Source organism: Variovorax monticola (genome assembly GCF_051216855.1).
In the GTDB taxonomy this organism is placed as follows: domain Bacteria; phylum Pseudomonadota; class Gammaproteobacteria; order Burkholderiales; family Burkholderiaceae_C; genus Variovorax.
Genome location: NZ_JBPJZP010000002.1, coordinates 1,108,827 through 1,165,242, shown reverse-complemented (window position 1 = coordinate 1,165,242; position 56,416 = coordinate 1,108,827). Strand labels below are relative to the sequence as shown.

Genomic DNA, 56,416 nt, shown 5'->3' with positions numbered 1-56,416 from the left:
CGCGGCGCTGCAAAATCGGAGCCTTCGACAGCATGCCCGCGGCACCTGCCCCATCGCCTGCGCGGCAGGCCCGGAACCCATCCAACCATTGAAGATTTCCAGCAAATGACAGTGAACTACACCCGAATCGGCGTCGTCGGCGCCGGGGCCATGGGTCGCGGCATCGCGCAGATTGCCGCCCAGGCAGGCAGCGACGTGCTGTTGCTCGACAGCTTCGCAGGCGCCGCCGAGCGCGGGCGCGAAGCCCTCGTCGCCCAGTGGAACAAGCTGCACGAAAAAAACAAGATCGATGCCGCCACGCGCGATGCGTACATCGCCCGTGTGAAGGCCGTCGATGCAGTCCAGGCGCTGGCCGGCTGCGACTTGGTGGTCGAGGCGGTGGTCGAAGACCTCGAGGTCAAGCGCAAGCTGTTTCGCGAACTCGAAGGTGTGGTCGCCGACACCGCCACGCTGGTCACCAACACCTCGTCGCTCTCCGTAACCGCCATCGCCGCCGGGCTCCAGCGCCCCGAGCGCTTCGCGGGCTTCCACTTCTTCAACCCCGTGCCCCTGATGAAGGTGGTCGAAGTGGTGGCGGGCTTCAAGACCTCGTCCGAGGTGTGCGCGCAACTGGCCGGCTACGCCAGGCAGATGGGCCACAGCGCCGTGCAGGCGCAGGACACCCCCGGCTTCATCGTGAACCACGCCGGCCGCGGCTACGGCACCGAGGCGCTGCGCATCGTCGGCGAAGGCGTGGCCGACTTCGCGACCATCGACCGCATCCTGAAAGACCAGGCGGGCTTTCGCCTCGGCCCGTTCGAGCTGCTGGACCTGACCGCGCTCGACGTGTCGCATCCGGTGATGGAATCGATCTACCACCAGTACTTCGAAGAGCCGCGCTTCCGCCCGAGCGTGATCACCGCGCAGCGCCTGGCCGCCGGCGTGCTGGGCCGCAAGACAGGCGAAGGCTTCTACCGCTACACCGACGGTGTGATGCAGCAGACGCCCGAGGCCCCGCCCCCGGTGGTCGAAGGCACGCCCTCGGTCTGGGTGTCGCCCCGTGCCGCGCGCCGCGCCGAGCTGTTGCGCCTCGTGAACACGCTGGGCGCGCAGATCGACAGCGGCACCGCGCCGGCCGCGCATTCGCTGATCCTCGTGGCCCCCTTGGGTTTCGACGTGACCACGGTCGCCGCGGTCGAGCGCCTGGACGCCACGCGCACCGTCGGCATCGACATGCTGATCGACGACGCGGCCACCAGGCGCCGCGTGCTCGCCACCAACCCGGCAACGCGCCGCGACATGCGCGAGACCGCGCACGCCCTGTTCGCGCGCGACGGCAAGGCCGTGAGCGTGATCCGCGACAGCGGCGGCTTCGTCACGCAGCGCGTGGTCGGCGCCATCGTCAACATCGCGGCGGACATGTGCCAGCAGCGCGTGTGCACGCCGGCCGACCTGGAGACCGCCGTGCAGCTGGGCCTGGGCTACCCGCGCGGCCCGCTCGCCATGGGCAACCTCTACGGCCCGACCAACATGCTCGAGGTGCTGTTCAACCTGCAGACCGTGTACGGCGATCCGCGCTATCGCCCGAGCCCGTGGCTGCGCCGCCGCGGTGCGCTGGGCCTGAGCCTGCTGCACGAAGAAGAATAAGAAGCCGGAGACACGCAATGACCGCCGAACTCAAGAGCACCAGCGAAGGCAGCACCATGGTGCTGACGATCGCCAACCCCGCCCAGCGCAACGCACTGGGCCCCGAGATCTACGCCGCGGGCATCGAGGCGCTCAACGGCGCCGAGGGCAGCAGCGAGATCCGCAGCGTGGTCATCGTGGGCGAAGGCGCCTGGTTCTGCGCTGGCGGCTCGCTGCAGCGGCTTCTGGCCAACCGCCAGCTCGACCGCTCGGTGCAGGCCGAGAGCATCGAGGGCCTGCACAACTGGATCGATTCGATCCGCACCTTCCCCAAGCCGATCATCGCGGCGGTAGAAGGCGCGGCGGCCGGCGCGGGCTTTTCGCTCGCCCTGGCCTGCGACTTCGTGGTGGCGGCGCGCGACGCGGTGTTCGCGGCCTCATACAGCAACGTGGCGCTGTCGCCCGACGGCGGCCTGAGCTGGCACCTGGGGCGGCAGCTGCCGCGCCAGCTGGCGAGCGAATGGCTCATGAACGGCGAGCGCATCGATGCGGCGCGCCTGCATGCGCACGGCCTGGTCAACGAGCTCACGGAAAGCGGGCAGGCGCTGGCGGGTGCACTGGCCCTGGCCACGAAGCTCAACGCACGCGCGCCGAACTCGCTGGCCAGCATCAAGGAGCTGCTGAGCGACGCGCGCGGCGCCACGCTGGCGTCGCAGCTCTCGCAGGAGCGCGACCACTTCGTGCGCAACCTCCACCATGCGAACGCCGGTATCGGCATTGCCGCGTTCCTCGACAAGAAACCACCCCGGTACGAGTGACGCAGCGCTGCGTCGCTCCCGTGACACCCCCCGCCTTTTCAGTCGCCGAGAGGACAGACCAATGGACGACCCCATTCTTACTATCGAAGAACGTGAAGCGATCAACAGTGGTCGCTGGTTTTCTTCCCTATCCCCATCGCTACGGCACGACATCCTCCGATGTGCTTTCGTCAAACGCTTCAAGGACGGCGACCTGATCGCTGCCCGCGGCGACCCGCCCGAACACTGGATCGCCTGCGCCAGGGGCGCGGTCCGCGTGAGCTCGACGGCCGTCTCGGGCAAGCAGGTGACGCTGACCTACGTGGAGCCGGGCATTTGGTTCGGCGACGTGGCGATGTTCGACGGGGACAGGCGCACGCACGACAGCTACTCGCACGGCGACAGCACGATCCTGTGCGTGGCACGCGCGGACTTCCAGAAGATTCTGGCGTCGCACGTGGAGCTGTACGAAGCGCTGATGCGGCTGCAGGCGCGCCGCATCCGCACGCTGTTCGGGCTGGTGGAAGACTTGAACACCCTGCCCCTGCGGGCACGGCTGGCCAAGCAGCTCATCCACCTGGTACGCAGCTACGGCGTACCCAGCCTGGAGGACGGCAGCCAGACGCGCATCGGCCTGCAGCTGGCGCAGGAAGAGCTGGCGCAACTGCTCGGCGCTTCGCGCCAGCGGGTCAACCAGGAGCTCAAGACCATGGAGCGCGAGGGCACCATCCGCATCGAGACCAGCGGCCTTGTGATCCTGGACCGCGCGGCGCTGATGCGCGTCTCCGAAGCTGAAAACTAGAACGCAAGACAAAACCGACATGAGCCAGGACTTCTCCAACTTCATCGGCACCCGTGCCGTCTCGCAACAGCATGCCTTCGATGTCGACGCGCTTGCCGCCTGGCTCGAGAAGAACCTCGACGGATTCCAGGGTCCGCTGAGCGTCGAGATGTTCAAGGGTGGCCAGTCGAACCCGACCTACAAGCTCGTCACGCCGTCGCAAAGCTACGTGATGCGCGCCAAGCCGGGCCCGGTCGCCAAGCTGCTGCCCTCGGCCCATGCGGTGGAGCGCGAATTCAAGGTCATGCGCGGCCTCGCCGGCACCGACGTGCCCGTGCCGCGCATGCACTGCCTGTGCGAGGACGAGGGCGTCATCGGCCGCGCCTTCTACGTCATGGAATTCATGCAGGGCCGCGTGCTCTGGGACCAGTCGCTGCCCGGCATGAGCAACGCCGAGCGCGCCGCCATCTACGACGAGATGAACCGCGTGATCGCCGCGCTGCACACGGTGAAATTCGCCGAGCGCGGCCTGGCCGACTACGGCAAGCCGGGCAACTACTTCGAGCGCCAGATCGGCCGCTGGAGCAAGCAGTACGTGGCCTCCGTCACCCAACCCATTCCCGAGATGGACAAGCTGATGGAATGGCTGCCCGCCCACATGCCCGCGAGCGCGCGCGACGAGTCGATGGTGTCGATCGTGCACGGCGACTTCCGGCTCGACAACATCATGTTCCACGCCACCGAGCCGCGCGCCATCGCCGTGCTCGACTGGGAGCTGTCCACCCTGGGCCATCCGCTGGCCGACTTCAGCTACCACTGCATGTCGTGGCACATCTCGGGCGAGACCTTCCGCGGCATCGGTGGCCTGGACCACAAGAGCCTGGGCATTCCGACCGAGAGCGAATACATCCGCAGGTACTGCGAGCGCACGGGCCTCACCACGCCCGAGGCGCTGGCACCCGACTGGAACTTCTACCAGGCCTACAACCTGTTTCGCATGGCCGCGATCCTGCAAGGCATTGCCAAGCGGGTCGAGGCAGGCACCGCATCGAGCGAGCAAGCCGTGGCCTCCGGTCGCGGCGCGCGCCCCATGGCCGAAATGGCCTGGCAGTTCGCTCAAAAGGCGTAACGGCTTCAACGGCCTTCCCACATCACACAAGACCCACCAGGAGACACAAGATGGACTTCGAATACTCGGCCAAGACCAAAGACCTGCAGAAACGCGTCAAGGCGTTCATGGACGACAACATCTACCCGGCCGAAGCCGAGTACAGCGCAGAGCTGGCCGCCAACACGGTGGCCGGCAAGCGTTGGAGCGCGCTGAAGACCGTCGAGAAGGTCAAGGACAAGGCCAAGGCTCAGGGCCTGTGGAACCTGTTCCTGCCGGTCGACAGCGCTTCTGCCTCTGGCTACGCGGGCGCCGGCCTGACCAACCAGGAATACGCGCCCCTGGCCGAGATCATGGGCGCGGTGCCGTGGGCGAGCGAGGCCTTCAACTGCTCGGCGCCGGACACCGGCAACATGGAGACCATTGCGCGCTACGGCTCGGAAGACATCAAGGCGCGTTGGCTCAAGCCGCTGCTCGAAGGCGAAATTCGTTCGGCCTTCGCCATGACCGAGCCCGATGTGGCCTCCAGCGACGCCACCAACATCGCGACGCGCATCGAGCGCCAGGGCGACGAGTACGTGATCAACGGCCACAAGTGGTGGATTTCCGGTGCGGCCGATCCGCGCTGCGCGGTGTTCATCACCATGGGCAAGACCGACCCCGACGCACCCCGCCATTCGCAGCAGAGCATGGTCATCGTGCCGGCGGACGCCAAGGGCATCCGCATCGTGCGCCCGCTCAATGTGATGGGCTACGACGATGCGCCGCACGGCCACGTCGAGATGCACTTCGAGAACGTGCGCGTGCCGGTAGGCAACATCCTGCTCGGCGAAGGCCGCGGCTTCGAGATCGCACAGGGCCGCCTCGGCCCCGGACGCATCCACCACTGCATGCGCCTGATCGGCCTGGCCGAGCGCGCGCTCGAACTGATGTGCAAGCGCGCCTCGTCGCGCGTGGCCTTCGGCAAGACCGTGGCGTCGCAGACCGTGACGCAGGAACGCATCGCCGAAGCACGCTGCAAGATCGACATGGCGCGCCTGCTCACGCTCAAGGCCGCCTGGCTGATGGACGTGGCCGGCAACAAGGTCGCCAAGAACGAGATCGCCATGATCAAGGTCGTCGCGCCTACCATGGCTTGCCAGGTGATCGACTGGGCCATGCAGGTTCACGGCGGCGGCGGCATGTGCGACGACTTCCCGCTCGCCAATGCCTACGCGCATGCGCGTACGCTGCGCTTCGCGGACGGTCCGGACGAAGTGCACCGCAACGCGATCGCCAAGTGGGAACTGGGCCGCTACGCGCCCAACAAGGCCGATGCCGACATGCCGGTGACGCGCTTCTGATTGTTGTGTTCCCCCTCTCCCTTGCGGGGAGAGGGTTGGGGTGAGGGCCGACGGCGTTGCACACGCCCCGGCCCTTTTTCTTTGTCAGAGCTTCTTCTGCAGAAAAATCGCGTGGCCGAAGGCCGGGTCGAGCTGGTAACCCTCGAACCCTTCGCGCTCGTAGGTGCGCAGCGCCGGCGCATTGCCCGACAGCACTTCGAGCGTGAGCTTGCAGGCGCCACGCCGACGCGCCTCCTCTTCCACCAGCGCGAACATTTGCTGCGCCACGCGCTGGCCGCGGTGGCTGGACAAGACCGCCACGTCGTGCACGTTCACCAGCGGCTTGCAGGCGAAGGTCGAGAAGCCCTCGATGCAGTTGACCAGGCCCACGGGCTGCGCGCCGTCGTAAGCCAGCACGCTGAACGCCTGCGGACGCGCGGCCAGCGCCGCAGGCAGGCTCTTGCGCACGGCCGCGTCGAGTGGTGTGCCACCGCCCGCCGGGTCGCTGGCATAGGCGTCGAGCAGGTCGACCAGCGCAGCGGCCTGCGCCGCGTCGCGGTAGTCGACCATGCGGACTTCGATCCGCGTCATTGGGCGGGCAGGAGCGTGGCTGCGAGACGTTTCGCGCAAGACTCGGCCTGTGCCGTGTCCTGCGCCTCGACCATCACGCGCACCAGCGGCTCGGTCCCGCTCGCACGGATCAGCACGCGGCCCGCGTCGCCGAGCTCGGCCTCGATGCGCTCGGTTTCGCTGGCCAGCGCCTGGTTGTCCTTCCAGTTCTGGTCGGGTGAGATGCGAACGTTGATGAGCGTCTGCGGGAACAGCGTGACGCCTTCGAGCAGTTGCGCCACCGTCTTGCCGCTGCGCACGCACGCCTGCAGCACCTGCAGCGCGCTCACGATGCCGTCGCCCGTGGTGTGGCGGTCCAGAGCCAGCAGGTGGCCCGAGCCTTCGCCGCCCAGGATCCAGCCGCGCTTGTCTAGCTCCTCCAGCACGTAGCGGTCGCCGACCTTGGCGCGCACGAACTCGATGCCCTGCTTGCGCAGCGCGACTTCCACCGCCTTGTTGGTCATCAGCGTGCCGACCACGCCCACCGGCTTTTCGCCGCGTTCGATGCGTTCGGCCACCATCAGGTAGAGCAGCTCGTCGCCGTTGAACAGGCGCCCGCTGGCGTCGACCAGTTGCAGGCGGTCCGCGTCGCCGTCGAGGGCGATGCCGTAGTGGGCTTTCTGCGCCGTCACCGCGGCGACCAGCGCCTGGGGATGCGTGGCGCCAACGTCCTTGTTGATGTTGAGGCCGTCCGGCGACACGCCGATGCTGGTCACTTCCGCGCCCAGTTCATGGAACACGTTGGGCGCCACCTGGTAGGCCGCGCCGTGCGCGGCGTCGACCACCAGCTTCATGTCGCGCAGCGTCAGGTCGTTGGCGAAGGTGCTCTTGCAGAACTCGATGTAGCGCCCGGGCGCATCGTTGAGGCGGCGGGCCTTGCCGAGGTTGACGGAATCGACCCACACGGGGGCTTCTTCCAGCGCGGCTTCCACAGCCAGTTCCCACGCATCGTCGAGCTTGGTGCCCTGTGCGCTGAAGAACTTGATGCCGTTGTCGGGGTAGGCGTTGTGGCTGGCGCTGATCACCACGCCGAGGCTGGCGCGCTGGGCGCGCGTGAGGTACGCAACGCCAGGCGTGGGCAGCGGGCCGAGCAGCACCACGTCGACGCCGGCCGAGTTGAAGCCCGACTCGAGCGCCGATTCGAGCATGTAGCCGGAAATGCGGGTGTCCTTGCCGATCAGCACCGTGGGGCGAGACTGGGTCTTCTTGAGCACGCGGCCTACGGCGTGTGCGAGGCGCAGCACGAAGTCGGGGGTGATGGGTGCCTGGCCGACGGTGCCGCGGATGCCGTCGGTACCGAAATATTTGCGGGTCATGGTTGTGGCTTCTGTTCTTGTGTTTGTTGGGGTTGCTGGTCGCGCAGGGCGCGCCATACCGCGAGGGCCGCCACGGTGTCGCGCACGTCGTGCACGCGCACCACGGCCGCGCCGCGGTCGACTGCCAGCACCGCCGCGGCAACACTGGGCACGATGCGTTCACCGGCCACCTCGATGCCCGTGACCGCCCCGATCGACGACTTGCGCGACCAGCCCAGCAGCAGCGGCAGCCCGCCTGCGAGCAGTTCGCGCTGGCGCGCCAGCAAGGCGAAATTCTGTGCCACGGTCTTGCCGAAACCGATGCCGGGGTCGAGCGTGATCCGGGAAAAATCCACCCCCTGCGCCTGCAGAAGCCGCAACTGCGCCGCGAGGAAGCACAGTACCTCGGGAATCACGTCGCCCACCATGGGTACGGCCTGCATGGTCCGAGGGTCGCGGTGCATGTGCATCAGGCAGATGCCGCACGAAGGGTGCGCCGCCACGGCGTCACGCGCGCCGGGCTGGCGCAGCGCCCAGACATCGTTGACGATGTCCGCGCCCAGGTCGAGCACGGCGCGCATGACCTCGGGCTTGTAGGTGTCGACGGAGATCGGCACGCCGAGCTTCACAGCCTCGCGCACCACGGGCAGCACGCGCGACAGCTCTTCGTCGAGCGGCACCGCAGGGCTGCCGGGGCGGGTCGATTCGCCGCCGATGTCGAGGATGTCGGCGCCTTCTTTCATCAACTGCTCGCAGTGCTTCAACGCCGTGCCGGTGGAGGCATGCGCGCCGCCGTCGGAGAAGGAGTCGGGCGTGACGTTGACGATGCCCATCACGCGCGGCTGCGAGAGATCGATCCTGAAGCGCGAGGTCTGCCAGACCGTGCCCGGCACAGGCCCATGAAAAACGGGGCCAGAGGCCCCGTTGTTGCTTGATTGCAAGCCCACCTCAGGCTGCGGTCGGCGCCGGGTCGGTATTGACCGCCGGCGTGCCGCCACTGCCACCGCCGCTGCCCGAAGGAGGGGTGCGCGGCGTCCAGTCCTTGGGCGGACGCGGTGCGCGGCCGGCCATGATGTCGTCGAGCTGTTCGGAGTCGATGGTTTCCCATTCGAGCAGCGCCTTCGCCATCGCGTGCATCTTGTCGCTGTTCGCCTCGATCAGGCCGCGCGCCAGGGCGTACTGCTCGTCGATGATGCGGCGAACTTCGCCGTCGACCTTTTCCATCGTCTGCTCGCTCATGTTGGTCGTCTTGGTGACCGAGCGGCCCAGGAACACTTCGCCTTCGTTCTCGGCGTAGACCATCGGGCCCAGCGCGTCGGTCATGCCGTAGCGCGTGACCATGTCGCGGGCGATGGAGGTCGCGCGCTCGAAATCGTTGCTGGCGCCGGTGGTCATCTGGTGCATGAACACCTCTTCGGCGATACGGCCACCGAACAGCATGCTGATCTGGTTCAGCATGTACTCGCGGTCGTAGCTGTAGCGGTCTTGCGCCGGCAGGCTCATCGTCACGCCCAGGGCGCGACCACGCGGAATGATCGTGACCTTGTGGACCGGGTCGCACTTGGGCAGCAGCTTGCCGATGAGGGCGTGGCCGGACTCGTGATACGCGGTGTTGCGGCGCTCTTCCTCGGGCATGACCATGCTCTTGCGCTCAGGGCCCATGAAGATCTTGTCCTTGGCCTTCTCGAAGTCCTGCATCTCGACCACGCGCGCATTGCGCCGAGCAGCCATCAAGGCAGCTTCGTTGCACAGGTTGGCCAGGTCAGCGCCGGACATGCCGGGCGTGCCGCGGGCGATCACGCTCGGGTTCACGTCCTGGCCCAGCGGGACCTTGCGCATGTGCACACCGAGAATCTGTTCGCGGCCGCGGATGTCGGGCAGCGTGACGTACACCTGACGGTCGAAACGGCCGGGGCGCAGCAGAGCGGCGTCCAGGATGTCGGGGCGGTTGGTGGCAGCCACCACGATCACGCCCAGGTTGGTTTCGAAACCGTCCATCTCGACCAGCATCTGGTTCAAGGTCTGTTCGCGCTCGTCATTGCCGCCGCCGAGACCGGCGCCACGCTGACGTCCCACCGCATCGATTTCGTCGATGAAGATGATGCAGGGTGCGTTCTTCTTGGCGTTCTCAAACATGTCGCGCACGCGGGCCGCGCCCACGCCGACGAACATTTCAACGAAGTCGGAACCCGAGATCGAGAAGAAAGGGACCTTGGCTTCGCCGGCGATCGACTTGGCCAGAAGGGTCTTGCCGGTGCCGGGAGGGCCGACCAGCAGCAGCCCGCGGGGAATGCGACCACCGAGCTTCTGGAAGCGTTGCGGGTCTTTCAGGAAGTCCACGACTTCACGGACTTCTTCCTTGGCCTCGTCGCAACCCGCGACATCGGCGAAAGTGACCGTGTTGTTGTTCTCGTCCATCATGCGGGCCTTGCTCTTGCCGAAGCTGAACGCCCCGCCCTTGCCGCCGCCCTGCATCTGGCGCATGAAGTAGATCCAGACGCCGATCAGCAGCAGCATCGGGCCCCAGCTGACCAGCAGCGTCATGAGGAGCGAGCCCTCTTCGCGCGGCTTGACGTCGAACTTGACGTTGTGGTCGATCAGGTCGCCCACGAGGCCGCGGTCGAGCACCGTGGCGGTCGTGCGGATCTTGCGATCGTCGTTGGTGACGGCGATGATCTCGCCGCCGCCGGCGCCTTCAGGGATGACGGCACTCTTGACTTGGTTATTCCGGACCTGGTCCAGAAACTCGGAGTAGCTGACTGCTCCAGAGCCGACGCCACCGCGGGTGTCGAACTGCTTGAACACAGTGAACAACACCATGGCAATGACGAGCCATACGGCAACTTTGGAAAACCACTGATTGTTCAAACGAAGCTCCAGTCGAAAGCGCGTGACGAGGATATGAAAAAACGCGCTATGGGTACGCAATTGCGCCCCATTTTAGGCTTTTCAAGCTGCGAAAAGCGGGCATTTCCCTAATGCAGCCATAGGCTGACAGGGGTTTGCGCCTTGGGCGCACCCTTTACAGACGTTCTTCGGCAAGGTATCAAGGCGTATCCAAGGCCTTCAGCCCCATGCCAACAAGGAAAGTCTCGGACGATTTGTCGCGCGAGGCCTTGGGTTTGAAGGGCTTCACGGTGCGGAAATTCGCCTTGAAGAGCTTCACCAGTTCGTCGTAGCCGCTGCCGTGAAACACCTTGGCCACCAGCGCCCCCTCGGGTTTGAGGTGGTGTTGCGAAAAATCGATGGCCAGCTCGATCAGGTGCGCCACCCGGGCAGCGTCCGCCGAATGGATGCCCGACAGGTTGGGCGCCATGTCCGACACCACCAGATCGGCCTTGCGGCCGGCCAGCACGCCAAGCAACTGCTGCAGCAACGCGTCTTCGCGGAAATCCCCCTGCAGGAAGGTCACGCCTTCGATGGGGTCCATCGCCAGCATGTCGAGCGCGACGATGGTGCCGTTCAGCGAACCGGCCGCCGCGCCGTCGGGGGACATGCGCCGGCGCAGGTACTGGCTCCAGGCGCCCGGGGTAGACCCCAGGTCCACCACCAGCTGGCCCGGCTTGACGAGCCCGAACGACTCGTCGATTTCCTTCAGTTTGTAGGCGGCGCGCGCCCGGTAACCCTCTCGCGCGGCGAGTTTCACGTAGGGGTCGTTGATATGGTCGTGAAGCCACGCTTTATTGACTTTTTTGCTTTTGGCTTTGGTGCTCATGAGGGTCTTCGTGTACGCGTCGATAATACGGGGATGCCCGCCATTCAACTTACCCCTGCCGAGCGCAAGGTGCACCGCGCCGAAGCTCACCACCTGGATCCGATCGTCATGGTCGGTGGAGACGGGCTCACCCCTGCCGTAAAAAAAGAAGCCGACGCGGCGCTCAAGGCCCACGGCCTGATCAAGATCCGCGTTTTCTCCGACGACCGCCTCGCCCGCGACGCCATGCTGCGCGAACTGTCCGACGAACTGGATGCCGCCCCGATCCAGCACATCGGCAAGCTGCTGGTGCTCTGGCGCCCGATCCCCGAAAAGGAACGTACGGTCGATGAAGACCGCATGCCGGGTCCGCGCGACGTCAAGATCGTCAAGTACAGCAAGCGCGGCGGCCAGCGCCCCGAAATCAAGACCCTGCGCGTCCTGGGCAACCAGCGCCTGACCCCCGGCGGCAACATCAAGCGTGCCAAGGCGAAGCGTCCGCTGTCGGCCAAGAAGCGCAACCAGGCAGATTGAGCTTGGCGCCAGCGCAAGGCGCCCAGCGCCATATCCTCTGCATGAAGTGGGGCACGAAGTACGGCCCCGAATACGTCAACCGGCTCTACGCGATGGTGCGCCGCAATCTCAGCGGTGACTTCAAATTCGTCTGCCTGACGGACGACGGCAACGGCATCCACCCCGAAGTGACGTGCCTGCCGATTCCGCCGCTCAACCTGCAACTGGCCCCCGGCCAGCGCGACGGTGCCTGGAAGAAGCTCACGACCTTCGAGCAGGACCTGCACGGCCTGCGCGGCACCGCCCTCTTCCTCGACCTCGACGTGGTGGTGGTGGGCCCGCTGGACGCCTTCTTCGAGCAGCCCGGCGAGTTCCTGATCATTCACGACTACGCCCGCCCCTGGCGGCGCGAGCGCATCACCGGGAACTCGTCGGTCTACCGTTTCGAGTTGGGCGCCCATGCCGACGTGCTGGCGTACTTTCGCGCCAACATGGACAAGGTGCAAACGGAGTACCGCAACGAACAGGCCTACCTGTCGGACGTGCTCCACCAGCAGGGCAAGCTGGCGTACTGGCCCCAGGCCTGGTGCCCGAGCTTCAAGTACCACGGCATTCCGACCTGGCCGACCAACTACTGGGAAGAGCCTTTCGTGCCCGAGGGCGCACGCATCATGGTGTTCCATGGCGAGTGCAACCCGCCTGATGCACTGGCGGGCCGCCGCAACCGCGCCTTCCGGTACATCCGTCCGGCGCGCTGGGTCGCGAAATACTGGAAAGAGTAAGGGCGAGGCGGCCGTTGCCGCCTCTGCCGTTCAGCCCGGCTTGCGGGGCGCGCCCATGCGCCAGAGCAACACACCCGCGCACAGCCACTGCGCCAGGTACATGCCGCTGCCGACGGAATGCCATAGCTTGAGGTTTTCGCGCGCCAGGATGTGCGGCGCCACGGCGTACTGCTGCAGCAACGCCAGCAGCAGCGCGGCCAGGATCAGGAACATGGACGTCATGACCGGCCCGTCCATGCGCTCGTCCGCCTTGGTCCTGAAATGGATCAGCAGGATCAGCCCGCAAGCGATCGCAATCCAGCTCTGCGCCTCGAACAACTGACCGGCGAAGTTGCCCGCCACCGACGGGTTGCCCAGCCTGGCGAACAGCATCGGCACCACCAGAAAGCCGATCGTGGTGAGGCTGCCCCACCAGAAGGCAGCCAGCATCAGCGCAACGCGGTCTTTCATCGAAGAGGCGATCAGATGTAGCGAACGGCCACGATCTCGTAGCGCTTCAGGCCGCCCGGTGCCTGCACTTCGGCGGTATCGCCCTCTTCCTTGCCGATGAGCGCGCGCGCGATGGGGCTGGAGATGTTGATCAGGCCGAGCTTCAGGTCGGCTTCGTCTTCGCCGACGATCTGGTACTTCACGGCCTCGCCTGACTCTTCTTCCTCGAGATCGACGGTCGAGCCGAACACCACCTTGCCGCCGGCATCGAGCTCGCTCGGATCGATGATCTGTGCAGCCGACAGCTTGCCTTCGACCTCCTGGATGCGGCCTTCGATGAAGCCCTGGCGGTCCTTCGCGACTTCGTACTCGGCGTTCTCGCTCAGGTCGCCCTGGGCACGCGCTTCGGAAATCGCATTGATGACCCAGGGACGGTCCACCGTCTTGAGTTGATGCAGTTCGGCGCGCAGTTTTTCAGCGCCGCGCTTGGTGACTGGTACGGTTGCCATGTTGTGGGTTCTCCATAAAGCGAAACCGCCGAACGCTGCCGTTCGGCGGTCGAGTGAAAACAGGGTCAGACGAGTGTGCGTCCGGTCAGCCGGCTCAGGATGGCGAGCGGGCTCGAGTCGGGATTGTATTGCTTCGATGCGGCCAGATGAAGGGTCTGCTCGAGCATGTACTGGCCGGCCATCACGGCGTGCGAGGTCTGGTCGGAGAAGCACACCCACACCGAACCCGGCGGGAACTTGGCTGTTTCCTGCGGCGAGCTTTCCTGGTACGCCAGGTCTGACTTCATGCCGTCGTGCAACTGCAGCATCAGGTGGTCGTACTCGCTGCGAAACGACTTCGTCACGCGCAATGCGCGCAGCATTTTGGCCTGCCAGCGCACATAGGGCTTGGCACGCGGGAGGAAGCGACGGGCGACGTCTTCGAAAGGCTCGCCGACACGCCACACGCGCGGTGCGCCTTCGGGGTTGACGTTGGTGAACACGCGCAAGATGCGCTCGCCGTAGTTCGGCCGCGACGGGAACGCATCGACGTGCAGGCGCCGGTCGTCCGCGCGCCATGACTGCACCCGCGTCTCGACCTGCGCCGGCCGGTAGCTGGTAGGCGCCAGCCGCAAGGCCGGCGTGTAGCGCGGCAGCAGCCCGTGAATGAGCTGCTGCGCCTGTGCGCGAAAGCGCCCCACCATCGCGGCCGCCGTGCGTTGCACCGCCTCGTCGCCGACGGCGCCCTTGAGCTTGCCGTTGGCGTCCAGGCTGATGTTGCGCACGTCGGGCGACAGCAGGCTGGGCGTGAGCAGGCTGCGTTCTTCAGGCAGCAACTCGAAGCCCAGCCGCGGAAAGTACAGCACCTTGCCCGCTTCCAGCGCCGCGATCCACGCCTCGTTGGGCGTGGCCGCATTCCAGTCCGTCAGGTCCAGTTCGACGAGCTGCGTGTCCATGGCGCTCAGGCTCAGGCCACCGCAGCAAGCTGCGCGTGCATCTCCTGCACCGAGATCACGCCCAGCTCGTCCATGAAGCCCATGCCCTCGACCGCGGCTTCGGCGCCGAAGATCGTGGTGAACGTGGTCACGCGCGCCAGCAGCGCGGAGGTACGGATCTGCCGCGAATCGGTGATCGCGTTGCGGCGCTCTTCCACCGTGTTGATGACCAGGGCAATCTCGTTGTTCTTGATCATGTCCACGATGTGCGGGCGGCCTTCGGTCACCTTGTTCACCGTGGCGCATTCGATGCCCGCCGCGCTGATGGCTGCTGCCGTGCCCTTGGTTGCCGTCAGCACGAAGCCGAGCTTGACCAGGCCGCGCGCCACTTCCACAGCACGCGCCTTGTCGTTGTTCTTCACCGAGATGAAGACCTTGCCCGACTTCGGCAGCAGCGTACCCGCGCCGATCTGCGACTTGACGAAGGCTTCGCCGAAGGTCTTGCCCACGCCCATCACTTCGCCGGTCGACTTCATCTCGGGGCCGAGGATGGTGTCCACGCCCGGGAACTTGACGAACGGGAACACGGCTTCCTTCACGCTGAAGTAAGGCGGCGTCACTTCCTTCGTCACGCCCTGCGACGCGAGCGACTGGCCCGCCATGCAGCGTGCCGCCACCTTGGCGAGCTGGATGCCGGTCGCCTTGCTCACGTAGGGCACGGTGCGCGATGCACGCGGGTTCACTTCGAGCACGTAGATGACGTCCTTGCCGTCCTTCTGCTGGATCGCGAACTGCACGTTCATCAGGCCGACCACGTTCAGCGCCTTCGCCATGGCGGCACTCTGGCGCTTCAGTTCGGCGATGGTCTCGGCGTTCAGGCTGTAGGGCGGCAGCGAACAGGCGGAGTCGCCCGAGTGAACGCCGGCCTGTTCGATGTGCTCCATCACGCCGCCGATCAGCGTGCCGCCTTCGGCGTCGCGGATGCAGTCGACGTCGCACTCGACGGCGTCGTTCAGGAAGCGGTCGAGCAGCACGGGAGAATCGTTGCTCACCTTGACCGCTTCGCGCATGTAGCGCTCGAGGTCGCGCTGCTCGTGCACGATTTCCATCGCGCGGCCGCCGAGCACGTAGCTCGGGCGCACCACCAGCGGATACCCGAGGGCCGCGGCCTTTTCGAGCGCTTCGGGTTCGGTGCGCGCGGTGGCGTTCGGTGGCTGGCGCAGGCCCAGCTCATGCAGCAGCTTCTGGAAGCGCTCGCGGTCTTCGGCTGCGTCGATCATGTCGGGCGAGGTGCCGATGATCGGCACGCCGTTGGCTTCGAGATCGAGCGCGAGCTTGAGCGGCGTCTGGCCGCCGTACTGCACGATCACGCCGAGCGGCTTTTCCTTGTCGACGATCTCGAGCACGTCTTCGAGCGTCAGCGGCTCGAAGTACAAGCGGTCGGAGGTGTCGTAGTCGGTCGACACGGTCTCGGGGTTGCAGTTGACCATGATGGTCTCGTAGCCGTCCTCGCGCAGGGCAAGCGCGGCGTGCACGCAGCAGTAGTCGAACTCGATGCCCTGGCCGATGCGGTTGGGACCGCCGCCGAGCACCATGATCTTCTTCTTGTCCGTCGGGTCGGCTTCGCACTCGTCTTCATACGTCGAGTACATGTAGGCGGTGTTGGTCGCGAACTCGGCCGCGCAGGTGTCCACGCGCTTGTAGACCGGGCGCACGCCCAGGGCGCGGCGCTTTTCGCGGATGGCCGTGTCGGTCGTCTTCAGCTGGCGCGCCAGGCGGCGGTCAGAGAAGCCCTTCTTCTTCAACGCGAGCAGCGTGTCCTTGTCGATGTCGTCCAGCGACTTGGTTTCCAGCTCGAGCTCGATCTTCACGATCTCTTCGATCTGCACCAGGAACCACGGGTCGATCTTGGTGAGTGCGAACACTTCATCGACGCTCAGACCCATGGCAAAGGCATCGCCCACGTACCAGATGCGCTCGGGTCCGGGTTCGCCCAGTTCCTTTTCGAGCACTTCGCGGTCCTGAGTCTTCTCGTTCAGGCCATCGACGCCCACTTCGAGACCGCGCAGGGCCTTCTGGAACGATTCCTGGAAGGTGCGGCCCATGGCCATGACCTCGCCCACCGACTTCATCTGCGTGGTGAGGCGCGAGTCGGCCTGCGGGAATTTCTCGAAGGCGAAACGCGGGATCTTGGTCACCACGTAGTCGATCGACGGTTCGAACGACGCGGGCGTGGCGCCGCCGGTGATTTCGTTGCGCAGCTCGTCGAGCGTGTAGCCCACCGCCAGCTTGGCCGCGACCTTGGCGATCGGGAAGCCCGTGGCCTTTGAGGCCAGCGCCGAGGAGCGCGACACGCGCGGGTTCATCTCGATGACGACCATGCGGCCGTCCTTCGGGTTGATGGAGAACTGCACGTTCGAGCCGCCGGTGTCCACGCCGATCTCTCGCAGCACGGCCAGCGAGGCGTTGCGCAGGATCTGGTATTCCTTGTCGCTCAGCGTTTGCGCGGGGGCCACGGTGATCGAGTCGCCGGTGTGCACGCCCATCGGGTCGAGGTTTTCGATCGAGCAGACGATGATGCAGTTGTCGGCCTTGTCGCGCACGACTTCCATCTCGTACTCTTTCCAGCCGAGCAGCGACTCTTCGATCAGCAGCTCGTTGGTGGGCGAGGCTTCGATGCCGCGCTTGCAGATGGTCTCGAACTCGTCTGGGTTGTAGGCGATGCCGCCGCCGGTGCCGCCCAGCGTGAAGCTGGGGCGGATCACGGTCGGGAAGCCGAGCGTCTTCTGCACCACCCAGGCTTCTTCCATCGTGTGCGCGATGCCCGAGCGGGCCGAACCGAGACCGATCTTGGTCATCGCGTCCTTGAACTTCAGGCGGTCTTCGGCCTTGTCGATGGCCTCGGGCGTGGCGCCGATCAGCTCGACCGGCTTGCCAGTGGTCGCGCCCGTGTACTTGTCGAGCACGCCGTTGCGCCACAGGTCGAGCGCGCAGTTCAGCGCGGTCTGGCCGCCCATGGTCGGCAGGATCGCGTCGGGGCGTTCCTTGGCGATGATCTTCTCGACCGTCTGCCAGGTGATGGGCTCGATGTAGGTGACGTCGGCCGTGGCCGGGTCGGTCATGATCGTCGCGGGGTTGCTGTTGATCAGGATGACCTTGTAGCCCTCCTCGCGCAGCGCCTTGCAGGCCTGCACGCCGGAGTAGTCGAACTCGCAGGCCTGGCCGATGATGATCGGGCCGGCGCCGATGATGAGGATCGATTTGAGGTCTGTGCGCTTAGGCATTCTTGCTCTCCGTCTTTTCCGTCTTGTGCTTTTCCATGAGTGCCGTGAAGCGATCGAACAAATAGCCGATGTCATGCGGACCAGGCGACGCTTCAGGGTGGCCCTGGAAGCAGAACGCGGGCTTGTCGGTGCGCGCCAGGCCCTGCAACGTGTTGTCGAACAGGCTGATGTGGGTGGGACGCAGGTTGGCCGGCAGCGACTTTTCGTCGACCGCAAAGCCATGGTTCTGGCTGGTGATGCTCACGCGGCCGTTGTCGAGGTCTTTCACCGGATGGTTCGCGCCGTGGTGGCCGAACTTCATCTTGAAGGTCTTCGCGCCTGAGGCCAGCGCCATGATCTGGTGGCCCAGGCAGATGCCGAAGGTGGGAATGCCGGTCTCGATCAGTTCCTTGACCGCGCTGATGGCGTAGTCGCAGGGCTCCGGGTCGCCGGGGCCGTTGGCCAGGAAGATGCCGTCGGGTTTCAGCTTGAGCACGTCGGCCGCAGGCGTTTGCGCCGGCACCACGGTGATGCGCGCGCCGCGCTGGGCGATCATGCGCAGGATGTTCTTCTTCACGCCGTAATCGAAGGCGACGACATGGAACTTCGGCGTGATCTGCACGCCGTAGCCCGCGCCCAGCTTCCACTCGGTTTCGGTCCACTCGTAGGTCTGCGTGACCGACACCACCTTGGCCAGGTCGAGGCCGGCCATGCTCGGCGCGGCCTTGGCGGCGGCAATGGCCTCGTCGATGAGCGCCTGCGTCACGGCCTCGCCTTGCGCCAGGCCCAGGATGCAGCCGTTCTGCGCGCCGTGGGTGCGCAGGTGACGCGTGAGCTTGCGGGTGTCGATGTTGGCGATGGCCACCGTCTTGCCGGCCACGAGGTATTCGCTCAGCGTGGCGGTCTGGCGGAAGTTGGAGGCGACGAGGGGCAGGTCCTTGATGATCAGGCCCGCGGCATGGATCTTGTCGGCTTCGATGTCTTCCCCGTTGACGCCGTAGTTGCCGATGTGCGGATACGTGAGTGTCACGATCTGCTGGCAGTAGCTCGGGTCGGTGAGGATTTCCTGGTAACCGGTCATGGCGGTGTTGAACACCACCTCACCGATCGTGGAGCCGGCGGCTCCGATCGAATTGCCTTGAAAGACCGTGCCGTCTGCGAGCGCCAGGATGGCGGGCGGGAAGTTTCCCTTGAGAGACAAAAGCACTGGGTTCTCCGAATGGTTACGGTCGCCCGGAGCCCCAGGCGCGTTGCCTGCGGACTGCTGCTTCAGGGGATTTTGGCGTTGTAGGCGGCCGGGCGACGCTATTGCGAGTAAGCCCCCGATTGTAGCTCGGACTGGGTGTGCTATTGAGCCTGCAGGGCCGCTCCGCTGGCGTGCAGGCAAATCGCGGCGGCAGCAGCCACGTTGAGCGACTCTTCGCCGCCGGGCTGCGCAATGCGGATGTGGTGCGTGGCCCTCGCCTCCAGCGCGGGCGACACGCCCTGCCCTTCATGCCCCATCAACCAGGCGCAAGGATGCGGCAGTTCGGCCTTGTGCAGCCACTCGCCACGGTGCGAGCTGGTCGCGACCAGCGGCACCCGCAGGGCGTCGAGCGCGTCGGCGTCCACGCCTTCGATCAGCCGCAGGCCGAAATGGGCGCCCATGCCGGCGCGCAGCACCTTCGGCGCCCACAGTGCGGCCGTGCCCTTCAGCGCAATCACCTGGGTGAAGCCGAACGCGGCGGCGCTGCGCAGGATGGAGCCCGCGTTGCCCGCGTCCTGCAGGCGGTCGAGCACGACGCTGGGGGCGTCGGGAATCAGTTCGGGACGGGCCGGCAGGTCGAGCACGAAACCCATGGGCGCGGGCGACTCGAGTCCGCTGACACCGCGCAGCAGATCGTCGGCGACCACCACGGTTTTGATAGCGCCATTCGTCCATTCGACGGGCGCATTGGGCCAAAAAGACGCCGAAAACACAGCGATGGCCGGCTTCACGCCGCGCGCCAGCGCCGCCCGGCAAAGGTGGTCGCCCTCGAGCCAGATCCGGCCCAGCTTGCGGTAGGCGCCCGGGTCTTGCGCGAGCTTGCGCAGGTCCTTGAGCAGCGGGTTGTCGCGCGAGCTGATGTGGCTGGCGCTGGTGTCGGAGGTCATCGGGGGAATGTTCAGGGCGCTGTGCGCAGGTCCAGGTGCACGGTCTCGGCAACACCGACGACGACCATCGCGGGCTGCATCGCGTCCACCGGAAGCACCAGGTTCAAGACACCGCCGGTGCGGGCCAGCGCCGCGGCCACGGGGCTGAACGACCTGCGGTGGTGCACGCAGGCGCCATGGCGCTGCAAGGCTTCGAGGTGCTCCGGCGTGCCATAGCCCTTGTGGCCGGCAAAGCCGTAGTGAGGGAACTCGGCGTGCAGTTGCTCGCAGAGCCGGTCTCGGTGCACCTTCGCCAGGATCGATGCGGCGGAAATCGCCTTGACCCGGGAGTCGCCGCGCACGATGGCCTCGGCCAGCACGTCCAGTGTCGGCAGGCGGTTGCCGTCGACCAGCACTTTCACGGGCTTCAGGCGCAGCCCTTCGACTGCGCGCCGCATCGCGATCATGGTCGCCTGCAGGATGTTGTGGGTATCGATTTCTTCCACGGTGGCCTGCGCGATCGAGCAGCACAGCGCCTGGGCCAGGATCTGGTCGTGCAGGCGCTCCCTTTGCAGGGCCGTGAGTGTCTTGGAGTCCGCGAGGCCACGGATCGGGCGCAGGTCGTCCAGGATGACCGCGGCCGCGACCACGGGGCCGGCCAGCGGCCCGCGGCCCGCCTCGTCGACGCCCGCCATCAAGCCCGGTGCGTCCCACACCAGCGGAGCCTGCTCAGCCTTCAAGAACTTTCTGGATCGCATCGGCGCAAAGTGTCGGCGTGTCGCGCTGCAATTGCACATGCAGCTCTGAAAATTTGTGTTGCAGGGCCTGCATTTTTTCCGGCGCATCGAGCCATTCCAGCGTGGCCCGGGCCAGCGCCTCGGGCGTGGCGGCTTCCTGCAGAAGCTCGGGCACCACGAAATCGCGGCACAGGATGTTGGGCAAACCAACCCAGGGCTGCAGCTGCTTGCGCTGCATGAGGCGCCACGACAGCGCGTTCATGTTGTAGGCGATGACCATCGGCCGCTTGTACAGCGCCGCCTCGAGCGTGGCAGTGCCGCTGGCGATCAGGGTGGCGTCGCAGGCGGCGAGCGCGGCGTGCGACTGGCCGTCGAGCAGCGTCACATGGCCGGTCATGCCGCTGGCCTGAAGCAGGCCTTCAACCTCGGCGCGCAGGCCCGGCAGGACCGGGGCCACGAACTGGATGCCGGGACGCTGCTTGTGCATCAGCGCGGCGGCAGCGAAGAAGCGGGCGGCCAGGTAGCGCACTTCCGAGCGGCGGCTGCCAGGCAGCAAGGCGACGACCTGCGCGTCGGGCGCCAGGCCCAGCGCGGCGCGGGCGCCGGCGCGGTCGGGGGTCATCGGGATCACGTTGGCCAGCGGGTGGCCCACGTAGCTGCCCGCCACGCCGTGCTCCGCCAGCAACGCCGGCTCGAACGGGAAGATGCACAGCACGTGGTCGGCCGCAGCCCGGACCTTCTCGATGCGCTCCGGCCGCCAGGCCCAGATCGACGGGCAGATGAAATGCACCGTCTTCATGCCGCGGCTGCGCAGGCCGGCTTCAAGATCGAGATTGAAATCGGGCGCATCGACGCCGATGAACAGCTCCGCCCATTCGCGCAGCAGCCGCGCCTTGAGCTTGCGGCGAATGCCGGCGATTTCCGCGTAGTGCCGCAGCACCTCGACATAGCCGCGCACCGCGAGTTTCTCCTGCGGCCACCAGCTCTGCAGGCCATGGGCCAGCATGCGCGGACCGCCGATGCCGACGGTCTCGAGGCCGGGCCAGCGGGCCTGGAGCCCGTCGAGCAACAGGCCGGCGAGCAGGTCGCCGGAAGCTTCGCCTGCGACCAGCGCGAAACGCCGCTGCCCGTCCTTGTGCATCGCTGTCACGTCAGCGCGCGATGCCGCGCGTCGAACTGGCGAGAAAGGCGTCCATCAGCGCGACGTCTTCGGACGCTTCCGGCATTTCCGCAGCCAGCGCGGCAATGCCGGCACGCGCCTCGTCCAGCGTCTTGCCCTGGCGGTACAGCAGCCGGTGCATCTGCTTCACGGCCGCGAGCCGTTGCGCAGAAAAGTCGCGCCGGCGCAGGCCCACGACGTTGAAACCGCGCACCGCCAGCGGATTGCCGTCGACCAGCATGAAAGGCGGCACGTCTTGAGACACCGCGCTCGCGAAGCCGACCATGGCATGGGCACCGACCGACACGAACTGGTGAATGCCGGTGAGCCCGCCCACCGTGACCCAGTCGGCCAGGTGCACATGCCCCGCCAGCGTGGTGTTGTTGGCCAGCGTGGTGTGGTTGTCGACACGGCAGTCGTGCGCGATGTGCGTGTACGCCATGATCCAGTTGTCGTTGCCCACGCGCGTCACACCCCCCGCCCCCGGCACGCCGAGGTTGAAGGTGCAGAACTCGCGAATCACGTTGCGGTCGCCGATGACGAGCTCGGTCGGCTCGCCGGCGTACTTCTTGTCCTGCGGCACCGCGCCGAGGGACGAGAACTGGAAGATCCTGTTGTCGCACCCGATGGTGGTGCGCCCTTCGATCACGCAATGCGCGCCGATGGTGGTGCCCGCGCCCACCCGCACACGCGGACCGATCACGGTATACGGCCCGACCGACACCGAGGCGTCGAGTTGGGCCTGCGGGTCGACGAGTGCTGTCGAATGAACCTGGGTCATGCCTTGTGGTGAGTGCGGCCGGATCAGTTGATCTGGCGCATCGCGCACATCAGCGTCGCCTCGCAGGCGAGTTCGCTGCCGACCAGGGCCCGGCCCTTGAACTTGGAGATGCCCGCCTTCATGCGTTCGATCTCGACTTCGAGCGTCAACTGGTCGCCGGGCTCCACGGGCCGCTTGAAACGCGCGCCGTCGATGGCGGCGAAGTAGTAGACCGTGTTGTCGTCCGGCACGATGTCCAGCGAATGAAACGACAGCAGCGCCGCGGCCTGCGCCATCGCCTCGAGCATCAGCACGCCAGGCATCACCGGGCGATGCGGAAAGTGGCCGTTGAAGAACGGCTCGTTCATCGTCACGTTCTTCAGCGCCGTGATGCGCTTGCCCTTTTCCATGTCGAGCACGCGGTCCACCAGCAAGAACGGGTAGCGGTGAGGCAGCAGCTTGAGGATTTGATGGATATCGAGCGTCGTCGTCATGATGTTCTGTTCCTGCATCGTCGTCATTTCTTTGAGGGAGCCTTCTCCAGCGCCTTCAGTCGTTCGCGCAGGCTGTGCAACTGCTTGAGCGTTGCCGCATTTTTTTCCCAGCTCGCATTGTCATCGATGGGAAACATACCGGTGTACTGGCCGGCCTTGTGGATCGAACGGGTAACCGTCGTGGCGGCGGACACGTGCACGCCGTCTGCCACCGTCAGGTGCCCCAGCACGATGGCGCCGCCGCCGAAGGTGCAGTTGGCACCGATCACGGCGCTGCCGGCCACGCCGACGCACCCTGCCATGGCGGTGTTCTTGCCGACGCGCACGTTGTGGCCGATCTGGATCAAGTTGTCGAGCTTCACGCCGTCTTCGATCACGGTGTCGTCGAGCGCGCCGCGGTCGATGCAGGTGTTGGCGCCGATCTCGACATCGTTGCCGATGCGCACCGCGCCCAACTGCTCGATCTTGACCCACTGCCCTGCGTGCAGGGCCAGGCCGAACCCGTCCGCGCCGATGACCACGCCCGGGTGCAGCAGGCAGCGCTCACCGATGGTGCAGTCTTCGCTGACCGTCACGCGCGACTTCAGCACGGTGCCTGCGCCGATGCGCGCGCCCCGCTCCACCACACACAGCGCGCCGATGCGCGCGGTGGCATCCACCTGGGCCTCGGCGTGGATCACCGCGCTTGGATGGATCCGATCGGTCTCCGGACGCGCGTGATGCGCCTTCCAGAGCTGGGTCAACCGGGCAAAGTAGAAATAGGGATCGGGCGTCACGATGAACGCCCCGCGCGCCTCGGCAGCCTCGCGCATGGCGGGCGACACGATCACGCAGGCGGCTTTGGAGGCCGCGAGTTCCTGCTGGTATTTGGGATGGCTCAGGAAACTGAGCGCATCGGTCTGTGCATTCTGCAGCGGCGCGAGCCGCTCGATGGACAGCGCTGCATCGCCATGAAGCTCGCCCCCCAGGGCGTCGACGATGGCTCCGAGCTGCAATGACACGCCGACTCCCGGCGCTACTTGCCGGCTGCAGGCGCGGAAGAGCTGACCGACGCGTTCAGCGCCTTGATCACCTTGTCGGTGATGTCGTGCTTCGGATTGATGTAGATCGCCTCTTGCAGGATCGCGTCGTACTTTTCAGTTTCGGCCACCTGCTTCACCACGCGGTTGGCGCGCTCGTAGACCTGCTGCAGCTCTTCGTTCTTGCGTGCGTTCAGGTCTTCCTGGAACTCTCGGCGCTTGCGCTGGAAGTCGCGGTCCTGATCGACCAAACCGCGCTGGCGGGAGACTCTCTGGCTTTCCGACAGAGTCGGCGCTTCGCGCTCGAACTTCTCGGAAGCGGCCTTCAGTGCATCGCCCTGAACGGTCAGGTCTTTTTCACGCTTCAGGAACTCGACCTCGAGCTTCGCCTGAGCGGCTTTGGCCGGCTGCGCCTCGCGCAGCACGCGGTCCGGGTTCACAAAACCGATGCGAAACGTTTCCTGTGCCTGCGCCGGCGCAGCGGCGAACACAAGAGCGGGGATCAACAACGCGCCGGCCGCGGCGCGAATCAAATGCTTCATTTAGAAAGACGTTCCGATCTGGAATTGGAGGCGCTGAATTCTATCCTTCGGGATCGTGATGAATCCGGTCTTGGGATCCGTCACTTCCTTCTGGGACAAGACGGGGAATGCATAAGCCAGGCGCAGCGGCCCCAGCGGCGAGATCCAGCTGACACCCAGGCCCACCGAGGCGCGCAGCTTCTTCTCGGCCTTCCATTGCTCGTCGGTCAGGCCGGCCGAGCGCGAACCGAACACATTGCCGATGTCGAAGAATCCGTACAGACGCAGCGTGCGGTCGTTGCCGGCACCCGGGAACGGCGTGCTCAGTTCGGCATTGAAGATCGCCTTCTTGGTGCCGCCGAGCGCTGCGCCTTCGGTCTGGCCGAACAAGGGCACATCGCGCGGACCCAGCGAGTTCTGCTCGAAACCACGAATCGAGCCCAGGCCGCCTGCGTAGAAGTTCTTGAAGATCGGATAGACCTTGCCGCCCAGCGCCTTGGCATAGCCGACTTCGCCGTTCACCGAGAAGGTGTACTGCTTGTTGATCGCGAAGAACTGCTGGTACTGGTAGTTCGTCTTGACGTACTTCATTTCGCCGGCCGCACCCACTTCGAGGTTGGCGCGTTGCAGGCGGCCCGTGGTCGGGATCAGCGCGCTGTCGCGGTTGTCGCGGCCCCAGCCGATGCTGAGTGGCACGCCCCAGACGCTCTTCTGGTCGCAACCGATCACCAGGATGCCGGTGGGATCCTTCTTGCACTGGAAGTAGTTCAGGTACGACGGCGGCGTGGTCAAGCCGGAAAACGCCGTCGAACTGTTCGCGTCGAATGCATAACGCTCCAGACCGATGCCGAAGAACACCGTGTCGATTTCGCTGAACGGCACGCCGAAACGAATGGAGCCACCCTGGTTCACCAGCTTGTAGTCGCCGTCGATCGACGACGAGTACGGGCGCGTGGTGGTGTGATACAGGCTGATCGTGCGGGAGATGCCGTCCTGCGTGAAATACGGGTCGGTGGTGGTGACCGACAGCGTGCGGTTGTATTTGCTGGTGTTGACCTGCACGCCCAGGAAGTTGCCCGAGCCGAACACGTTTTCCTGCGAGATGCCGAAAGTCAGCGCGACCTTCTCGGCGCTCGAATAGCCAGCGCCGAGCTGCAGGCTGCCAGTCGGCTTTTCGGCCACGTTGACGGTCAGGTCCACCTGATCGGGCGAACCGGTCACTTCCTGCGTATCGACGGTCACTTCGGTGAAGAAACCGAGGCGGTCGACGCGGTCTCGCGAGAGCTTGATCTTGTCGCCGTCGTACCAGGAAGCTTCGAACTGGCGGAACTCGCGGCGGATGACTTCGTCGCGGGTCTTGTTGTTGCCGCCGACGGAAACCTTGCGCACGTAAACGCGGCGCGCGGGCTCAGCCTGCAGCGTGAGCGCCACGCGGTTGTTGACGCGGTCGATGTCCGGGCGCGCCTGCACGCGTGCGAACGCATAGCCGAAGGTGCCGAAATAGTCGTTGAAGGCCTTGGTGGTCTCGGTGACCAGCTCGCCGTTGTAGGGCTCGCCCGGCTTGATCGTGATCAGCGACTTGAACTCGTCGTCACGGCCGAGGTAGTTGCCGTCGAGCTTGACGCTCGACACCACGAACTTCTCGCCTTCGGTGATGTTGACGGTGACCGTCAGGTCCTTGCGGTCCGGCGAAATGGCGACCTGGGTCGAATCGATGCGGAACTCGAGATAGCCGCGCGTGATGTAGTACGAGCGCAGGGTTTCAAGGTCGGCGTTGAGCTTGGCGCGCGAGTACTGGTTCGACTTCGTGTACCAGCTCATGAAGCCGCCGCTGTCCTGGTCGAACAGGCTCAGCAACGTCGACTCGCTGAACGCCTTGTTGCCGACCACGTGCACTTCGCGGATGCGCGCCGATTCGCCTTCGGTGACGGTGAAGGTCAGGTTGACACGGTTGCGCTCGATGGGCGTGACGGTGGTCACGACCTGCGCGTTGTAGAGGCTGCGGCTCACGTACTGGCGCTTGAGCTCCTGCTCGGCGCGATCGGCCAGCGCCTTGTCGTAGGGCCGGCCGTCGGTCAAGCCAACTTCGCGCAACGCCTTCTGCAGCGCGGCCTTGTCGAATTCCTTGGTGCCGACGAAGTCGACGTCCGCGATGGTGGGCCGCTCTTCGACGATCACCACCAGCACATTGCCGTTCACATCGATGCGCACATCCTTGAACAACCCCAGGTCGAACAGTGCACGGATCGCGGCGGAGCCGCGGTCGTCGCTGTAGGTGTCACCCACGCGCAATGGCAGCGATGCGAAGATCGTGCCGGCTTCGACGCGTTGCAGACCTTCGACGCGGATATCGCGCACCGTGAAAGGCTCGACGGCCCAGGCTGCCGTGGCCGCGAGCGCGCTGGCAACCACCGCGGCAACGCTACGCAGGCGAAAGCGACTGAAGTTTTTGTTCATCTGTGAATTGAGCCGGCGCGGAAAAGGCCGGCAGAAAGTTAACCAAAGAGCCGTGTGACGTCGTTGAAGAGTGCAACCGACATCATGACCAGCAGCAGGGCGACACCCCCGCGCTGAAGCCGTTCCATCCAGGCGTCAGAGACGCTCTTGCCGGTCAGGCCCTCCCAAAGATAATACATCAGGTGCCCCCCATCGAGGACCGGGAGCGGCATGAGATTGAGCACGCCGAGGCTCACGCTGATGAGCGCCAGGAAGACCAGATACTGCGTGAAACCGAGGCTCGCGGACTTGCCCGCGTAGTCCGCGATCGTGAGCGGACCGCTCAGATTCTTGAGCGATGCCTCGCCGATGACCATCTTGCCCATCATGCGAACGGTCATCGCGGACACCTCCCAGGTGCGCACCACGCCGCGCCAGATGCCGTCGACCGGGCCCTGGCGCACCATCACCATTTCAGGCGCCGTGCCCACGTAGGCGCCGATGCGCCCGACCCTCGCGCCGCCCTCTTCCCGCACTTCGGGCTTCACGTCGATGGTGAGCGGCTGACCCGCGCGTTCGAGCTGCCAGGCCTGGATGCGCGGCTGGTCGCCGTCGACCGACGCCCGGATCACTTCGCGCAACTGCTGTCCGTCGACGATGGCGGTGGCGCCGATGGTGCGAACCACGTCGCCGCTGCGCAGTCCGGAGCGTTCTGCCGCGCTGCCGGCCATCACTTCACCGATTTCGGGCCGGGTCAGCGGCGCCAGCACGCCGATCTTGCGGAACATCTGCGGATCGGCGTCCTTGGTCTCCATGCGGCTCAGCGGGAGCACCACCTGGCGGGCGGGCCCGCCGCCCTCACCGGCGATTTCGAGCGTCAGGTCGTGACCGTCGAGCGCGCCGCGCGTCATGCGCCAGCGCAGGTCTTCAAAAGATTGCACGGGCGACAGGTCGCCGTCGAAGCCCGCTTGCGTGATGTGCTCGCCGCCGCGCAGGCCTGCGGCCTCCGCCAATGACGCCGCCACCGGCCGCGCGAGCTTGGCCACCGGCTCCTGCACGCCGATCCAGTTGACCGCGGTGTAGAGCGCCACCGCCAGCAGCAGGTTGGCGATCGGGCCCGCGGCGACGATGGCCGCGCGCGAGCGCAGGGGCTGGGTGTTGAAGGCGCGATGACGCTCTTCGGGCGCCACAGGTCCTTCGCGCTCGTCGAGCATCTTCACGTAGCCGCCGAGCGGGAAGAGGCCGATGACGAATTCGGTCGACTGCCCCGGGTGCTGGCGCTTCGGCCGCCAGCGCAACAGCGCCTTGCCGAACCCGACCGAGAAACGCTCCACCTTGACGCCGCAGGCGACCGCGACGCGGTAGTGGCCGTATTCGTGCACCGCGATCAGGACACCGAGTGCGACCACAAAGGCTATGACAGTGAGCAGCATCGGAATCCTTGGTTTCTGGGAGCGTCAGGCCGCGAAGCGCAGTGCCGCGGCATTGGCAGCCGCGCGCGCGCTGGCATCGAGCGCCAGCAGGTCGGCGAGCGATGCCGGCTTGGAGGGCGAGACCGCTTCCAAAGTTTCCATGTTGACCGCATGAATGCGGTCGAAACGCAGGCGGCGGTCCAGGAAGGCTGCCACGGCCACCTCATTGGCCGCATTGAGCACGGCGGTGGTGCCGGGCGCGGCGCGCAACGCGTGCCACGCCAGGCTCAGGCCCGGGAACAGCGCGGCATCGGGCGCTTCGAAGCTCAGCGCCGACATCTGGCGGAAGTCCAGCCGCGCGGCACCGCTCTCGATGCGCTCCGGCCAGGCCAGCCCGACCGCGATCGGCACCCGCATGTCGGGCGTGCCGAGCTGGGCGATGACCGAGGCGTCGGTGAACTGCACCATCGAATGCACCACGCTCTGCGGATGGATGACCACCTCGATCTGCTCCGGCGACACGCCGAACAGGTGGCGCGCCTCGATCACCTCGAGCGCCTTGTTCATCATCGTGGCCGAGTCGACCGAGATCTTGCGGCCCATCACCCAGTTCGGATGGGCGCACGCCTGCTCGGGCGTGACCGCGCCCAGCGTGCCGGGCGCCCGCGTGAGGAAGGGTCCGCCCGAGGCGGTCAGGATGATCTTGTCGATGCGGCGCGCCCACGTGGACGGGTCTTCGGGCAACGACTGGAAGATCGCCGAGTGCTCGCTGTCGATCGGCAGCAGCGTGGCACCGCCCTCGCGCACCGTGCGCATGAACAGCTCGCCGCCGACGACCAGCGCCTCCTTGTTGGCCAGCAGCAGCCGCTTGCCGGCACGCGCAGCGGCCAGGCAGGGACCGAGGCCCGCGGCGCCGACGATGGCGGCCATGACGGCATCGACATCCTGGTGAGACGCTATCGTTTCAAGAGCATCAGGTCCAGTCAATACAACCGTGTCCAGGCTGTTCTGCTTGATTTTTTCAGCCAGCACGGCGGCATGCGGCGCGCTGGCCATGACGGCGAACCGCGGCGAGAACTGCGCGCATTGCGCCAGCAATTCATCGACCTTGGTGGCCGCAGAAAGGGCGAACACCTCGAAGCGCTCGGCGTGCCGGGCGATGACGTCGAGTGTGCTCACGCCGACCGAACCGGTCGAACCGAGCACCGTGACGCGTTGTCTGGGAGTGTTCACAGGAAGGCCAGCATCATGGCGATGGGAAGGGTCGGCAAGAGGGCATCCACGCGATCAAGGACACCGCCGTGGCCGGGCAGCAGCCGGCTGCTGTCCTTGGCGCCGGCACTGCGCTTGATGAGGGATTCGACAAGATCGCCCACGACGCTCATCGCCGCGAGGAACAGCGCGCCGAGCAGCAGCAGCCACCAGCCACGCTCATTGAGCCGGGTGTACAGGCTGGCCACGGTCGCGCCCGCGGCCTTGTCGGCCCACACCCAGGCCACAGCCAGCACCACCACGCCGATCATGCCGCCCCATACGCCTTCCCAGCTCTTGCCGGGACTGATCGCGGGAGCGAGCTTGTTGCGGGTGAACTTGAGACCGAAGGCACGGCCGGCGAAATAGGCGAACACGTCCGCCACCCACACCAGCACCAGGATCGACAACAGGAAGTTGATGCCGATCATGCGGGCCTGCACCGCGGCCAGCCAGGCCACCCAGAGCGCCAGCAAGCCGCCCACCAAACGCAGGCCGCGCGGAATGCGGGGCCAGCCCGGCACCGCCACCCGCAACAGCGCGGCACCGCCCAGCACCCAGGCCGCGCTGGCCAGGGTCCACATCAAGACGAGCGGCTGCTCCAGCAGGCCCAGCCACCACGACAGCGCGCACAGCACCACCGTCTCGATGCCGAGAAACACCGAGAGCCGCTGGCCGTAGCCGTTCAGGCGGCCCCACTCCCAGGCGCCCGCGCCGATCAGCACCAGCATGACGCAGGCGAAGGGGATGTGGTTTCGGTAGAACAGCGCTGGCAGCAGGATCGCGAGCAGCACGATCGCTGTGAGGATGCGTTGTTTGAGCATGCGGGGGATTGTCAGGCCGTCAGGCCATGGGGTGCCGAGACCTGGGCCGAGGTCTGACCGAAGCGACGCTCGCGCCCCTGGAACGCGGCAATGGCCTCGTCCAGCGCGGCCTCGTCGAATTCGGGCCACAGCTTGTCGCTGAAGAAGAGCTCTGCATAGGCGCTTTGCCAGAGCAAAAAGTTGGACAACCGCTGCTCGCCGCCGGTGCGAATGAACAGGTCTGGGTCAGGCACATGCGCCAGCGCCATGGCGCGGTCGAGACTGAGCTCGGTGATGGCCTCGCCCTGTGCCGCCAGCCGGGCAGCAGCCTTCGCGATGTCCCAGCGCCCCCCGTAGTTGAAGCACACGTTGAGCTGCATGCGGGTGTTGTGCGCGGTGGCCGCCTCGGCGTCGAGCAGGCCCTTCACCATCTTCGGCGACAGGCCCGAACGCTCGCCGACGAAGTGCAGCCGCACGCCGTCGGTGCTGAGCCGGGGCACTTCGCGGGCGAGTGCACCAACCATCAACTCCATGAGTCCGGAGACTTCCTCGACGGGACGGTTCCAGTTCTCGGAGGAAAACGCGAACACCGTGAGCACGCCCACGCCTCGGTCGGCGCACGCCTTGACGCAGCGGCGCAGCGACTCCACGCCCTGCTTGTGCCCCGCGACTCGTGGCAAAAACCGCCGCGTCGCCCAACGGCCGTTGCCGTCCATGACGATGGCAACGTGGTGAGGAATGCGCGTCGACGTAGGAGCCATGGCAAGCCTCAAACGGCCATGATCTCCGCTTCCTTGGCCGTCACCAGACGGTCGATTTCCGAGATATGGCGGTCGGTGACCTTCTGGATATCGGCTTCGGCGCGCTTCTGGTCGTCTTCCGAGGCCAGCTTGTCCTTCACCAGCTTCTTGACCGACTCGTTCGCGTCGCGACGCAGGTTGCGCGTTGCGATCTTGGCGCTTTCGCCCTCGTTGCGAACCAGCTTGGTCATTTCACGGCGGCGTTCTTCGCTCATGGCGGGCAGCGGCACGCGGATCAGATCGCCCATCGACGCGGGGTTCAGGCCCAGGTCGCTTTCGCGGATGGCCTTCTCGATCTTGGCGCCCATGCCCTTTTCCCAAGGCTGGACGCTGATGGTGCGCGAGTCGAGCACCGACACGTTGGCCACCTGGCTCAGCGGAACCTGCGAGCCGTAGTAGTCCACGTGGATCGAGTCGAGCAGCGCCGAGTTGGCACGGCCCGTACGAATCTTCGTGAGGTTGTTCTGGAAGGCGGCGAGCGACTGATTCATCTTCAGGTCGGTCGCACTGCGGATGTCTGCAATGGTCATCTCAAATACTCCTAGGCATGCACCAGCGTGCCCTCGTCCTCGCCCATCACGACGCGCTTGAACGCACCGTTCTTGAGGATCGAGAACACCTTGATCGGCAGCTTCTGGTCGCGGCACAGCGCGAAGGCCGTGGCGTCCATGATGCCGAGATTCTGCGCAATCGCCTCGTCGAAAGTGAGCGAGGTGTAGCGCGTTGCATTGGGGTTGGTCTTGGGGTCGGCGGTGTACACGCCGTCGACCTTGGTCGCCTTGAGCACCAGCTCGGCGCCGATTTCGGCACCGCGCAGCGCTGCCGCGGTATCGGTCGTGAAGAACGGGTTGCCCGTGCCGGCGGCGAACACCACGACCTTGCCCTCTTCGAGGTACTGCAAAGCCTTGGGACGCACATAGGGCTCGACCACCTGCTCGATGGCGATGGCGGACATCACACGTGCCACCAGGCCCTGCTTGTCCATGGCATCGGCAAGGGCCAGCGAATTCATGACGGTGGCCAGCATGCCCATGTAGTCGGCCGTGGCGCGGTCCATGCCGACCGAGCCTCCCGCGACGCCGCGGAAGATGTTGCCGCCGCCGATCACGACCGCCACCTGGACGCCCATGTTCACGACTTCGGCCACTTCCTGGACCATTCGCACGATGGTGGCGCGGTTGATGCCGAAGGCGTCATCGCCCATCAGTGCCTCTCCCGACAGCTTCAACAAGATTCGCTTGTGGGCTGGGCGGGGATCAGACATGGGCAATTTCCTTGAGTTGGCGGGGGCGAGTGTAAAACGTGGCGGTGAAAAAGCGGCGGCACGCGTTCGCGCACCGCCGCTGTAGTGGCTGCGGGATCAGGCAGCAGCCTTGGCGGCGGCGACTTGCGCGGCCACTTCGGCGGCGAAGTCGTCGACCTTCTTCTCGATGCCTTCACCGACCACGTACAGGGTGAAACCCTTGATCGAGGTTTCGGCAGCCTTGAGCATCTGCTCGACGGTCTGCTTGTCGTTCTTCACGAAGGGCTGGTTGTGCAGGGAGACTTCCTTGAGGAACTTCTGCACGCCGCCTTCGATGCGCTTGGCGACGATGTCGGCCGGCTGCGGCTTCTTGCCTTCGGCTTCGGCCGTCTTGCGGTCTTCTTCCGCCTTGCCAGCCGCCACTGCGCGCTCTTTTTCGATGAGTTCGGCAGACACGTCCGACGCCTGGATGGCGACCGGCTTCATGGCGGCGATGTGCATGGCCACGTCCTTGGCCGACGCGTCGTCGCCTTCGAACTCGACCATCACGCCGATGCGCGTGCCGTGCAGGTACGAAGCCAGCTTGGCGCTGCCGTTGAAGTGCTTGAAGCGGCGAAAGCTCATGTTCTCGCCGATCTTGCCGATCAGGCCCTTGCGCACATCTTCGAGCGTGGGACCGAAACCATCCTGCTCATAGGCCAGGGCGCCCAGTGCGGCGATATCCGCCGGGTTGTTCTTGGCGACCAGCATGGCGGCGGCATTGGCCAGGGCCAGGAAGCTGTCGTTCTTGGTGACGAAGTCGGTTTCGCAGTTGATTTCGATCATGCCGCCGGCCGCGCCGTCGACGAACGCCGTGACCACGCCTTCGGCGGTGATGCGGCCCGATGCCTTGCCGGCCTTGTTGCCGAGCTTGATGCGCAGCAGCTCTTCGGCCTTTTCCATGTTGCCTTCAGCCTCTGTCAGGGCCTTCTTGCATTCCATCATGGGCGCGTCGGTCTTAGCGCGCAGTTCGCCGACCATGCTTGCGGTGATTGCAGCCATTTGTGTATCTCCGTAAATCCAAAAATCAGGTTAAAAAAAAGGGGCACCAAAGCCCCTTCTTCAGGCTCGCGAGCGTGCCGATCAGGCCGAAGCGCCCTCTTCGACTTCGACGAATTCGTCGTTGCCTTCGGCGACAGCCTTGACCACGTCGCCGCCGGCGTTGTTGCGGCCTTCGATGATGGCGTCGGCGATGCCGCGGGCGTACAGCGCAACGGCCTTCGACGAGTCGTCGTTACCGGGAATCACGTAGTCGATGCCTTCGGGCGAGTGGTTGGAGTCCACCACGCCGATCAGGGGAATGCCGAGCTTCTTGGCTTCGGCCACGGCGATCTTGTGGAAGCCCACGTCGATCACGAAGATGGCGTCGGGCAGCGCGGTCATGTCCTGGATGCCGCCGATGTCCTTTTCGAGCTTCTCGATTTCGCGCGAGAAAGTCAGTTGCTCCTTCTTGCTCAGCGAGTCGAGGCCGGCTTCCTGCTGAGCCTTCATGTCCTTCAGACGCTTGATCGAGGTCTTAACGGTCTTGAAGTTGGTCAGCATGCCGCCGAGCCAGCGGGTGTCGACGAAAGGCACGCCGGCGCGGCGGGCTTCCGAAGCGACCATTTCACGGGCCTGGCGCTTCGTGCCGACCATGAGGATCGTGCCGCGGTTGGCCGTGAGCTGCTTGGCGTACTTCATCGCATCCTGGAACATCGGGAGCGACTTTTCCAGGTTGATGATGTGGATCTTGTTGCGGTGACCGAAGATGAACGGAGCCATCTTGGGGTTCCAGAAGCGGGTTTGGTGACCGAAATGGACACCGGCTTCCAGCATTTCGCGCATGGTGGTAGACATTAGAAATTACTCCAAAGGTTGGGTCTAAAATCCAGCCCGTTTTGTGCTCTTTTGAACGGAGTCACAACACCTTGAATGGGCCGGTTTGCGGATGTGTTTGACAGGATGCAACGGGAGCCGTTGCTTGACCAGCGAAACCCAAAGAGTATAGCACGCCCACAGCCCCCTTCTTCCCGAACCCGAGCCGCCCGCGGCACCCGCAGCCCCACCCATGAACGACCTCCACGCCACCCGTCTCACCCTTCTGGCAGGTGGCTCCGATGCACGCACCGAAATGGAGCGCGCCATCGGCGTCGCCCAGTCCCCGGCCTGCGTCCACGTCTTCACCCGCACGCTGTTCGACGAGGCTCGTCAGGGCGCTGCCGAATCGAACCCGCAAAGCCAGTTGTCGGGCCTGGCCTTCACCGCCAAGGACCTGTTCGACATCGAAGGACAGCCCACTCCTGCCGGTTCCGTGGTCCTGGCGCACGCCCCCGCAGCAAGGGCCGATGCCCTGGCCGTGGCCCGGCTGCGCGCAGCGGGCGGCGTGCTGACCGGTCGCACCAACATGACCGAATTCGCCTTCTCGGGTGTCGGCGTCAACCCGCACCACGGCACCCCCGCCAACGCGAGCGACGCCGTCACGCCGCGCATTCCCGGCGGGTCCTCCTCCGGCGCCGCGGTCTCGGTGGCCAGCGGCGCGGCCTTCATCGGCCTGGGCTCGGACACCGGCGGTTCGATCCGCATTCCGGCGGCGCTGAACGGCATCGTCGGCTTCAAGAACACGGCGCGCCTCACCCCCGCCCATGGCACGCTGCCGCTGTCGACCACGCTCGACACGGTCTGCGCCATGACGCGGTCGGTGCGCGACGCCATCACCGCGCACGAAATCCTGTCGGCGCGCCGCGTGACCGCCGGCAATGCCCCGCTGGCGGCCTACAGGCTGGCCGTGGTGAAGAACGTGTTTTTCGACGGCATCGAACCCGCCGTCGCCAGCGCCTTCGAGCGCTCGCTCGAAACGCTGCGCGCGGCCGGCGCCCATGTCCAGGACATCGCGCTGCCCGAGCTTGCCGAGCTGGCCACCATCAATGCCACCGGTGGCTTCTCGGCCGCCGAGGCCCATGCCTGGCACCGCCTGCTGCTGGAGCGCAGCGGCGCCGGCTACGACCCCCGCGTGGCCCAGCGCATTCTGCGCGGCGCCACCATGAAGGCCCATGAATACATCGACCTCGTCAACGCCCGCCGCGACTGGATCGCCCGCGTCGAGGCCGCGCTGGCGCCCTTCGACGCCGTGCTGTCACCGACCGTTCCCCTCACCGCGCCGACCATCGCCAGCGTGGCGCCGGGCGCCGAGCGCGACGACGAGTTCTTCCGCGTCAACGCGCTGCTGCTGCGCAATCCGTCGATCGTCAACATGCTCGACGGCTGCGCCATCTCGCTGCCCTGTCACACTGCCGGCGAGCTGCCGGTCGGCCTGATGCTGTGGCACGCCGCGCTGCACGACGACGCCGTGCTCGCGTTGGCGCTTCAAGCCGAGCAAGCGCTACAGAAACAATAGCTACACACGCCCGTTCGACGGACGTAAGCCGCCTCTTTTATCTAGAAAATTCAATGAAAATCGCGATCGTGGGCGCCGGCATCATCGGCGTCACCACCGCCTGGGAACTGGTTTCCGACGGCCATGAAGTGACCGTGTTCGAGCGCCGAGGCGCCGCCGCAGAAGAAGCCAGCTTCGCCAACGCGGGCGTGGTCGCACCGGGGTATGTCACACCCTGGGCCGCGCCCGGCATGCGCGGCAAGGTGCTGCGCTCGCTGCTGTCCTCGCACGGCGCCATCAAGCTGCGCTGGCCGTTGAGTTCGCGCGACATCGGCTGGATGTCGCGCTGGCAGAAGGCCTGCAAGCTCGAGACCTACCTGGCCAACCGCGCCCGCATGCAGCGGCTGGCCTTCTACAGCCGCACCCGGCTGCACGAAGTGACCGAGGCGCGCGAGCTCAGCTACGAGCGCAGCGACGGCTACCTGGTGCTGCTTCGCTCCAAGCACGAGAAAAAGCTGGTGCAACCCGGGCTCGAGGTGCTGCGATCGGCCGGCAGCGTGTTCCGCGAGGTCGACGCCGACGAGGCACGCCTGCTCGAGCCGGCGCTCAACCCCGACACCCCGCTGGCAGGCGCCATCTACCTGCCCGAAGACGAGGTGGCCAACTGCCGCCAGTTCGCGCTGCTGCTCAAGTGGGAAGCCGAGGCGTTCGGCGCACAGTTTCATTTCAACTGCGACATCGCGCCGCTGAGCCGCGCGGCGCCCACCTCGCTGTCGCTGGCCGGCGGCTCCGACCCGGTTCGCTACGACGCGGTCGTGATGTGCGCGGGCCTGGCCTCGGCCTCGCTGCTGCGCCCGCTGGGCCTTCGCATCCCGATGACTCCCGTGTACGGCCACTCGGTCAGCGCGCCGATCCGCGAGCCGCTCAACGCCCCGCGCAGCGCGGTGATGGACGAGCGCTACAAGGTCGCCATCTCGCGACTGGGCCAGCGCGTGCGCGTGGCTGGCAGCGCCGAGATCGGCGGCTCGCTGGACACCATGAGTCCGGCAGCCATCCAGACGCTCTACAAGGTGCTGCAGGACTGGTTCCCGGGTGCGGCCACGCTGCAATCGGGCGTCCAGCAATGGAAAGGCGCGCGGCCGATGTTGCCGGACGGGCCACCGGTGCTGGGCGCCAGCGGCATTCCCGGCGTGTGGCTCAACCTGGGGCACGGCTCCAGCGGCTGGGCGCTGTCGTGCGGCAGCGCGCGCGTGCTGGGCGACCTGATCGGAGGACAGGACCCGGGTGTCGATCTCGAAGGGCTGGGCGTCGAGCGGCTCAGTCTCTAGGGCCCCACTGGCGCAGGCGCTCGGGGCTGGCCGGCGTTTCCACCGGCAGATCGGGCTCGGGCGTCGGCATCCACTTGCCGGCGATCCATGCCAGCATGGCCGGCGCGATCAGCACGAAGAACACGAGACACAGCAGGTCGGCGCCCAGCACCAGCCAGCGCGTCGCGCCCGAGCCGGCGTCGGCAAGCACGTCGAGCCACCGAATCACACCAAAGCCGTAGCCCACGCCCGCGGCCCAGGCGATGTCGCGCAACGGCACGCGGCGCAAGGTCACGGCGAGCAGGAACAGGCCCCAAACAAAGGCCAGCAAGCCCAGCGCCCAGCCCGCGCCCATCGTCAGTGCCATTGCCGTGCCGGCAAAGCCGGCGAACCACGCCAGCAGAAGGGCCAGCAGCCAGCCAAGGGTCTTGAACGTCATGGTTCGATGATAGGAGGCACGGCCGCACAATGGCCCGATGCACCGCATCACATCCGCCACAGCTGCCGATCTGCTCGACATCGCCGCCACCCGCCGCATCGAGCAGGCCGCTGCCGCCGCCCTGCCCGGCCATGCGCTGATGCAGCGCGCAGGCCTTGCAGTGGCACGGCTTGCGATGGCGCTGGCGCCGCACGCCCGCACCATCTGGGTGGCGTGCGGCCCGGGCAACAACGGGGGCGACGGCTTCGAGGCCGCGGCGCAATTGCGGCATCGGGGCTTCTTCCCGGTCGTCACCTTTCTCGGCGATGAACACCGCTTGCCGCCGGACGCCAAGGCATCACTGCAACGTGCCCGCGATGCGGGCGTCACCTTTGCCTCGGCACCGCCTTCCAGCCATGAACTCGCCATCGACGCCCTGCTCGGCATCGGATCGACGCGGCCACCCGAAGGTGCGATGGCCGAATGGCTGGCGACGATGCATGCCGGCGCGCAGCCGGTGCTCAGCGTCGACGTGCCCTCGGGGTTGAACGCGGACACCGGCACGCTGCCTGCCGGCGCCGACCGCACGCCCAGGTCACCCCGCACCTGCCTCACATTCCTCACGCTGAAGCCCGGCCTGTTCACCGCGCAAGGCCGCGACGCGGCAGGCACCGTATGGTTCGACGACCTGGGCTGCAGCGCATTCAAGGACAGCCCTTCAGCCCGTCTCGCCGGCATGCCGCAAGCGCAGCAGCGCATCCATGCCTCGCACAAGGGCAGCTACGGCGACGTCGCGGTGGTGGGGGGCGCGTCCGGCATGGCCGGGGCGGCACTGCTGGCCGGCTCCGCAGCCCTGCATGCAGGCGCGGGGCGCGTGTTTGTCGGTCTTCTGGACGCGAGCGCCGCACCGGTCGACACCTCGCAACCCGAACTGATGCTGCGCGATGCCCACGCGCTGGACCTGTCGGCCATGACGGCCGTGTGCGGTTGCGGCGGCGCAGAAGCCGTGCGCGAGTTGCTGCCGCGCGTGCTGTCGACGGCGGCGGCACTGGTGCTCGATGCCGATGCGCTCAATGCCATCGCTTCCGATGACGCACTGCAGGCGCAGTTGGTGTCCAGGGGAAAAAGCGGATCGCCCACCGTGATCACGCCGCATCCGCTGGAGGCCGCTCGGCTGCTGGGCTGCAGCGCCGCGGACATCCAGGCGGACAGGCTTGCCGCGGCACGCCGGCTCACGGCGCGCTTCGGCGTCGTGGTGGTGCTCAAGGGGTCGGGCACCGTGATTGCCGCCGCGGGCACTTCGCCGCCAGTCATCAACACGACCGGCAACGCCCGCCTTGCGACAGCGGGCACCGGGGACGTGCTGGCCGGCATGATCGGCGCGGCGCTGGCCATGCGCAGGCCGGCGTTCGACGCGGCCTGCGAGGCCGTCTGGCGGCACGGCCACATCGCCGACACATGGCCGGCCGATGCAGCCCCGCTCACGGCCGGAACGCTGGCCCGCCGCGCGCCTGTCTGACGGCGTCTAGCCGCGACCGACGAAGGGCATCTTCGTCGCCATGATGGTGTGGAACAGCACGTTGGCTTCCAGCGGCAGGTTGGCCATGTAAAGCACCGACTGGCCCACGATCTTGACGTCGATCAGCGGCTCGATCGCGAGCTCGCCGTTGGCCTGAGGCACGCCCTTGGCCATGCGCGAGGCCAGTTCGGTCATGGCATTGCCCACGTCCACCTGCCCCACCGCGATGTCGTACTTGCGCCCGTCGAGCGACGCGGTCTTGGTCAGGCCTTCGACCGCGTGCTTGGTCGACGTGTAGGCGGCCGAGTTGGGCCGCGGCGCGGTGGCCGAGATGGAGCCGTTGTTGATGATGCGCCCGCCCTGCGGTGTCTGCGCCTTCATCGTGCGGAACGCCTGCTGGATGCAGAAGAACATGCCCGTGAGGTTGATGTCGACCACGCCTTGCCATTGTTCGGGCGTCCAGTCCTCGAACGGGCCCGGCGGGTTGCCCACGCCGGCGTTGTTGAACAGCAGGTCGACGCGGCCGAAGCGTTCGACCGTGGCGGCGAAAAGGGCCTGCACCGACTCGGCCTTGGCCACGTCGGTGGGCACCGCGAAAGCGCGCGCGCCGGCGCCCGATTCTTCCGCCACCTGCTCTAGCGGCTCCAGCCGGCGCCCGGCCAGCACCACGCGCCAGCCGTCGCCCAGCAACGCCAGCGCGGCGGCGCGGCCGATGCCGGAGCCCGCTCCCGTGACGATGGCGATACGGCCCTTGTTGTCTTCAGCGCTCATGCTCTGTGTCTCTTTCTTTGTCTTCGTTTAGTCGATGGTTCATGCGGTACGGCATCAGCGGCGCGGCTTGCGCCCCTTCATCTTGTTGGCCGCCTTCTTGACCGCCGACTTGAAGGCCTGCATTGCCGACTGCGGGCCGACCTCGGCCGAACCGCCATGGTCCACGCGCTCGACGCGGTCTGCACGCTCGCCGCGCGGCTCGGGGCTGCCGGCCTCGCCCTTGTGGCGCGAACCGCGCTTGGCCGACGCCTTGACCGGCGCGCCCGACGATGCGGCGCCCTTGTCCTTCATGGCGCGCGACGTGAGGTCTTCGCCTTCGCGCACGAGGCGGAAGTCGATCTTGCGGCCGTCCAGGTCGACGCGGCTCACCTGCACCCGCACGCGCGTGCCGATGGCATAGCGGATGCCGGTGCGCTCACCGCGCAGCTCCTGGCGCATCTCGTCGAACTTGAAGTACTCGCCGCCGAGTTCGGTGATGTGCACCAGACCTTCGACGTACATCGCGTCGAGCGTGACGAAGATGCCGAAGGTGGTGGCCGCCGAGACCACGCCTCCGTATTCCTCGCCGAGGTGCTCGCGCATGTACTTGCACTTGAGCCAGGCCTCGACGTCGCGGCTGGCTTCGTCGGCGCGGCGTTCGTTGGCGCTGCAATGCAGGCCCGCGGCCTCCCAGGCCAGCACTTCCTTGGTGGGCGCGATGGTCGCCTTCTGCGGCTTCGTCGTCGGCGCCTTCACGCGCGACGCCAGGCGCTTGGCCAGCTTGGCATGCGCCTCGCCGGGCGTGGGCAGCATCGGCAGCTGATAGCGCGTCTTGGTGAGGATCGCCTTGATCACGCGATGCACCAGCAAGTCCGGATAGCGCCGGATCGGGCTCGTGAAGTGCGTGTAAGCCTCGTAGGCCAAACCGAAGTGGCCGCTGTTGAACGGCGTGTAGATCGCCTGCTGCATGGAGCGCAGCAGCATGGTGTGGATCTGCTGCGCGTCGGGGCGGTCCTTGGTCGCCACGGCAATCGCCTGGAACTCGCCCGGCTTGGGGTCGTCGGTGATGCTCAGGCCGACGCCCATGGCCTTCAGGTAGCCGCGCAGGATTTCCTTCTTCTCGGCCGTTGGGCCTTCGTGCACGCGGAACAGGCCCGGGTGCTTGCCTTCGGCGATGAAGTCGGCGCTGCAGACGTTGGCCGCGAGCATCGCTTCTTCGATGAGACGGTGCGCCTCGTTGCGCGTGCGCGGCACGATCTTCTCGATGCGGCCCGCGTCGTCACAGATGATCTGCGTCTCGGTGGTTTCGAAGTCGACCGCGCCGCGCTTGCCGCGCTGCTTGAGCAGCGCCTTGTAGACCTCGGCGAGGTTGAGCAGGTCCTTCACGCGGTCCTTGCGCTTGGCCGCTTCGGGGCCGCGCGTGTTGCCGAGGATGGCCGCCACTTCGGTGTACGTGAAGCGCGCGTGGCTGAACATCACGGCCGGGTAGAACTGGTAGGCGTAGATCTCGCCGTCGGCCGCCACCAGCATGTCGCACACCATGCACAGGCGCTCGACCTCGGGGTTGAGCGAGCACAGGCCGTTGGACAGCTTCTCCGGCAGCATCGGAATGACGCGGCGCGGAAAGTAGACGCTGGTGGCGCGGTCGTACGCATCGATGTCGATGCCCGAACCGGTCTGCACATAGGCACTGACGTCGGCAATGGCCACCAGCAAGCGCCAGCCCTTGCCACGACCGACCTTCGCAGGCTCGCAGTACACGGCGTCGTCGAAGTCGCGCGCATCTTCGCCGTCGATGGTGACGAGCGGAATGTCGGTGAGGTCGACGCGCCCCTTCTTGTCGGCGGGACGGACCTTCTCGGGCAAAGCCTTGGCCTCGGCCAGGCACTCCGCGGAAAATTCGTGCGGCACGCCGTACTTGCGCACGGCGATTTCGATTTCCATGCCGGGATCGTCGATCTCGCCCAGCACCTCTTTCACGCGGCCCACGGGCTGGCCGAACAACGCCGGCGGCTCGGTGAGCTGCACCACGACAACCTGCCCCACCTTCGCGGGGCCGGTCGCGCCCTTGGGAATCAGAACGTCTTGTCCGTAGCGCTTGTCTTCGGGGGCAACGAGCCAGATCCCGCCTTCGTGCAGCAGGCGGCCGATGATCGGCTGCTCCGGGCGATCGACGATCTCGACCACGCGTCCCTCGGGACGACCACGGCGGTCCTGCCGCACGACACGCGCCTTGACGCGGTCCTTGTGAAGCACGGCACGCATCTCGTTCGGGGGCAGATAGATGTCTGCTTCGCCGTCGTCGCGCTGCACGAAACCGTGTCCGTCGCGGTGACCTTGAACGGTTCCTTCGAATTCATCCAGCACGCCGCTGGAAGTGACATTATTTTTGATATGATCTCCTTCTTTCCTGAAATTCAAAACATAACTGCTTCTGCAGTTCTGTGGGCCCAGATGGCGGAATTGGTAGACGCACTAGTTTCAGGTACTAGCGAGTAACATCGTGGAGGTTCGAGTCCTCTTCTGGGCACCAAGTTTAAACAGACCTTTACCAGGTCATTCGATTCAAGCCACCGGTCTCCGGTGGCTTTTTTCATGGCCGTTTGAGTTTGAATCAACATCAAACGGGCGACGCGGCCGGACTTCGACACGCGAGGTGCAATGATGCACAAACGAGCGAGCTCGTTTGCCAATAGGCCGCAAAAAGTTTGGTATGATCGGAGTCTTTGCTGAAAAGCAAAAAAACATGACTGCTTCGGCAGGCATGAAGCCCAGATGGCGGAATTGGTAGACGCACTAGTTTCAGGTACTAGCGAGTAACATCGTGGAGGTTCGAGTCCTCTTCTGGGCACCAAATTCAAGCTGACCCCCGCCAGGTCATTCGAAACAAGCCACCGGTCTCCGGTGGCTTTTTTCTTGTCCATTCGAATCTGCATCAAATGGGCAATGCGATCAGGTCGTGCCCCTCGGCGCCCACGATGCGCGCGCGAGTGAACTCACCGACCTTCAGCGTCTTGCTGATCTTCTCGGGCGGCAGCAGGCGGACGGTACCGTCGATTTCAGGTGCATCGGCGTAGGTACGCCCCACTCCGCCCTTGCGACCCATGCCTGGCGCCGAATCGACCAGCACCTGCATCGTCGCGCCGATGCGTCTTTGCAGCTTCGCGATCGACACGGCCTCGGCCACTTCCATGAAACGCGCGCGACGCGCTTCGCGTTCGACCTGGGGCAGCATGCCCGGAATGTCGTTGGCCGTGGCGCCTTCGACCGGGCTGTAGGCAAAGCAACCGGCGCGGTCGATTTCAGCTTCACGAATGAAGTCCACCAGATGCTCGAACTCTTGCTCCGTCTCGCCCGGGAAGCCAGCGATGAAGGTGCTGCGGATCACGAGTTCCGGACACACCTCGCGCCAACGCGCCAGCCGCTCCAGGTTTTTTTCACCGCTGGCGGGGCGCTTCATGCGCTTGAGCACATCGGGGTGGCTGTGCTGCAACGGCACGTCCAGGTACGGCAGGACCGAGCCACTGGCCATCAACGGAATGATCTCGTCGACGCTGGGGTACGGGTACACGTAGTGCAGGCGAACCCACGCGCCATAAGGCTCGGCGATTTCGCCCAATGTGCGCACCAGTTCGAGCATGCGGGTCTTGACCGGCTTGCCGTCCCAGAAGCCGGTGCGGTACTTCACGTCGACGCCGTAGGCCGAGGTGTCCTGGCTGATCACCAGCAGTTCTTTCACGCCGCCTTCGAACAGGGCCTTGGCCTCGCTCAACACGTCGCCGACCGGGCGCGACACGAGGTCGCCACGCATCGAGGGAATGATGCAGAAGGTGCAGCGGTGATTGCAGCCTTCGCTGATCTTCAGGTAGGCGTAGTGGCGCGGCGTCAGCTTCAGGCCCGCCACGCCGAAGGTGTTCGGCACCAGGTCGATGAACGGATCGTGCGGCTTGGGCAGGTTCGCGTGCACCGCATCCATCACCTCTTGCGTGGCATGCGGACCGGTAACAGCCAGCACGCTCGGGTGCATCTGGCGCACGAGGTTGCCGCCCTGGTCGCCGGTCTTGGCGCCCAGGCAGCCGGTGACGATCACGCGGCCGTTTTCGGCCAGCGCTTCACCGATGGTGTCCAGGCTTTCCCGCACGGCATCGTCGATGAAGCCGCAGGTGTTGACGATCACCAGATCGGCACCTTCGAAAGTCTTTGCGGTTTGATAACCCTCGGCACTCAGCTGGGTCAGGATCAATTCGGAATCGGTCAAGGCCTTGGGGCAGCCCAGGCTTACAAAGCCGACCTTGGGGGCGGTCGACTTGGTCGTACGTTCGGGGGAGGCAACTTCGCTCATATGCCTCTATTGTCCCAGCTATCGGCGACAGCGGGGACACCATTGGACAACCTCCATTCCCGGCCGCGGGGCAAGCACCTTCGGGCGGCCGCGCGGCGTTCAGGGACGCTTGATGCCAAAGGCCCCCAATACCTGCTCTGTGTTTTTCTGCATCTGCTCCTGCATCTGCAGAAAAACGCTCTTGGACTGCTCGACGTAGTTGCCCATCAGCCCCTGGAGCATGGGCGACTGCATGCTCATGAAGCGCGACCACATCTCCGGCGTCAGGCCCTCGGCCTTGTCGGCCAACTGGGCCTGCACCTCGGTCATGGCCTGGATGTTCTTCTCCAGGTAGGGCCCCATGTAACCCTGCATCGCCTGCCCGTAGAAGCGGATGATGTGGGAAAGCACCTGCTCGGTGAACATCGGCGCACCGCCCGCCTCTTCTTCCAGAATGATCTGCAAAAGAATGCTGCGGGTGAGGTCGTCGCCAGTCTTGGCATCGCGCACCACGAACTGGGCGCTCTGGATGACCAGCTGCTTCACCTCGGCGAGCGTGATGTACGTGGATGTCTCGGTGTCGTAGAGCCTTCGGTTGGGGTACTTCTTGATCACACGCTGTACCGGCTTGACCCCGGACTTCTTGCTCTGCACTGCGGACTCCTTCACATGGACGCCCATGTCATCGGATGATTCTAGGGAGCGGTTTTGCTGCGCCGCGACAAGGTTTACCCTGACCGCGCGCGGCTCTTTCAGTCCGGCGATGTCGCGTACTCCGCGCCGCATGAATGGCAGGACGCGGTCTCGGGACGATCTTGCGCCGCCTCGCGAAAATGAAGCGGGGTTTTTTGCCCATAGACCACCCAGCAGCGCGGGCAGTGCTCCTGACCCACTGTTGGCAGGTAGGCGCGGGCACGCTGTTCGGCACGCTCCTCGGTCAAAGGCACACCCAGACGTTGAGCGCGCGCCACTTCGCGAGCAGCCATGGTTTCGGTGCGGCCACCTGCATGGTCGTGGATGCCGTAGACGGCACGCGCAAACTCAAGGGGAGCCTGCTTCAACAATGCGGCAAGACGCTTGTCGGCATGAGCCCGATCAACCAGCGTTGATCGCGTATTCATCTGATCGCTTATCAAGAAATTGGGAAATGGTTTGCAGTGTGATCAAGGTAGCACAACAAGATGTACCAAGGTCTTTTCTGCATTACCACTGAGGACGATAGAGACACCGGGGAACCCGGTGTCTGCTCTGTTCAATTGATCCGGTGGTTGGCCGGGACTGAACAGAAATTGGTAGGCGCGATTGGACTCGAACCAACGACCCCCACCATGTCAAGGTGGTGCTCTAACCAGCTGAGCTACGCGCCTAAGGATGTGTCCGAGAAGCACTTATTGTAGCAGGAGAAATCACGCTTTTCAGCGGCGACGCGCAGATCTAACACCAATCACTGCGGTGACCACGCCGAGCACATGCGCAAGCCTCGCGGCATCGGCGATTTCAACCGTGAACGTCATCCACGCCGTGCCCTTGATCGACTGCGTCTGCACACCGATCACATTCATCTTCTCTCGTGCGAACACGTCGGAGATGTCGCGCAGCAGGCCCTGGCGGTCGGCCGCTTCCACGGCCACGTCCACCGCGTACACGGGCACTTCCATGCCCTTCTTGGGCACGCCCCATTCCACGTCGATCACGCGTTCGCCGTCTTTCAACGCCATCGTGCGGAAGTTGCTGCAGTCGCTGCGATGAACGCTGACACCATGCCCCCGCGTGACGAAGCCGCGAATGGCATCGGGCGGCGCGGGCTTGCAGCACTTGGCGAGTTGCGTCATCAAGGAAGACACGCCCACCACCAGCACGCCGCCCTTGCCCGACTTCTCGCTGCCGCGCGCCTTCTTGATGAGCACGCCGTCGTCCGGCCCTGGCGCAGGCTCCGGCGGGCGCAGCAGCGTCTCGATGTTGCGCAGCGAGAACTCGTCCTTGCCCACCACTTCGAACAGGTGGTCCGCCGACTTGAAGCCCAACTGCGAGGCCAGGTCTTCCAAGCGCATGGCCGTCTTGCCTTCACGCTGCAGCAGCTTCTCGACCGCCTCGCGTCCGCGCGCCACGGTCTCGTGCGTGATCTGGGCGTTGAACCATGCACGCACCTTGGCGCGCGCACGGTGGCTGGCGAGATACCCCAGTTCCGCATTGAGCCAGTCGCGCGAAGGCCCGCCTTCCTTGGCGGCAATGATCTCGACCGTCTGCCCGTTCGACAGCGGCGTGTTCAGCGGCACCATCGCGCCGTCGACCCGCGCGCCGCGGCAGCGGTGACCCAGCGTCGTGTGCACGGTGTAGGCAAAGTCGACCGGCGTCGCGCCCTGCGGCAGCTCGACGATCGCTGCATCCGGCGTCAGCACATAAATACGGTCGTCGAAGAGTCCCTGTCCCTGCAACCCGCCCGACAGATCGCGCTCCCACGCCAGCAGTTGCCGCAGCACCGCGATCTTCGCGTCGTACTCGCCGCTGGCCCACACGCCTGCGTAGCCTTTGTGGCCTGCTTCCTTGTAGGCCCAGTGCGCGGCCACGCCATGCTCGGCGTGGTCGTGCATTTCTTCGGTGCGGATCTGAATCTCGATCGGCTTGCCCGCCTTGCCGTCGACGAGCTCGCGCACCACCGTGTGCAGCGACTGATAGCCATTGGGCTTGGGCCGCGCGATGTAGTCGTCGAACTCTTCGTCGATCGGCTGGAAGTGCGAATGCACCCACGCCAGGGCCGCATAGCAGTCCTTGACGTCGTGCACCACCACGCGCAGCGCAAGAATGTCGAAGACCTGAGCGAAGTCGAGCGACTTGCCCCGCATCTTCTTCACGATGCTGTAGATGTTCTTCGGGCGCCCCTGCACGGTGGCCTTGACACCCTCTTCCTGCAGCTCGCGTTCCAGTTGCGAACGCAGTTGCTCGATGTGACCTTCGCGCTCGATGCGCTTCTCGTCGAGCAGCCTCGCAATCAGCTTGTAGGTTTCGGGCTCGAGGAAGCGGAACGAAAGATCTTCGATCTCCCACTTCACCTGCCAGATGCCCAGCCGGTTGGCCAGCGGTGCGAACACTTGCAGCGACTCGCGCGCCACGCTCTCGGGCGCCGGCTGCTTGCTCGCGGCGGCGTGCCGCAAGGTCTGCAGGCGTGACGCCAGCCGCAACATCACCACGCGCAGGTCGCGCGAAAACGCCAGCAGCATCTTGCGCACGTTCTCGGTCTGCGCGTTCGCACCTTCGATCTGGTGCGCCTGCGAGGCCGAGCGCGCCTGCTCCTGCACGCGCACCAGCTTGGTGGTCTCTACCGCGAGCGCGGCGAAGTTGTCGCCGAACACCTTGGCGATCACTTCCTGCGGTCGGTTCAGGTGCTGGCAGGCATACACCAGGTAGCTCGCGGCCTGCATGGCTTCGGAGCCGCCCATCTTGGCGACGATGGCGGCCACGGCATCGGCATGTGCGAGCGTGTTCTCGCCCGTGTCGAGCTTTTCGTCGGCGATCAGCGGCTCGGCGAACGCACGGGCGCGCGCCAGCATGTTCTCCATGACTGGCGTACGGTCGGCCGTGGCCGCGGACAACGGATAGTCGACCATGGCCGCGTCGGACAGGGGCGCCGTCTGGAGGCTGGAGGAATCGCGCTTCACGCCGCTCAATCGAACAGGAAGTCGGTGACTGCCGCGATCTGCGCGGGATCGACGAAGGTCGGCGCGTGGCCCACGCCTTCGAACTCGACCAGTGCCGCACGCGGGCCGCGCTGTGTCATGGCCAGGGCTGTCTCGCGCGACAGCAGATCGGAAACCGTGCCGCGTGTGACGAGCGTGCGTGCCTCGATGGCGTCGTACAAGCCCCACATGATCGCGCCGCCCTGGGTCGCCGCTTCGGGGGTGATGGCGCGCAGCGCCACGCCGATGGCGGGGTCGTAATGCAGCAACCAGGCGCCCGCGGCATCGTCGGCACCGGTGGCCGCATCGACCTTGGCCGAACCATCGGCGCTGCGCTTCGACGCAGGCACCACCATGTGCTGCGACAGCGCCAGCCACTGGGCCGGCGTGTGAGGACCGAACGTGGTCGACAGCGCCCACATGGCATCGGCCGCTGCCTGCACGCTCGCGTACTGGCCGCTCTTGCCGACATAGGCGCCGATGCGCTGCACGGCCGCAGGTTCGATGGTCGGGCCGACGTCGTTGGCGACGAAGCGGCGAATGGGCCGAGCGAGCGGCAGTTCCTTGTGGCCCGCCAGCACGAAGCCGATCAGCCCGCCCATGCTGGTGCCGATGTAGTCGAGCGTGTCGATCGCCTGTTCACGGTGCAGTTGCGCAACCAGCGCCATCATGTCGGCCGCGTACACGGGCACCTGGTAGAAAGCCGCATCGCGCAGCCAGTCGCTGCGCCCGCGCCCCACCACGTCGGGGCAGACCACACGCACCTTGCCGCCGGCGCGCGCCACGATGGCCTGCGCCAGTGCGTCGAAATCGCGCGCCTGCCGGGTCAGGCCGTGCACGCAGACCACGACATGCGCGCTGCGTGCGTCGCCCCATTGCCAATAGGCCATGCGATGGCCGCCCTGGGCGTCGTCGCACGCCACGTAATGAAGCGTCGGTTCGGTCATGAAAACGAGGTCGTTCTGGTGCGGATAATGGTCTCGTCGCATCCTAATTCATCCGGAGATTGAACTGCATGCTCAAAGGCAAAACCGCTCTCGTCACGGGGTCCACCAGCGGCATCGGCCAACGCCGGCATCCAGCATGTGGCCAAGGTCGAGGACTTCCCTGCCGAACGTTGGGACGCCATCATCGCCATCAACCTCACCAGCGCCTTCCATACGACGCGCCTGGCGATTCCGGCGATGCGCGAAGCCAACTGGGGCCGCGTGATCAACATCGCCTCGGCGCACGGCCTCGTCGCCTCTGCGCAGAAATCGGCCTACGTGGCGGCCAAGCACGGCATCGTCGGCCTGACCAAGTCGGTCGCGCTCGAGACCGCGACCACGGGCGTCACGGCCAATGCCATCTGCCCCGGCTGGGTGCTCACCGCGCTGGTGCAAAAGCAGATCGACGACCGCGCGGCGCGCGAAGGCATCACCGCCGCACAGGCGCAGAACGAACTGCTGGGCGAAAAGCAGCCCTCGCTGCAGTTCACCACCGTCGAGCAACTGGGGGGCCTTGCCGTCTTTCTGTGCTCGCCAGCGGCAGATCAGGTCCGCGGCGTGGCCTGGGCCATGGACGGCGGCTGGACTGCCCAGTAAGGGTTAGCCCAGCGGTAGGCGCAACGCCGAGGCGCTCTTTTTTCGCTCCTCTTACTTGAGCTGCACCGCGCCCGACACGCTCACCACCACGCTGGTCTTGCCGGCCTCGACCGGCACCGCCGCATCGGCCGAGAACGACTTGGCCTGCATCGCCATCATGCGCGGGCGGATCGGGCCGCTGTCGCTGGCGTTCACCGACACCTCGCGCAGCGTGTAGCCGGCGAAGCCGAAGCCCTTGGCCAGCTCGCCGGCCTTCTGCTTGAAGTTCTCGATGGCGATGTTCTGTGCCTCGGTCTCGGTCCGGGCGCGCTGCTCGCGGCTCAGGCCGAAGCCCACGTTGGCCACGGTGAGCGTGCTGATGCGGCCAGCCGCCTGGGTGATGCGCGGAAAGTCGCGCCCTTCGAGCACCAGTTCGCTCGAGCCCTGCCAGCCGTTGATCTTGCCGTCCTTCGTGTAGCGCGGCGACAGGCTGAAGTTGCCGGTGCGCACGTCGAGCTGGCCCGGTTGCGCGTTCTTCTTCGCTTCGGTCAGCGCAGCATCGAGCGCGGCCTTCAACTGCGACTGCACGGTGGCGGCGTCGGTCGCGTCGCGGGTGGTCGACAGCGTCATGCTCAGCAAGTCCTGCTGGACCTCGACGGTGCCGGAAGCAGCCAGCTGCAGCACGTTTTGCGGTGCGGGTGCGACAACGTTTTGTGCCAGTGCGGTGCCGGCCACGGCCAGGGCGGCGCAGGCCGCGAGCAATTTGATTTTTTTCAAGACGAAGAACTCTCAGGAATTGGTATGAAAGACAGGCCCGCGGTGGCAGACCGGCCCGCGCGTCGACAGTGCCTCAGCGGCGTTGGCTGCGCGGCGCTGTCAGCAAACGGTCCACGGCGATCGGCGCCGGCACGATGCGCTCGGCCGGCTGCGATTCTGCCGAATCGCTCAGAGCCCCCGCGGCGGGCGGGGTCCATTGGCCGCGCACCTGCTGGCGCAACTCGAACAGCTCGGCCGCGGTGAGGCGCCGGCCGGCGGCGGCCTCTTCACGCTGCACCTCCTCACGCTGCGCGGCGCGGTGGGCCGCCACGGCATCCCGCACCTCGCTGCGGCGCACTTCGCCCACCCTGAGGAAATCGCCGGACACCGCCTGCGACGGGCCGCAGGCGAAAACGAGGACGAGCGGCAGCGAGGAAAAAGTAAGTCTCATTGAGCAAAAGTCATAAAGCAGCGGGAACTTTGCCACCTCTGGACGAACGTCGGATGACCAGACCGCGTGCGTCCGCAAGTTTTGTAACTTAGTGTCAAACCATAAGTAAATCCGGCGCTTCGACGGCACAACGCCTTCAGAATCAGCGCTGTTACAAATTCATCGTTGTAGAAATGACTCAAGTTCCCGCTCGCACTGACAAGATCGTGATCGTCGACGACGACGCCCGCATCCGCGACCTCCTGCGCCGCTACCTGACGCAGGAAGGATTCGAAGTGATCGTGGCCGAGGACGGCAAGGCGCTCAACCGCATCCTGTTGCGCGACACGGTCGACCTGATCGTGCTCGACCTGATGATGCCCGGCGAAGACGGCCTCTCGGTCTGTCGCCGCCTGCGTGCCGCCAACGACCGTACACCGATCATCATGCTCACCGCCAAGGGCGAGGACGTCGACCGCATCGTCGGCCTCGAAGTCGGCGCCGACGACTACCTGGGCAAGCCCTTCAACCCGCGCGAACTGCTGGCCCGTGTGCATGCAGTGCTGCGCCGCCGTCCGCCGCTCGAAGCGCCGGGTGCGCCCTCCACGGAGAACGAGACCGTCACCTTCGGTCCGTTCGCCTTCGATCTCGGCTCGCGCACCCTGAAGAAGGATGGCGAAGAGCTCTCGCTGACCACCGGCGAGTTCGCGATGCTGAAGGCGCTGGTGCGCCATCCGCGTCAACCGCTGTCGCGCGAAAAGCTGGCCCAGCTGGCGCGCGGGCGCGAGTTCGAGCCCTTTGACCGCAGCCTGGACGTGCAGATCTCGCGCCTGCGCAAGCTGGTCGAGTCCGACGCCGCGGCGCCGCGCTACATCCAGACCGTCTGGGGCGTGGGCTACGTGTTCGTGCCGGACGGCACGGCCTGACGCGCCGCTGAGAGGTGGCCATCGGCCAATCCGCCAGACCGGGCCACTCGCAGGAGGACGGCGCACAGGTCACCATGCCGAGCCCGCTGGAGGCCAGCGCGGCGCGCGACCGTCGACCCGGCCTCAAGCTGGGCTTCAGCCTTTTCTGGCGCACCTTCTTCCTGCTGGCGCTGCTGCTGATCGGCTGCACGGTCGCCTGGCTGCAGACCTTCCGCTCGCTCGAATACGAGCCGCGCGCCATTCAAACCGCGCACCAGATCGCCTCGCTCGTGAACCTCACGCGCGCGGCGCTGGTGTATTCGGACGCCATCACGCGGGTGTCGCTGATCAAGACACTGGCCGACCAGGAGGGCGTGCGCATCCTGCCGCGCGAACCCAACGACCGCTTTCAGCCCTACACCAGCGGCGCGCTCGACCTGCGCGTCACCGAGGAGCTGATCGACCAGCTCGGCGAAGGCACCACGGTGGCCAGCCGCGTCAACGACGAGGCAGGCCTGTGGATCGGCTTCACCATCGAGAGCGACACCTACTGGCTGCTGCTCGACCCCACGCGCTTCAGCCGCGTGGGCGGGCGCACCTGGCTGGTGTGGCTCAGCACGGCCATGGCGCTGTCGCTGGCCGGCGCGGCGCTGATCACGCGGCTCATCAACCTGCCGCTCAAGCAGTTGTCGCGCGCGACCATGCAGGTGCGCGAAGGCGAATACGAGGCGCACCGGCTCGACGAGCGCGCCCGCACCAACGAGATTCGCGCGGTCAACATCGGCTTCAACCGCATGGCCGACCAGCTTGCCAAGATCGAGCAGGACCGCGCCATCATGCTGGCCGGCATCTCGCACGACCTGCGCACGCCGCTGGCGCGCCTGCGGCTGGAAACCGAGATGAGCGTGGCCGACGAAGATGCGCGCGACCACATGGCGGCCGATATCGCCCAGCTCGACGCCATCATCGACAAGTTTCTCGACTACGCGCGGCCCGACCATGTCGATCCGCGCCCGGTGCTGCTGCGCGACGTGGTCGACGCCTGCACCTACGCCGTGCAGGACTACGAGGAGATGAACATCAAGGTCGAGGTCCCGCCCGACCTGCGGGTGATGGGCGACGAGGTCGAGCTCACGCGCGTCATTTCGAACCTGGTCGAGAACGCGCGGCGCTATGGCAAGACGCCCTCTACCGGCGTGGCCGACGTCACGATCCAGGCGCAGGCCAACAACGACGCGGTGCTGATCAAGGTGCGCGACCACGGCGCGGGCGTGGAGCCCGCCCTGCTCTCGCAGCTGACCAAGCCCTTCTTCCGCGGCGATGCGGCGCGCACCTCGGCGGCCGGTGCGGGCCTGGGCCTGTCGATCGTGGCGAAGAACATCGAGCGCATGGGTGGCACCTTCGCGCTCACCAGCACGCCGGGCCGCGGCCTGGCGGCGCACATCCGGATGCCGCGCGCCATGCCGGCGCCCAAGCCGGGCGAGCCGCAGGGCGGCAAGAAGCCGGCCGGCCCCGGGATGATCGGTTGATCTCCTGATCGGCTGAGCCGCTGAGCCCGCCTCAGCGGTGCAGCAGGACCGCCGCGCGCGCCTCCATCGCGCGGCCCTCGCCCACCGGCCCGAGCTTCTCGGCCGTCTTGGCCTTCACATTCACCTGCGCCAGCGCCACGCCCAGCGTGTCGGCGATGCGCTGGCACATGAGCGGAATGTGCGGCGCCAGCTTGGGCGCCTGCGCGATCACGGTGCTGTCGACATTGCCGATTTCCCAGCCCGCAGCGCGCACCCGGCGCGCCGCCTCGGCCAGCAGCACCGACGAATCGGCGCCGCGAAACTGCGGGTCGGTGTCGGGAAAATGCCGGCCGATGTCGCCCAGCCCGGCCCCGCCCAGCAGCGCGTCGGTGATGGCGTGCAGCAGCACGTCGGCGTCCGAATGCCCCAGCAGGCCGGTGGTGTGCGGCACCTCGATGCCGCCCAGAATGAGCTTGCGCCCGGCCACCAGTTGGTGAACGTCCCAGCCCTCGCCCACGCGGATGTTGAACGGCGACGTCATGCCATGTCCTTCTTGCGGGCGAGCAGCAACGCCTCGGCCAGTGCAAAGTCTTCGGGGAACGTGACCTTGAAGTTCTGCGCGCTGCCCGGCACCAGCAGCGGCGACAGCCCGACGGCCTCGATGGCGCCGGCCTCGTCGGTCACGGCGTCGCCCGTGCGCTCCAGCGCGTCGAGCAGCATGCCGATGCGGAACATCTGCGGGGTCTGGGCCAGCCATTTGTCGGCGCGCGACAGGGTCTGCGACACGCGGCCTTCCGTCGTCGACGCCTTCAGCGTGTCGGCCAGCCGGTGCGCCAGCAGACCGCCCACGGCGTCGTGCTCGCAGGCCGCGACCAGCGCCTCGATCTGGCTTGACGTGACCAGGCAGCGCGCCGCGTCGTGCACCAGCACCCAGTCGTGGGCCCCGGCACCCTTCTGGCGCAGCGCCGCCAGGCCGTTGCGCACGGTGGCCGCGCGGGTCACGCCACCCACGCGCAGCAGGTGCTCGTTGTCCGCAGGAAAGCGCGGCAGCGCTGCATCCACCTCGCGGTCGTCCGGCGACACCACCAGCGCCAGCCCGGCGAACCGCCCTGCCAGCGCACGAAAGGCCTCCAGCGTGTGGGCCACCATCGGCGCGCCGGCCAGCCGCCGGTATTGCTTGGGCACGGTGGACTGCGCATGGCCCGCGCGGTGGCCGGAGCCGGCGCACGGGATCAGCACGAAAAGTCGGGAAGAAGACATGAGGGCCCGGCGTCGGCAATGGCCGACAAGCGAATGGAGGGCAGCCATTCTAGAATTGAGCGCTCCACACACCCCTCGCCAGCCGGCGCGGGGTGTTGTGCATTTTTTAAGCGTTCCATGGACCTCCCCCACCTCCCGGCGGGCAAGCGTTTCACGCTGCCGCGCCCCCCGTTGTCGGCCGATGCCCTGCTGCTGGCCCAGCTGGCCATGCGCGAGAAGGCCGCGGGCCGCGCCACGGCGATGTTCACCGCCGACGCCAACGACGCGCAGCGGCTCATCGACGAGATCGCCTTCTTCGCGCCCGACCTGCGCTGCGCCCTGTTCCCCGACTGGGAAACGCTGCCCTACGACAGCTTTTCGCCGCACCAGGACCTGATCAGCGAGCGGCTGGCCACCCTGTGGCGCATCAGCCAGAAAGAGGCCGACGTGGTGCTGGTGCCCGCCACCACCGCGCTCTACCGGCTGGCGCCCCCGTCTTTCCTGGCCGGCTACACCTTCCACTTCAAGGCCAAGCAGAAGCTGGAAGAGTCCAGGCTCAAGGCCCAGCTCACGCTGGCCGGCTACAGCCACGTGACGCAGGTGGTGAGCCCGGGTGAGTATGCGGTGCGCGGCGGGCTGATCGACCTGTTCCCCATGGGCTCGCTGGTGCCGTTCCGCGTCGACCTGTTCGACGACGAGATCGACTCGATCCGCACCTTCGATCCCGACACCCAGCGCAGCCTGTACCCCGTGCCCGAGGTGCGCCTGCTGCCGGGCCGCGAGTTCCCGATGGACGACGACGCACGCGGGCGCTTTCGCAGCCGCTGGCGCGAATTGCTCGAAGGCGACCCGACCAAGAGCCGCATCTACAAGGACATGGGCAACGGCGTGGCCACCGCCGGCATCGAGTACTACCTGCCGCTGTTCTTCGACGAGACGGCCACGGTGTTCGACTACCTGGGCCCCGACGCCACCGTGGTGCTGCACGGCGACCTCGAACCCGCGTTCCAGCATTTCTGGCAGGACACCAACGAGCGCTACCGCCTGGTGCAGGGCGACCCCGAGCGCCCGGCGCTGCCGCCCGAGGCGTTGTTCCTGAACGCAGAGCAGTTCTACCAGCGCGTCAAGCCATACGCGCAACTGGCCATCCGCGGGCTTGCAGGCGGCGACGCGCCCACCGAAACACCGTACGCCGAGTTCGACAGCCTGCCGCCCTTCGCCGTGGTGCGCGGCGCCGAAGACCCGCTGGTCGGCCTGAAGGCCCACATCAAGGCCACTCCGCACCGCGTGCTGCTGATCGCCGAGAGCGACGGCCGCCGCGAAAGCCTGCTCGACTTCCTGCGCGCCAGCGGCGTGAGCCCGCCGGCCTTCGATTCGCTGGCCGAGTTCCAGGCCTCGCCCGACGAAAAGATCGGCATCGCCACCGCCGCGCTGGCCTCGGGCTTCGCCTGGCGCGAACAGGGCATCGACCTCGTCACCGAGACCGAGCTGTTCGCCACCGCGCCCACCACGCGCAGGCGCAACAAGCGGCAAGAACAAGTCAGCGACGTCGAGGCGCTGATCAAGGACCTGTCCGAGCTCAACGTCGGCGACCCGGTGGTCCACAGCGCCCACGGCATCGGCCGCTACCGCGGCCTGATCCACATGGACCTGGGCCAGGGCGTGGACGCCGAGGGCAAGCCGCTGCTGCAGGAAATGCTGCACCTGGAGTATGCCGACAAGGCCACGCTCTACGTGCCCGTGAGCCAGTTGCATCAGATCAGCCGCTACACCGGCGTCAGCGCCGACGAGGCCCCGCTGCACCGGCTGGGCTCCGGCCAATGGGAAAAAGCCAAGCGCAAGGCCGCCGAACAGGTGCGCGACTCCGCCGCCGAGCTGCTCAACATCTACGCCCGCCGCGCCGCGCGAGAGGGCCATGCCTTCCGCTACTCGCCGGCCGACTACGAGGTGTTCAGCAACGACTTCGGCTTCCAGGAAACGGCCGACCAGAAGGCCGCGATCCATGCCGTGGTGCAGGACATGATCTCGCCGCAGCCGATGGACCGCCTGGTGTGCGGCGACGTGGGCTTCGGCAAGACCGAGGTGGCGCTGCGCGCCGCGTTCATCGCGGTCACCGGCGGCAAGCAGGTCGCGTTTCTCGCGCCGACCACGCTGCTGGCCGAGCAGCACTACCAGACGCTGGTCGACCGCTTCGCCAAGTGGCCGGTGCGGGTGGCCGAAATGAGCCGCTTCCGCTCGGCCAAGGAAATTTCCGCGGCGGCCAAGGGT

51 protein-coding genes, 3 tRNA genes and 1 pseudogene (1 of these 55 running past the window's edge) are annotated in these 56,416 nt (G+C 66.2%); 16 read left to right on the top strand and 39 right to left on the bottom strand.

Annotated elements, in window-relative coordinates:
* Positions 1-105 precede the first annotated feature (105 nt).
* From ACSFA5_RS11095 to ACSFA5_RS11075, 5 genes are all read left to right on the top strand, one after another.
* A complete protein-coding gene (locus ACSFA5_RS11095) occupies positions 106-1,626 on the top strand; it encodes a 3-hydroxyacyl-CoA dehydrogenase (RefSeq protein ID WP_435444049.1) in 1,521 nt (506 codons plus the stop codon).
* A gap of 17 nt (positions 1,627-1,643) precedes the next feature.
* A complete protein-coding gene (locus ACSFA5_RS11090) occupies positions 1,644-2,423 on the top strand; it encodes an oxepin-CoA hydrolase, alternative type (RefSeq protein ID WP_435444048.1) in 780 nt (259 codons plus the stop codon).
* Between the two features lie 61 nt (positions 2,424-2,484).
* A complete protein-coding gene (locus ACSFA5_RS11085) occupies positions 2,485-3,204 on the top strand; it encodes a Crp/Fnr family transcriptional regulator (protein WP_435444047.1) in 720 nt (239 codons plus the stop codon).
* 19 nt (positions 3,205-3,223) lie between these two features.
* A complete protein-coding gene (locus tag ACSFA5_RS11080; RefSeq protein ID WP_435444046.1) occupies positions 3,224-4,312 on the top strand; it encodes a phosphotransferase in 1,089 nt (362 codons plus the stop codon).
* Between the two features lie 50 nt (positions 4,313-4,362).
* Positions 4,363-5,634 carry an acyl-CoA dehydrogenase family protein gene (locus ACSFA5_RS11075; RefSeq protein ID WP_435444045.1) on the top strand — a complete coding sequence of 424 codons (1,272 nt, stop codon included), beginning with the start codon at positions 4,363-4,365 and terminating at the stop codon, positions 5,632-5,634.
* Between the two features lie 84 nt (positions 5,635-5,718).
* Here ACSFA5_RS11075 and ACSFA5_RS11070 read toward each other — a convergent pair whose 3' ends face one another.
* From ACSFA5_RS11070 to ACSFA5_RS11050, 5 genes are all read right to left on the bottom strand, one after another.
* Entirely contained in the window at positions 5,719-6,204 is a 486-nt protein-coding gene (locus ACSFA5_RS11070; protein WP_435444044.1) for a GNAT family N-acetyltransferase, read from the bottom strand.
* The gene (glmM, locus tag ACSFA5_RS11065) at positions 6,201-7,538 is read right to left on the bottom strand and encodes a phosphoglucosamine mutase (RefSeq protein ID WP_435444043.1); all 1,338 of its coding nucleotides are present in this window, start codon (positions 7,536-7,538) and stop codon (positions 6,201-6,203) included. The genes ACSFA5_RS11070 and glmM overlap by 4 nt, the downstream gene beginning before the upstream one ends.
* Positions 7,535-8,350 (bottom strand): dihydropteroate synthase, encoded by an 816-nt coding sequence (folP, locus tag ACSFA5_RS11060; protein ID WP_435444099.1) that lies wholly within the window; start codon positions 8,348-8,350, stop codon positions 7,535-7,537. Before folP ends, glmM begins: the two co-directional genes overlap by 4 nt.
* Before the next feature lie 115 nt (positions 8,351-8,465).
* Positions 8,466-10,385: an ATP-dependent zinc metalloprotease FtsH gene (gene ftsH / locus ACSFA5_RS11055; protein ID WP_435444042.1), complete on the bottom strand. Its 1,920-nt coding sequence runs from the start codon at positions 10,383-10,385 to the stop codon at positions 8,466-8,468.
* A 178-nt stretch (positions 10,386-10,563) separates the two neighbouring features.
* Positions 10,564-11,232, bottom strand: coding sequence for an RlmE family RNA methyltransferase (locus ACSFA5_RS11050; protein WP_435444041.1), 669 nt, complete (start codon positions 11,230-11,232; stop codon positions 10,564-10,566).
* Between the two features lie 33 nt (positions 11,233-11,265).
* Here ACSFA5_RS11050 and ACSFA5_RS11045 point away from each other — a divergent pair, with 33 nt between their 5' ends.
* Together ACSFA5_RS11045 and ACSFA5_RS11040 are read left to right on the top strand one after the other, a co-directional pair.
* A complete protein-coding gene (locus ACSFA5_RS11045; protein WP_435444040.1) occupies positions 11,266-11,745 on the top strand; it encodes a YhbY family RNA-binding protein in 480 nt (159 codons plus the stop codon).
* 2 nt (positions 11,746-11,747) lie between these two features.
* Positions 11,748-12,506 carry a glycosyltransferase gene (locus ACSFA5_RS11040; protein ID WP_435444098.1) on the top strand — a complete coding sequence of 253 codons (759 nt, stop codon included), beginning with the start codon at positions 11,748-11,750 and terminating at the stop codon, positions 12,504-12,506.
* A gap of 30 nt (positions 12,507-12,536) precedes the next feature.
* On the opposite strand, the gene ACSFA5_RS11035 is transcribed toward ACSFA5_RS11040, so the two are convergent.
* The 21 genes from ACSFA5_RS11035 to rpsB all read right to left on the bottom strand — a co-directional run bounded on the left by ACSFA5_RS11035 (position 12,537) and on the right by rpsB (position 34,243).
* A complete protein-coding gene (locus ACSFA5_RS11035; protein ID WP_435444039.1) occupies positions 12,537-12,956 on the bottom strand; it encodes a DUF4149 domain-containing protein in 420 nt (139 codons plus the stop codon).
* A gap of 11 nt (positions 12,957-12,967) precedes the next feature.
* Positions 12,968-13,444, bottom strand: coding sequence for a transcription elongation factor GreA (gene greA / locus ACSFA5_RS11030; RefSeq protein WP_435444038.1), 477 nt, complete (start codon positions 13,442-13,444; stop codon positions 12,968-12,970).
* A gap of 65 nt (positions 13,445-13,509) precedes the next feature.
* Complete coding sequence (locus ACSFA5_RS11025; protein WP_435444037.1) at positions 13,510-14,379, bottom strand: Kdo hydroxylase KdoO; 870 nt, start codon at positions 14,377-14,379, stop codon at positions 13,510-13,512.
* An 11-nt stretch (positions 14,380-14,390) separates the two neighbouring features.
* Positions 14,391-17,642 carry a carbamoyl-phosphate synthase large subunit gene (gene carB / locus ACSFA5_RS11020; RefSeq protein WP_435444036.1) on the bottom strand — a complete coding sequence of 1,084 codons (3,252 nt, stop codon included), beginning with the start codon at positions 17,640-17,642 and terminating at the stop codon, positions 14,391-14,393.
* A complete protein-coding gene (gene carA, locus ACSFA5_RS11015) occupies positions 17,635-18,828 on the bottom strand; it encodes a glutamine-hydrolyzing carbamoyl-phosphate synthase small subunit (RefSeq protein WP_435444035.1) in 1,194 nt (397 codons plus the stop codon). The genes carB and carA overlap by 8 nt, the downstream gene beginning before the upstream one ends.
* A 140-nt stretch (positions 18,829-18,968) precedes the next feature.
* Positions 18,969-19,754 carry a TrmH family RNA methyltransferase gene (locus ACSFA5_RS11010; protein ID WP_435444034.1) on the bottom strand — a complete coding sequence of 262 codons (786 nt, stop codon included), beginning with the start codon at positions 19,752-19,754 and terminating at the stop codon, positions 18,969-18,971.
* Positions 19,755-19,765: 11 nt separating this feature from the next.
* Positions 19,766-20,491 (bottom strand): ribonuclease HII, encoded by a 726-nt coding sequence (rnhB, locus tag ACSFA5_RS11005; RefSeq protein ID WP_435444033.1) that lies wholly within the window; start codon positions 20,489-20,491, stop codon positions 19,766-19,768.
* Positions 20,463-21,611, bottom strand: a complete 1,149-nt coding sequence (gene lpxB / locus ACSFA5_RS11000; protein WP_435444097.1) for a lipid-A-disaccharide synthase — start codon at positions 21,609-21,611, stop codon at positions 20,463-20,465. The genes rnhB and lpxB overlap by 29 nt, the downstream gene beginning before the upstream one ends.
* Before the next feature lie 10 nt (positions 21,612-21,621).
* On the bottom strand, positions 21,622-22,410 hold the full coding sequence (lpxA, locus tag ACSFA5_RS10995) for an acyl-ACP--UDP-N-acetylglucosamine O-acyltransferase (protein ID WP_435444032.1): 789 nt from the start codon (positions 22,408-22,410) through the stop codon (positions 21,622-21,624).
* Between the two features lie 23 nt (positions 22,411-22,433).
* Positions 22,434-22,883: a 3-hydroxyacyl-ACP dehydratase FabZ gene (gene fabZ, locus ACSFA5_RS10990; RefSeq protein ID WP_021007523.1), complete on the bottom strand. Its 450-nt coding sequence runs from the start codon at positions 22,881-22,883 to the stop codon at positions 22,434-22,436.
* A gap of 23 nt (positions 22,884-22,906) precedes the next feature.
* Entirely contained in the window at positions 22,907-23,884 is a 978-nt protein-coding gene (gene lpxD, locus ACSFA5_RS10985) for a UDP-3-O-(3-hydroxymyristoyl)glucosamine N-acyltransferase (protein WP_435444031.1), read from the bottom strand.
* A gap of 14 nt (positions 23,885-23,898) precedes the next feature.
* Positions 23,899-24,444 carry an OmpH/Skp family outer membrane protein gene (locus tag ACSFA5_RS10980; RefSeq protein WP_435444030.1) on the bottom strand — a complete coding sequence of 182 codons (546 nt, stop codon included), beginning with the start codon at positions 24,442-24,444 and terminating at the stop codon, positions 23,899-23,901.
* Entirely contained in the window at positions 24,445-26,880 is a 2,436-nt protein-coding gene (bamA, locus tag ACSFA5_RS10975) for an outer membrane protein assembly factor BamA (protein WP_435444029.1), read from the bottom strand.
* A gap of 38 nt (positions 26,881-26,918) precedes the next feature.
* Complete coding sequence (gene rseP / locus ACSFA5_RS10970) at positions 26,919-28,292, bottom strand: RIP metalloprotease RseP (protein WP_435444028.1); 1,374 nt, start codon at positions 28,290-28,292, stop codon at positions 26,919-26,921.
* A gap of 24 nt (positions 28,293-28,316) precedes the next feature.
* The gene (gene ispC / locus ACSFA5_RS10965) at positions 28,317-29,504 is read right to left on the bottom strand and encodes a 1-deoxy-D-xylulose-5-phosphate reductoisomerase (protein WP_435444027.1); all 1,188 of its coding nucleotides are present in this window, start codon (positions 29,502-29,504) and stop codon (positions 28,317-28,319) included.
* Positions 29,501-30,346 (bottom strand): phosphatidate cytidylyltransferase, encoded by an 846-nt coding sequence (locus tag ACSFA5_RS10960; RefSeq protein WP_435444026.1) that lies wholly within the window; start codon positions 30,344-30,346, stop codon positions 29,501-29,503. The genes ispC and ACSFA5_RS10960 overlap by 4 nt, the downstream gene beginning before the upstream one ends.
* A gap of 11 nt (positions 30,347-30,357) precedes the next feature.
* Entirely contained in the window at positions 30,358-31,086 is a 729-nt protein-coding gene (uppS, locus tag ACSFA5_RS10955) for a polyprenyl diphosphate synthase (protein WP_435444025.1), read from the bottom strand.
* Between the two features lie 8 nt (positions 31,087-31,094).
* A complete protein-coding gene (gene frr, locus ACSFA5_RS10950; RefSeq protein ID WP_435444024.1) occupies positions 31,095-31,655 on the bottom strand; it encodes a ribosome recycling factor in 561 nt (186 codons plus the stop codon).
* 11 nt (positions 31,656-31,666) lie between these two features.
* Positions 31,667-32,389 (bottom strand): UMP kinase, encoded by a 723-nt coding sequence (gene pyrH, locus ACSFA5_RS10945; RefSeq protein WP_435435973.1) that lies wholly within the window; start codon positions 32,387-32,389, stop codon positions 31,667-31,669.
* Between the two features lie 96 nt (positions 32,390-32,485).
* Entirely contained in the window at positions 32,486-33,409 is a 924-nt protein-coding gene (gene tsf / locus ACSFA5_RS10940) for a translation elongation factor Ts (protein ID WP_435444023.1), read from the bottom strand.
* An 81-nt stretch (positions 33,410-33,490) separates the two neighbouring features.
* Positions 33,491-34,243 (bottom strand): 30S ribosomal protein S2, encoded by a 753-nt coding sequence (gene rpsB, locus ACSFA5_RS10935; protein WP_435444022.1) that lies wholly within the window; start codon positions 34,241-34,243, stop codon positions 33,491-33,493.
* A gap of 211 nt (positions 34,244-34,454) precedes the next feature.
* Here rpsB and ACSFA5_RS10930 point away from each other — a divergent pair, with 211 nt between their 5' ends.
* Both ACSFA5_RS10930 and ACSFA5_RS10925 read left to right on the top strand, forming a co-directional pair.
* Positions 34,455-35,780 carry an amidase gene (locus ACSFA5_RS10930; RefSeq protein ID WP_435444021.1) on the top strand — a complete coding sequence of 442 codons (1,326 nt, stop codon included), beginning with the start codon at positions 34,455-34,457 and terminating at the stop codon, positions 35,778-35,780.
* Between the two features lie 53 nt (positions 35,781-35,833).
* Positions 35,834-37,087, top strand: a complete 1,254-nt coding sequence (locus ACSFA5_RS10925; protein ID WP_435444020.1) for a D-amino acid dehydrogenase — start codon at positions 35,834-35,836, stop codon at positions 37,085-37,087.
* On the opposite strand, the gene ACSFA5_RS10920 is transcribed toward ACSFA5_RS10925, so the two are convergent.
* Positions 37,077-37,505 carry a hypothetical protein gene (locus ACSFA5_RS10920; protein WP_435444019.1) on the bottom strand — a complete coding sequence of 143 codons (429 nt, stop codon included), beginning with the start codon at positions 37,503-37,505 and terminating at the stop codon, positions 37,077-37,079. The two genes, ACSFA5_RS10925 and ACSFA5_RS10920, sit on opposite strands and share 11 nt — an antisense overlap.
* A 37-nt stretch (positions 37,506-37,542) precedes the next feature.
* Here ACSFA5_RS10920 and ACSFA5_RS10915 point away from each other — a divergent pair, with 37 nt between their 5' ends.
* Positions 37,543-39,003 (top strand): NAD(P)H-hydrate dehydratase, encoded by a 1,461-nt coding sequence (locus ACSFA5_RS10915; RefSeq protein ID WP_435444018.1) that lies wholly within the window; start codon positions 37,543-37,545, stop codon positions 39,001-39,003.
* 6 nt (positions 39,004-39,009) lie between these two features.
* Here ACSFA5_RS10915 and ACSFA5_RS10910 read toward each other — a convergent pair whose 3' ends face one another.
* Positions 39,010-39,774, bottom strand: coding sequence for an SDR family oxidoreductase (locus ACSFA5_RS10910; protein WP_435435966.1), 765 nt, complete (start codon positions 39,772-39,774; stop codon positions 39,010-39,012).
* 54 nt (positions 39,775-39,828) lie between these two features.
* Positions 39,829-42,120: a ribonuclease R gene (gene rnr, locus ACSFA5_RS10905; protein ID WP_435444017.1), complete on the bottom strand. Its 2,292-nt coding sequence runs from the start codon at positions 42,118-42,120 to the stop codon at positions 39,829-39,831.
* 81 nt (positions 42,121-42,201) lie between these two features.
* On the opposite strand from rnr, the gene ACSFA5_RS10900 reads away from it, so the two are divergent.
* A tRNA-Leu gene (locus tag ACSFA5_RS10900) sits at positions 42,202-42,286 on the top strand.
* Positions 42,287-42,522: 236 nt separating this feature from the next.
* Positions 42,523-42,607 (top strand) — tRNA-Leu (locus ACSFA5_RS10895).
* 81 nt (positions 42,608-42,688) lie between these two features.
* On the opposite strand, the gene rimO is transcribed toward ACSFA5_RS10895, so the two are convergent.
* The 6 genes from rimO to ACSFA5_RS10865 form a co-directional block, all read right to left on the bottom strand.
* Positions 42,689-44,095 carry a 30S ribosomal protein S12 methylthiotransferase RimO gene (gene rimO, locus ACSFA5_RS10890; protein WP_435444016.1) on the bottom strand — a complete coding sequence of 469 codons (1,407 nt, stop codon included), beginning with the start codon at positions 44,093-44,095 and terminating at the stop codon, positions 42,689-42,691.
* A 99-nt stretch (positions 44,096-44,194) separates the two neighbouring features.
* Positions 44,195-44,755, bottom strand: a complete 561-nt coding sequence (phaR, locus tag ACSFA5_RS10885; RefSeq protein ID WP_435444096.1) for a polyhydroxyalkanoate synthesis repressor PhaR — start codon at positions 44,753-44,755, stop codon at positions 44,195-44,197.
* A 71-nt stretch (positions 44,756-44,826) separates the two neighbouring features.
* Positions 44,827-45,195, bottom strand: a complete 369-nt coding sequence (locus ACSFA5_RS10880) for a hypothetical protein (protein ID WP_435444015.1) — start codon at positions 45,193-45,195, stop codon at positions 44,827-44,829.
* A gap of 169 nt (positions 45,196-45,364) precedes the next feature.
* Positions 45,365-45,441, bottom strand: a tRNA-Val gene (locus tag ACSFA5_RS10875).
* Positions 45,442-45,489: 48 nt separating this feature from the next.
* Entirely contained in the window at positions 45,490-47,679 is a 2,190-nt protein-coding gene (locus tag ACSFA5_RS10870; RefSeq protein ID WP_435444095.1) for a RelA/SpoT family protein, read from the bottom strand.
* A gap of 56 nt (positions 47,680-47,735) precedes the next feature.
* Positions 47,736-48,737 carry an alpha/beta fold hydrolase gene (locus tag ACSFA5_RS10865; RefSeq protein WP_435444014.1) on the bottom strand — a complete coding sequence of 334 codons (1,002 nt, stop codon included), beginning with the start codon at positions 48,735-48,737 and terminating at the stop codon, positions 47,736-47,738.
* A 78-nt stretch (positions 48,738-48,815) separates the two neighbouring features.
* Here ACSFA5_RS10865 and ACSFA5_RS10860 point away from each other — a divergent pair.
* Positions 48,816-49,331, top strand: a pseudogene (locus ACSFA5_RS10860) (3-hydroxybutyrate dehydrogenase); the annotation flags it as partial.
* Positions 49,332-49,382: 51 nt separating this feature from the next.
* Here ACSFA5_RS10860 and ACSFA5_RS10855 read toward each other — a convergent pair.
* Together ACSFA5_RS10855 and ACSFA5_RS10850 are read right to left on the bottom strand one after the other, a co-directional pair.
* Entirely contained in the window at positions 49,383-50,087 is a 705-nt protein-coding gene (locus ACSFA5_RS10855) for an SIMPL domain-containing protein (RefSeq protein WP_435444013.1), read from the bottom strand.
* A gap of 73 nt (positions 50,088-50,160) precedes the next feature.
* On the bottom strand, positions 50,161-50,553 hold the full coding sequence (locus tag ACSFA5_RS10850; RefSeq protein WP_435444012.1) for a hypothetical protein: 393 nt from the start codon (positions 50,551-50,553) through the stop codon (positions 50,161-50,163).
* 137 nt (positions 50,554-50,690) lie between these two features.
* On the opposite strand from ACSFA5_RS10850, the gene ompR reads away from it, so the two are divergent.
* Both ompR and ACSFA5_RS10840 read left to right on the top strand, forming a co-directional pair.
* Complete coding sequence (gene ompR, locus ACSFA5_RS10845; protein ID WP_007837017.1) at positions 50,691-51,422, top strand: osmolarity response regulator transcription factor OmpR; 732 nt, start codon at positions 50,691-50,693, stop codon at positions 51,420-51,422.
* Positions 51,423-51,496: 74 nt separating this feature from the next.
* Positions 51,497-52,930, top strand: coding sequence for a sensor histidine kinase (locus tag ACSFA5_RS10840; RefSeq protein ID WP_435444094.1), 1,434 nt, complete (start codon positions 51,497-51,499; stop codon positions 52,928-52,930).
* Between the two features lie 31 nt (positions 52,931-52,961).
* Here the strand turns inward: ACSFA5_RS10840 and ispF are convergent, their stop codons facing one another.
* Positions 52,962-53,450 (bottom strand): 2-C-methyl-D-erythritol 2,4-cyclodiphosphate synthase, encoded by a 489-nt coding sequence (ispF, locus tag ACSFA5_RS10835; RefSeq protein ID WP_435444011.1) that lies wholly within the window; start codon positions 53,448-53,450, stop codon positions 52,962-52,964.
* Complete coding sequence (gene ispD, locus ACSFA5_RS10830) at positions 53,447-54,169, bottom strand: 2-C-methyl-D-erythritol 4-phosphate cytidylyltransferase (RefSeq protein ID WP_435444010.1); 723 nt, start codon at positions 54,167-54,169, stop codon at positions 53,447-53,449. Before ispD ends, ispF begins: the two co-directional genes overlap by 4 nt.
* 117 nt (positions 54,170-54,286) lie before the next feature.
* Here ispD and mfd point away from each other — a divergent pair, with 117 nt between their 5' ends.
* Positions 54,287-56,416: the 5' portion of a transcription-repair coupling factor gene (mfd, locus tag ACSFA5_RS10825; protein ID WP_435444009.1), read on the top strand. The gene runs 1,371 nt beyond the window's last position; the window shows 2,130 of its 3,501 coding nt (coding positions 1-2,130); its start codon is at positions 54,287-54,289; its stop codon lies beyond the right edge, outside the window.

Excerpts from the sequence above, each read along its gene's own strand:
- ispD (WP_435444010.1), bottom strand. The coding sequence starts at position 54,169 with ATGTCTTCTTCCCGACTTTTCGTGCTGATCCCGTGCGCCGGCTCCGGC.
- ACSFA5_RS11035 (WP_435444039.1), bottom strand. The coding sequence starts at position 12,956 with ATGAAAGACCGCGTTGCGCTGATGCTGGCTGCCTTCTGGTGGGGCAGC.
- ACSFA5_RS11025 (WP_435444037.1), bottom strand. The coding sequence starts at position 14,379 with ATGGACACGCAGCTCGTCGAACTGGACCTGACGGACTGGAATGCGGCC.
- frr (WP_435444024.1), bottom strand. The coding sequence starts at position 31,655 with ATGACCATTGCAGACATCCGCAGTGCGACCGACCTGAAGATGAATCAG.
- ACSFA5_RS11085 (WP_435444047.1), top strand. The coding sequence starts at position 2,485 with ATGGACGACCCCATTCTTACTATCGAAGAACGTGAAGCGATCAACAGT.
- ompR (WP_007837017.1), top strand. The coding sequence starts at position 50,691 with ATGACTCAAGTTCCCGCTCGCACTGACAAGATCGTGATCGTCGACGAC.
- ACSFA5_RS11090 (WP_435444048.1), top strand. The coding sequence starts at position 1,644 with ATGACCGCCGAACTCAAGAGCACCAGCGAAGGCAGCACCATGGTGCTG.
- phaR (WP_435444096.1), bottom strand. The coding sequence starts at position 44,755 with ATGGGCGTCCATGTGAAGGAGTCCGCAGTGCAGAGCAAGAAGTCCGGG.
- lpxA (WP_435444032.1), bottom strand. The coding sequence starts at position 22,410 with ATGACCCAGGTTCATTCGACAGCACTCGTCGACCCGCAGGCCCAACTC.
- ispF (WP_435444011.1), bottom strand. The coding sequence starts at position 53,450 with ATGACGTCGCCGTTCAACATCCGCGTGGGCGAGGGCTGGGACGTTCAC.
- rnhB (WP_435444033.1), bottom strand. The coding sequence starts at position 20,491 with ATGCGATCCAGAAAGTTCTTGAAGGCTGAGCAGGCTCCGCTGGTGTGG.
- ACSFA5_RS10930 (WP_435444021.1), top strand. The coding sequence starts at position 34,455 with ATGAACGACCTCCACGCCACCCGTCTCACCCTTCTGGCAGGTGGCTCC.
- ACSFA5_RS10915 (WP_435444018.1), top strand. The coding sequence starts at position 37,543 with ATGCACCGCATCACATCCGCCACAGCTGCCGATCTGCTCGACATCGCC.
- rimO (WP_435444016.1), bottom strand. The coding sequence starts at position 44,095 with ATGAGCGAAGTTGCCTCCCCCGAACGTACGACCAAGTCGACCGCCCCC.
- ACSFA5_RS11080 (WP_435444046.1), top strand. The coding sequence starts at position 3,224 with ATGAGCCAGGACTTCTCCAACTTCATCGGCACCCGTGCCGTCTCGCAA.
- ACSFA5_RS10840 (WP_435444094.1), top strand. The coding sequence starts at position 51,497 with ATGCCGAGCCCGCTGGAGGCCAGCGCGGCGCGCGACCGTCGACCCGGC.
- pyrH (WP_435435973.1), bottom strand. The coding sequence starts at position 32,389 with ATGTCTGATCCCCGCCCAGCCCACAAGCGAATCTTGTTGAAGCTGTCG.
- ACSFA5_RS10920 (WP_435444019.1), bottom strand. The coding sequence starts at position 37,505 with ATGACGTTCAAGACCCTTGGCTGGCTGCTGGCCCTTCTGCTGGCGTGG.
- ACSFA5_RS10880 (WP_435444015.1), bottom strand. The coding sequence starts at position 45,195 with ATGAATACGCGATCAACGCTGGTTGATCGGGCTCATGCCGACAAGCGT.
- ACSFA5_RS11095 (WP_435444049.1), top strand. The coding sequence starts at position 106 with ATGACAGTGAACTACACCCGAATCGGCGTCGTCGGCGCCGGGGCCATG.
- greA (WP_435444038.1), bottom strand. The coding sequence starts at position 13,444 with ATGGCAACCGTACCAGTCACCAAGCGCGGCGCTGAAAAACTGCGCGCC.
- ACSFA5_RS11070 (WP_435444044.1), bottom strand. The coding sequence starts at position 6,204 with ATGACGCGGATCGAAGTCCGCATGGTCGACTACCGCGACGCGGCGCAG.
- fabZ (WP_021007523.1), bottom strand. The coding sequence starts at position 22,883 with ATGACGACGACGCTCGATATCCATCAAATCCTCAAGCTGCTGCCTCAC.
- uppS (WP_435444025.1), bottom strand. The coding sequence starts at position 31,086 with ATGGCTCCTACGTCGACGCGCATTCCTCACCACGTTGCCATCGTCATG.
- lpxB (WP_435444097.1), bottom strand. The coding sequence starts at position 21,611 with ATGCACAAGGACGGGCAGCGGCGTTTCGCGCTGGTCGCAGGCGAAGCT.
- tsf (WP_435444023.1), bottom strand. The coding sequence starts at position 33,409 with ATGGCTGCAATCACCGCAAGCATGGTCGGCGAACTGCGCGCTAAGACC.
- glmM (WP_435444043.1), bottom strand. The coding sequence starts at position 7,538 with ATGACCCGCAAATATTTCGGTACCGACGGCATCCGCGGCACCGTCGGC.
- ACSFA5_RS10865 (WP_435444014.1), bottom strand. The coding sequence starts at position 48,737 with ATGCGACGAGACCATTATCCGCACCAGAACGACCTCGTTTTCATGACC.
- carB (WP_435444036.1), bottom strand. The coding sequence starts at position 17,642 with ATGCCTAAGCGCACAGACCTCAAATCGATCCTCATCATCGGCGCCGGC.
- bamA (WP_435444029.1), bottom strand. The coding sequence starts at position 26,880 with ATGAACAAAAACTTCAGTCGCTTTCGCCTGCGTAGCGTTGCCGCGGTG.
- ACSFA5_RS10925 (WP_435444020.1), top strand. The coding sequence starts at position 35,834 with ATGAAAATCGCGATCGTGGGCGCCGGCATCATCGGCGTCACCACCGCC.
- ACSFA5_RS11050 (WP_435444041.1), bottom strand. The coding sequence starts at position 11,232 with ATGAGCACCAAAGCCAAAAGCAAAAAAGTCAATAAAGCGTGGCTTCAC.
- ACSFA5_RS10910 (WP_435435966.1), bottom strand. The coding sequence starts at position 39,774 with ATGAGCGCTGAAGACAACAAGGGCCGTATCGCCATCGTCACGGGAGCG.
- rpsB (WP_435444022.1), bottom strand. The coding sequence starts at position 34,243 with ATGTCTACCACCATGCGCGAAATGCTGGAAGCCGGTGTCCATTTCGGT.
- ACSFA5_RS10980 (WP_435444030.1), bottom strand. The coding sequence starts at position 24,444 with ATGAAGCATTTGATTCGCGCCGCGGCCGGCGCGTTGTTGATCCCCGCT.
- ACSFA5_RS10960 (WP_435444026.1), bottom strand. The coding sequence starts at position 30,346 with ATGCTCAAACAACGCATCCTCACAGCGATCGTGCTGCTCGCGATCCTG.
- ACSFA5_RS11045 (WP_435444040.1), top strand. The coding sequence starts at position 11,266 with ATGCCCGCCATTCAACTTACCCCTGCCGAGCGCAAGGTGCACCGCGCC.
- rseP (WP_435444028.1), bottom strand. The coding sequence starts at position 28,292 with ATGCTGCTCACTGTCATAGCCTTTGTGGTCGCACTCGGTGTCCTGATC.
- ACSFA5_RS11075 (WP_435444045.1), top strand. The coding sequence starts at position 4,363 with ATGGACTTCGAATACTCGGCCAAGACCAAAGACCTGCAGAAACGCGTC.
- folP (WP_435444099.1), bottom strand. The coding sequence starts at position 8,350 with ATGGGCATCGTCAACGTCACGCCCGACTCCTTCTCCGACGGCGGCGCG.
- ACSFA5_RS10870 (WP_435444095.1), bottom strand. The coding sequence starts at position 47,679 with ATGGTCGACTATCCGTTGTCCGCGGCCACGGCCGACCGTACGCCAGTC.
- ACSFA5_RS11010 (WP_435444034.1), bottom strand. The coding sequence starts at position 19,754 with ATGACCTCCGACACCAGCGCCAGCCACATCAGCTCGCGCGACAACCCG.